Origin of the sequence: Alcaligenes faecalis (assembly GCF_005311025.1) — a bacterium.
GTDB classification, from domain to species: Bacteria; Pseudomonadota; Gammaproteobacteria; order Burkholderiales; family Burkholderiaceae_B; genus Alcaligenes; species Alcaligenes phenolicus.
In genome coordinates this window covers 3,077,634-3,133,409 of sequence record NZ_CP031747.1, presented here as the reverse complement: position 1 = coordinate 3,133,409, position 55,776 = coordinate 3,077,634, and the positions used below count along the sequence as shown (strand labels likewise).

Sequence of the window (55,776 nt, the reverse complement as noted above, 5' to 3'; positions counted from 1 at the left end):
GAATGGAATGGAAAGTCCAGCCGTAGCAGGTGATAGCCCTGTAGGCGAAATTCAGTACGTGGAACTAAGCATCGAACAAGTAGGGCGGGACACGTGAAATCCTGTCTGAATATGGGGGGACCATCCTCCAAGGCTAAATACTCGTGATCGACCGATAGTGAACCAGTACCGTGAGGGAAAGGCGAAAAGAACCCCGGAAGGGGAGTGAAATAGATCCTGAAATCGTATGCATACAAACAGTAGGAGCACCCTCGTGGTGTGACTGCGTACCTTTTGTATAATGGGTCAGCGACTTACATTCAGTGGCAAGCTTAACCGAATAGGGGAGGCGTAGCGAAAGCGAGTCCGAATAGGGCGATTCAGTCGCTGGGTGTAGACCCGAAACCAGGCGATCTATCCATGGCCAGGTTGAAGGCACGGTAACACGTGCTGGAGGACCGAACCCACTAATGTTGAAAAATTAGGGGATGAGCTGTGGATCGGAGTGAAAGGCTAAACAAGCCTGGAGATAGCTGGTTCTCTCCGAAAACTATTTAGGTAGTGCCTCGTATATTACTGCCGGGGGTAGAGCACTGTTATGGCTAGGGGGTCACAGCGACTTACCAACCCATGGCAAACTCCGAATACCGGCAAGTACAGTACGGGAGACAGAGCACCGGGTGCTAACGTCCGGACTCAAGAGGGAAACAACCCAGACCGCCAGCTAAGGTCCCTAACTATGGCTAAGTGGGAAACGAAGTGGGAAGGCATAGACAGTCAGGAGGTTGGCTTAGAAGCAGCCATCCTTTAAAGAAAGCGTAATAGCTCACTGATCGAGTCGTCCTGCGCGGAAGATGTAACGGGGCTAAGCCATAGACCGAAGCTGCGGATGTGTACTTTGTACACATGGTAGGAGAGCGTTCCGTAAGCCTGTGAAGGTGTTCCGTGAGGAATGCTGGAGGTATCGGAAGTGAGAATGCTGACATGAGTAGCGATAAAGGGGGTGAAAAGCCCCCTCGCCGTAAGTCCAAGGTTTCCTGCGCAACGTTCATCGGCGCAGGGTGAGTCGGCCCCTAAGGCGAGGCAGAGATGCGTAGCTGATGGGAAGCGGGTTAATATTCCCGCACCGTCGTAGAGTGCGATGGGGGGACGGATTGCAGAATGTTATCGGGGTGTTGGATGTCCCCGTTGGCGCATCATAGAAGGCACTTAGGCAAATCCGGGTGCGTAATTCAAGGGTGTGACTGGATAGAGCTTCGGCTCTAAACTAACTGGAAGCAGTTCCAAGAAAAGCCTCTAAGCTTCAGCTCTACGAGACCGTACCGCAAACCGACACAGGTGGACGGGATGAATATTCCAAGGCGCTTGAGAGAACTCAGGAGAAGGAACTCGGCAAATTAATACCGTAACTTCGGGAGAAGGTATGCCTCATTAGTGTGATGTGCCTGCGCACAAAGCATGAAGAGGCCGCAGTGAATCGGTGGCTGCGACTGTTTACTAAAAACACAGCACTCTGCAAACACGAAAGTGGACGTATAGGGTGTGACGCCTGCCCGGTGCCGGAAGGTTAAGTGATGGGGTGCAAGCTCTTGATCGAAGCCCCGGTAAACGGCGGCCGTAACTATAACGGTCCTAAGGTAGCGAAATTCCTTGTCGGGTAAGTTCCGACCTGCACGAATGGCGTAACGATGGCCACACTGTCTCCTCCTGAGACTCAGCGAAGTTGACATGGTTGTGATGATGCAATCTCCCCGCGGCTAGACGGAAAGACCCCATGAACCTTTACTGTAGCTTTGCATTGGATTGTGAACCGGCCTGTGTAGGATAGGTGGGAGACGTTGAAGCGTGGTCGCCAGATCGCGTGGAGTCATCCTTGAAATACCACCCTGGTCTGTTTGCGGTTCTAACCTAGGTCCCTAATCGGGATCGGGGACCGTGCATGGTGGGCAGTTTGACTGGGGCGGTCTCCTCCTAAAGTGTAACGGAGGAGTTCGAAGGTACGCTAGAGACGGTCGGAAATCGTCTTGATAGTGCAATGGCATAAGCGTGCTTGACTGTGAGACTGACAAGTCGAACAGGTACGAAAGTAGGACATAGTGATCCGGTGGTTCTGTATGGAAGGGCCATCGCTCAACGGATAAAAGGTACTCTGGGGATAACAGGCTGATACCGCCCAAGAGTTCATATCGACGGCGGTGTTTGGCACCTCGATGTCGGCTCATCTCATCCTGGGGCTGTAGCCGGTCCCAAGGGTATGGCTGTTCGCCATTTAAAGAGGTACGTGAGCTGGGTTTAAAACGTCGTGAGACAGTTTGGTCCCTATCTGCCGTGGGCGTTGGATACTTGACGGAGCCTGCTCCTAGTACGAGAGGACCGGAGTGGACGTACCACTGGTGTATCGGTTGTCATGCCAATGGCATTGCCGAGTAGCTACGTACGGAAGAGATAACCGCTGAAGGCATCTAAGCGGGAAACTCGTCTGAAGATTAGGTATCCCGGGGGCTTGACCCCCCTGTAGGGTCGTCCGAGACCAGGACGTTGATAGGCTGGGTGTGGAAGTGCAGTAATGCATGTAGCTAACCAGTACTAATTGCCCGTGTGGCTTGATCCTATAACCCTTGAGGTTGTAGTGAGTTAAGTTGTTGACCACAGAACGTAATATTGAAGTGCAGCGCAACCCGCGCTTGACACCTTCGTAACCGCTGCTAGCTGATCTGTACTGATCGCTAGCGGTGTGCTTCTTCCAATTGGCTGGGGCGTCCCTTAAAAGACGACTCGGCAACCAGTTACGCTTGACGACCATAGCAAGGTGGTCCCACACCTTCCCATCCCGAACAGGACTGTGAAACGCCTTTGCGCCGATGATAGTGGACGGACGTCTGTGAAAGTAGGTCATCGTCAAGCTCTTATTCCTCAAAACCCCCGCAAGCATCCCTTGCGGGGGTTTTGTTTTAGGCGGCGACAAAAGCGCAGGCTACCGGCCTGTCTCGGATTGCTCGAAGGCCTGACCCTGGACCGCCCGGTTCAGGCGTACCGCCACCCCTCCTGGCCTGTTCTGGGCTGCGTGTATTCCGTGTTCTTACCGACGCCGATTGGCCTAAGCCTAGTAGGTTGGTCATGGCATTCTGTCCCGGCACCAGAGGGTTGACGGACAATGCGTTGCTGCTTACCTGCAGAATGCTCGGTCGTTCTAATCTTGCTGTGCTGACTGTCTGTTGTTGAGACGTGGCGACAGGCCACCTCTCCTTCTTCTTCTTCTTCTTCTTCTTCTTCTTCTTCTGCTGCTGCTGCTGCTGCTGCTGCTGCTGCTGCTGCTGCTGCTGCTGCTGCTTTTTTTTATGCTGCTGATTGCCCTGGGTAGTGACGCTAATCGGCATGCGCGGTGCCTGTTCTATGAGTGGCCCGCATAGCGTTTGTTTCTTCGGTAACTGCATAGAACGTGACTGGATCATAGAAGCGGCGTTTCACACGCCGCTTCTTCTGCCTGGATGGTGGTAGCTCTGCCACTGTCATACGGTTAATGCTCAAAGTATGGGTAAAATAGTTCGGTATAGTTATTGTTAATGCTTGTTTCAGGAGAACCGAATGAATCAGCCCATTAGCCCCGAGCTTGAACCAGGCTTGTCGCTGCGCAAGATTACGCACATCTGCTATGGCTTGTTTTCTTTGGCTATGATCAGTGCAGGTATCTTCGGTGCTGCAGCTGTAGCAGCTGTGATTCTGGCTTACGTCAAACGCGGTGATGCATCGGGCACTATTTATGCCAGCCATCTGGATTGGGTCATCAAGACTTTCTGGTGGGGACTGTTGTGGGTGGTGTTGAGCGCTTTGCTAACGACCATCTTTATTGGTTGGGTAACCGCTCTGGTAGCCATGGTATGGATCATCCACCGTCTGATTAAAGGCTGGTTGGCTTTGGCAGGTGGTCAGGCTCTGGGCCACGACTACTAACGTGATCCCATTTCAGTAATGTTCTGGCGTAGCCCAGAAAGAAATATTTAAAAGGTGCTCAGATGAGCACCTTTTTTTATTTGATGTTGCTTTGCTTGGGATTGCTCAGACTTGGCCAGCATCTGCTTGGCTATGCACCCCGGTTCAGGCCCTTGGTCGGTGCGTTTGCTTATCCCTGTTGAGGAAGACTTTAAGGTGCCAGCAGGTGGATCTGTTCGACATGCATATGATGCAGGCACTCACGCAGCAGCAAGAGATAAATACCCAGGTTTTGATTGTTGACCAGCTGATGGATATTTTCCAAAGAGCCCGCGTTGATCATTTTCAGGCTGACCGCTCCTTGGCTGGCTGCTGCATACAGGGTGAACAGGTCGTCAATCATGTCCCGATTAAGAGTGTGCTGCTCGCTGCCTTGGGCTTCTGTGAGCCAGACGCCAAGCTCTTCAGCAAACTCCCCAGCGGCAAACACCATGAACTGACGCAGATCCAGGCTGGCTGGCATGATCGCGTCTTCCACGACCTCGATAGCATGTTCCAACTGCGCTGCGCGCGAGCTGGAGTCTGCGAAACAGCTTGCCAAGAGCTGGACCCCACTAAGTTCCGGGAAGTGCTCGGTATGAACAGGGACACCTTTATGAGCCATGCTTATTTCGGCGTGATCGGAACCGAAATCAAGGATAGCCACTTGTGCTTGAGGATGAGCGGTTTGCAGGTTTTGCAGTAATACCGGGGTACTGGCTGGAGGTGGTGGTCGGGAGCTGTCTGACATAAATATCCTTAAGGTATTTCAATCCGTTTGCTCTTGCTCTCCTGCTTGCTTGAATAGCGCCAAAGCAAGATGCCGTTGTGTGTCGTGATCCACGATGGGGGCCGGGTAATCCTGTCCCGGCCTGAATTCGATAGGAAGCTGTTTGGCCTGCCAGGGGGCATGCACGGCCTGCTTGTCCAGGGACGCCAGCTCAGGGACATAGCGTCGTATGAATTGCCCCTCTGGATCAAATTTACGCGATTGGGTGATGGGATTAAAGATGCGAAAGTAAGGCTGCGCATCACATCCGGTAGAAGCGGCCCATTGCCAGCCTCCCACATTGGAAGCCATATCGTAATCAAGCAGCTTCTGAGCAAAATATTGCTCACCCCAACGCCAGTCTATCAGCAAGTCTTTCACCAGAAAGGACGCGCTGATCATGCGTAGCCGGTTGTGCATATAGCCTGACTGGTTCAATTGACGCATGGCGGCATCCACAATCGGGTAGCCGGTCTGGCCTTCTTTCCAGGCCTGGAACCAGTCTTCGCGATTAGGGAAGGGCAGATCCTTGTAGGCGGGCTTGAAGCTCTCTGAGGCCGTTTCAGGGTGGTGCCACAGGAACTGCTGATAGAACTCTCGCCAGATCAATTCGCTCAGCCATGTTGCTGCGCCCTCGGAGTCGCTGGGCCAAGCTAAAGATACCGCCTGGCGGATAGAGAGGGTTCCAAAGCGCAGATGGGGGGCCAGATAGGACACCCCTCGTTTGGCTGGAAAGTCTCGGCGCTCCTGGTAAGCGTGGATTCTGGGTTCGAATTCTTCCAGCAAGGTTTGGGCGCCTTGCCAACCGGCGGGGTTCAGCAGTTTTGCGCGAGACTCGTCTTGAAAGCCCAATTGCTCCAAGCCAGGCAAGGCTTGCTCGGGCAGCGCGGCCCATTGGCCTTGCGAGCAGTCGTATGCTTGCACATGTTCAGATTGGATACGCGCCAGCCAATTGCGCTTGTAGGGCGTAAAAACCGTGTAGGGCTGCTTCTGTTGGGTCAGGATTTCATCCTGCGCAAAGATCACCTGGTCCTTGAATAGCTGCAGTTCCATGCCTTGTGAGGATAGAGCATGGCTGACAGCCCGATCCCGCGTGATGGCCGCAGGCTCGTAGTCCTCGTTTGTATAGACGGTTTTTGCATTTAGGCTGATCGCCAATTCTGGAATTTTCTGTACAGGGTCCCCATAAACCGTGATCAGATCACTGCCATTTTGACGCAGCTGCTCCTGAACCTGTAGCAGGCTGTCGTAGATAAAAGCCAGTCGGACATCATTGGCGGGTAAGGATTGCAGGATGGTGCTGTCAAAGACAAACACACAGGCTACAGGCAAACCACTTTTCAAGGCATGGTGCAAGGCAGCATGATCGTGCAAACGTAGATCACGGCGTAGCCAGCACAAGGCGCGTGGGGGTTGAGCGGGTGGGGTAGAGAATGAAATCGACATGAAGACGAGAAAGCAGCGGACTTGATGCCGCCAAATGAAAAAAGGGCCGCGGCTGAAAGCTCAGCGGCGCGGCCCGATATTGCCAGAGGTGCCTGGGCACCCCGTGCTTATTTCAGGTGAGCGCTGACCAGCTTGGTCAGTTCAAACATGGAGACCTGGTCCTTGCCGAACAAGGGGCGCAGCTTGGCGTCGGCATTGATGTTGCGACGGTTCTTGGGATCCTGGAGATCGTGTTTCTTGATGTATTCCCAGATTTTCTTCGTAACTTCAGTACGCGGCAGCGCGCCAGAGCCAATCACCGCAGCCAGTGTTGGGCTAGGAGTGAGTGGTTTCATGAAGGCTGCATTGGGTTTGCGGGTAGCAGGCTTTTTTTCAGTGCTGGCCATGAACGGAACTCCTGAGAAACGAGTTGAAGGGGCGGGTTATGCGCTAGGGCACGACTTGTCTGTCAGCATACCGTGATACTCCCGATACGTCCAAGTCCTTTGTGAGCAAGAGCTTTGCGGGTCTGTAAGCAGATTTTCCAGTGTTTACAGGCTGCTGCAACGCACTATGGATTTGGGTTCGGGATTCCTGTGCCAATCATGCGCAGCACAGGTAGCTGTAGCATAATGATGGATTCGGCCTGCTGAAAGGCAATTGTGGCACCTGTTGCTTTATTGACGGTTCAAAGCACGGGCCTTTGTTTGATATTGAGTAAAGATATGAGCCCTACTGTGGATACCCTGGTCATTCGTCGTCCTGATGATTGGCATTTGCACCTGCGCGATGGCGCTGTGTTGGAATCGGTCTTGGGCCATACCGCGGCACAATTTGACCGGGCTATCGTCATGCCCAACCTGACGCCGCCCGTTACCGCAACGGCACAGGCTCTGGCCTACCGCGAGCGTATCCTGACCGCTTTGGCCAAAACTGAGTACGCTGGCAAGTTTGAGCCTTTGATGACCTTGTACCTGACCGACAATACTCAGCCAGAGGAAATTGTCCGTGCCAAGGAAAGCGGAGTTGTGCATGGCGTCAAGCTGTATCCTGCCGGTGCCACCACCAACTCCGACGCGGGCGTGACAGATTTGTTGAAGAACTGTTCCAAGGTGCTGGCCCAGATGCAGGAATCGGGTATGCCTTTGCTGATGCACGGAGAGGTCACAGACCCCAGCATCGACTTGTTCGACCGGGAAGCCGTATTCATCGAGCGTGTGATGATCCCCATGCGCAAGGCCTTCCCCGAACTGAAAGTGGTGTTTGAGCACCTGACCACGGCAGAGGGCGCGGCCTATGTGAGCCAGGCGGAAGGCCCGGTTGCCGCAACCATCACCGCCCATCACTTGCTCTATAACCGTAATGCTTTGTTCCAAGGCGGTTTGCAGCCACACTGGTACTGTTTGCCTGTCTTGAAGCGCGAGAAGCATCGCCAGGCCCTGGTTGATGCTGCCACCAGCGACAGCAATCGTTTCTTCCTGGGTACAGACAGTGCACCACACTCGCGTAGCCGCAAAGAACAAAGTTGTGGCTGTGCGGGCTGTTATACCGCACTGCACGCGATGGAGCTGTACGCATCGGCTTTTGACAAGGCTGGCCGTCTGGATCGCCTGGAAGCCTTTGCCAGCTTGAATGGCCCTGCTTTCTACGGTCTGCCCGTCAATGAAGGAACAATGACCTTGCAGCGCAGCCAGTTCACGATCCCCGGGTCTGTGGAGATGGCCGGTGAGCCGTTGATTCCTCTGGCTGCCGGTCAAGCCCTGGACTGGAGTGTGGTGAGCTAAGGATGACAGAAGCCGCCTGGCTCCAGCGTCTTTACTAGCGCTGAGTCAGGCTGCTCTGGATACCTGGTTTCACCGCGAGATACCGTCGTGGAAACTGCTTTTCTTGATGTGGCGTGGTCTGCTTTGGCAGTCCGCATGGCCGCCACCGCTTTGGTTGTTGTTCTGGTGTCGTGGTCAGTGGGCGCATTTGGCCCATTGATTGGTGGTGCTCTGGCGGGTTTGCCCATGGTGTTGGGCCCCGGCTTCTATTTTCTGTCCCAGCAGTTCCCCGCCGATTATGTGCAGCAGGCGGCAACCTATGCCGTGTATTCGCTTAGTGCGACTCAGCTGTTTTTACTGCTCATCATTCTTTGTGCTCCCACCTTGTCGCCTTGGCGCACCTTATTGTGTGCGGTCGCTGGTTGGGCGGTGGCCGCCTTGCTCTTGTCCTTCATGCCCGTGCAACCTGTGTTGGGGCTGGCTTTGTTTATTGCTGTGACTGCGTTCAGTTTGCGCGTGTCGCGTCGTCTGGCCAGCATGAAAGGGACCAGCAAAGCAAAAGCGGGTTGGGGCTTGCTGATATTCAGAGGGGCCTTGGCAGGACTTCTGGTTGCTATCGTGACCACCAGCAGCTCTTTGCTGGGGCCGAGCTTGTCGGGGCTGATCATGGCTTTTCCCATTGGCTATACCGTGGTCGCTGTGACCATTCACCAAACCTTGGGTGCAGCCAGCTTGGTCGCGACGTTGCGTTCGGCCTTGTGGGGAACAGGCAGTCTGGCAGGGTTTTGCACCACGCTGGCGTTGACCTTCACGCATTTACACTGGCTGACAGCCTTGCTGCTGGCTGCCGCCGTGTCGATTGCGATTACCTTGCTGTTGGTGTTCCGCCCCTGGGCTCGCCGGGGCTAAGCGCTTATTCTGCGTCGAACAGATCCTGACCCTGCGTGTTGCGTGGCGGCGTGAGCCCCAGGTGACGCCAGGTGTTCAGGGTAGCAATGCGGCCTCTTGGGGTGCGTTGCAAAAAACCATGCTGGATCAGATAGGGTTCGATCACATCTTCGATCGTGTCGCGTTCTTCACCAATGGCAGCCGCCAGGCTGTCTACCCCAACCGGGCCACCGTCGAATTTATGCACGATGGCCTCCAGCAATTTTCTGTCCATCAAATCCAGGCCTTGTGGATCCACTTCCAGCATGGACAGGGCAGCCTGTGCGCATTCGGTATGGATGATGCCGCCGGTTTTGACTTCGGCGTAATCGCGTACTCGGCGCAGAAGTCGGTTGGCAATACGCGGGGTACCGCGCGAGCGGCGGGCAATTTCGTAGGTGCCTTCATCCGTCGTGCTGACATTCAGTAACCCGGCACTGCGCGCCACGATATGCGTCAGGTCTTTGACGTCATAAAACTCCAGACGGGACACAATGCCAAAACGGTCACGCAAGGGGTTGGTCAACATGCCGGCACGAGTCGTGGCACCGACCAGGGTGAAGGGCTGCAAATCCAGTTTGACGCTGCGTGCTGCCGGGCCTTCGCCAATCAGGATGTCAATTTGAAAGTCTTCCAGTGCCGGATACAGAATTTCTTCGACGACGGGAGACAGGCGATGGATCTCGTCAATAAAAAGGACGTCGTTAGGTTCCAGGTTTGTCAGCAAGGCGGCCAGATCACCGGGGCGCTCCAGCACGGGGCCGGAAGTCTGGCGCAGGTTCACGCCCATTTCATGGGCAATGATGTGGGCCAGCGTGGTTTTCCCCAAACCGGGAGGGCCAAACAGCAAGACGTGGTCCAGCGCTTCCTGGCGTTGGCGAGCAGCCGCAATAAAGATTTCCAGCTGTTCGCGCGCCCGAGCTTGCCCGACATAGTCCTCCAGCATCTTGGGTCGCAAGGCGCGTTCGATGGACTCTTCGTTGGGTGACAAGGGTTTGGGCGTAATGATGCGCTGTTCAGAAGGCAGGCTGGAGAGCGAATCGGAATGTATGGCCATGATGACTACGCTGATTGAATATACAGTATGGTACACCAAGCACCCACCGCCTGAGTATCAGGGCACATGGCAGTGTGCATGGAATGCGTGGGCAAATCGGTCATCCGTAGCAGCCAGGCTGGATTTGTCCGGCCAGCGCTAGGCTGCTTCGCATGGCATCGCGCATAATGTGGGTTGGAGTTTTTAATCGAGATTTTAGCCATGTCCCTGGAATTACCTGATTTTGCTGATGTTGTAGCCGCCGCTGAACGCTTGGCGCCTGTGGCACACCGCACACCGGTCTTGACTTCCGCAACCTTGAACGAGCGCCTGAATGGCGAAGTCTACTTCAAGTGCGAGAACTTTCAGCGTATTGGTGCTTTCAAGTTTCGCGGTGGGTTCAATGCGCTGGCGCAGTTGAACGAGCAGCAGAAAAAAGCAGGGGTCGTCGCTTTTTCCTCGGGCAATCATGCGCAAGCTGTGGCCCTGTCGGCCAAGCTCTTGGGGATACCGGCCACCATCATCATGAATTCGGATGCTCCGGCTGCCAAATTGGCGGCAACGCGTGGCTACGGTGCCAAAGTGATCGAGTACGATCGCTTGACCCAAGATCGTGCCCAAATTGCACAAGAGCTGGTCGAGCGTGAAGGGCTGACCTTGATTCCTCCCTTTGCGCATCCTGATGTGATCGCGGGGCAGGGGACGGCGGCACTGGAGCTGCTTCAGGAAGTGCCGGACTTGCAGCAGTTCTATGTTCCATTAGGGGGCGGTGGCTTGCTGTCGGGCTGCTTGTTGGCCGCCAAGGCTATGGCACCGGCTTGTGAAGTCTTTGGTGTTGAGCCGCAGGCAGGGGATGATGCCCAGCAGTCCTTGCGTAGTGGGGAGATCGTCAAGATTGCGCCACCTGCATCCATTGCTGATGGGGCGCTGACCCAAGCTTTGGCACCGATGACATTTGAGTTGATTCGCAGCATGGTGACGGACATTTTGACGGTGCCTGATACCGAGCTGGTTCAGGCCATGCGTTTCTTTGCAGAACGCATGAAGATGGTTGTGGAGCCTACAGGTTGCTTGGGTGCCGCGGCGGTAATGCGTCAGGGTGATTTGCAAGGCCGCAAGGTTGGCGTACTGATCAGTGGTGGGAATGTGGATGTATCCGCCTTGGGGCGTCTGCTTGCTTGATGAATTGAGTAGTTCGTAAACATAGGCATTTATCTTGCCTATGTTCCAAAGCGCAGGTCAAACTGGATTGGCAAACGAGCAAACGAGCAAACGAGCAAACGAGCAAACCAGTAAGTCGGCAAATCATTGCATCAATAAGAAGCTCAGCCACCGCGCGGTTGCGCGAACAGAAAAAAGCCGGGCCGTTCATATGAACGGCCCGACTTTTTATACATAGCAGTGTCGTCTCAAGCGCGTGACAGCGATTTCAGCGCTTGCTTGATCCCTTCTGACACATCAATATCATCTGGCAAGGCTTTGACAGCAACACTGGCTTCCTTGTTGGAGTAGCCCAATGCTTCCAATGCGTGCAGCACATCATCACGGCTATTGGGAACGGCGCTGACTGTACCGCTGCTGCCCAGGTCTGCACCCAGCTTGCCACGCAGTTCCAGTAAAAGACGCTCGGCGGTTTTCTTGCCTATGCCTGGAATCTTCACTAGACGGGAAGTCTCCTGGCGGGTAATAGCATCGGCCAGTTCTTCAGCACTCATGCCCGAAAGCAAGGACAGGGCGGTGCGGGCACCAATGCCCGTGACTTTGATCAGGGCCTTGAAGGTGCTGCGCTCGTTCAGGCTGGAAAAGCCAAACAGCACGTGAGCATCTTCACGAATAGCCAGATGGGTGAACAGATTGACCTGTGCGCCCAGCTCTGGCATTTGGTAGAGCGTACTCATAGGTACATCGATTTCATAACCGACCCCCCCCACATCCACACAGATGGTAGGCGGCTGTTTTTCGATCAAGGTACCCCGGATGCGACCTATCATGACATTCCTTCTGGAGAGTTAACCCAAGATCCGGCCAGCGCGAATGCGACGGCGCGGCCCGGTGGTGATGGCTCCGCTTTTTTGCAGGCCGCCCACCACACTGCTGTGATGAGCATGACTGATGGCGCAGGCCAGAGCGTCGGCCGAGTCCGGTGCGGGCAGGCCGTTCAGCTGCAAGAGCCGCTGGACCATCAGCTGGATTTGTTCTTTGGCAGCGTGGCCGCTGCCGGTGACGGTTTTCTTGATCTGCAACGCTGTGTATTCATGTACATCCAGGCCGCCTACGGCCAACGCACACAAAGCGGCGCCCCGTGCCTGCCCCAGCAAAAGGGTAGAGGCAGGGTTGCTGTTTACAAAGACTTTTTCGATGGCAGAGGTATCGGGCTTGCTTTGCTCAATCACCTCGGTGATGTGAGTCAGAATCAGCTTTAGCCGCTCAGCAAGAGGCAGATCAGGCGGGACCACGATGGTCCCGCTGGCCACATAGCGCAAGCTGGGCCCCTGGGCGTCGATCACTCCGAAACCAGTGCGACGCAAGCCAGGGTCTATGCCCAGGATTCGCATATTAGTGACGGAAGTGGCGTGTGCCGGTCAAGACCATGGCAATACCACGCTCGTTGGCGGCGGCAATGACTTCGTCATCACGCACGCTGCCGCCGGGTTGAATCACGCAGGTGGCGCCTGCTTCGGCAACTACATCCAGACCATCACGGAAGGGGAAGAAAGCGTCGGACGCAACCGCCGAACCCTGCAGGGTCAAGCCAGCGTTTTCAGCCTTGATGGAGGCGATGCGGGCAGAGTCCACACGGCTCATCTGGCCAGCGCCTACACCCAGGGTCATGCCTTGACCGCAGAACACGATGGCGTTCGATTTCACGTACTTGGCCACGTTCCAGGCAAACAGCATGTCTTGCATTTGCTGGGCGGTGGGCTGTACTTGTGTCACGACCTTGAAGGCTTCGGTGTTGTCGCGGAAGGTGTCGGGCGTTTGCACCAACCAGCCGCCGCCGACACGTTTCACGTCGAAAGCGTTGTGAGCCTGACCGGGCTGAATGCTCAGCACGCGCACGTTCTTTTTCGCGGCAAACACGTCCAGAGCACCTTGCGTGTAGGATGGTGCCAGCAGCACTTCTACAAACTGGCTGCTGATCGCCTGGGCAGCGGCTTCGTCCACTTCACGGTTGAAGGCAATAATGCCGCCAAAGGCCGACGTTGGGTCAGTTTGGAACGCTTTGCGATAGGACTCCTCGGCGGTTTCGCCCAGAGCTACACCGCAAGGATTGGCGTGCTTGACGATGACGCAAGCGCCCGCGTCAAAGCTGCGTACACATTCCCACGCGGCATCGGCGTCAGCAATATTGTTGTAGGACAGTTCCTTGCCCTGCAGCTGCTTGTAGCGACCCAGCAGACCTTCGCCAATGGTGCCGTCTGTGTAGAAAGCCGCGCTTTGGTGCGGATTCTCGCCGTAGCGCAGAGTCTGTTCCTGTTTGAGCTGAATGGTCAGCACATTGGGCCAGGTGTTCACTTCGGGGGCGCTGTCCTGGGCAGGCTCGGCCTGAGCCAGGCTGGTGAGGTAAGCCGCAATAGCACCGTCGTAAGCGGCGGTGTGGGCGTAAACCTTGGCGGCCAGTTCCAGGCGCAGGCCGTAAGAAGGGTGGCCAGCAGGGCTATCCATATCAGCCAGCACGCGTTCGTAATCGACAGGGTCAATTACCACACAGGCGCCGCCTTCAGGCGTACCGTGGTTCTTGGCAGCAGCGCGCAACATGGCGGGGCCACCAATATCAATGTTCTCTACCGCATCGGCAAAGGTGCAACCCGGCTTGGCAATGGTTTCACGGAAAGGGTAGAGGTTGACGACCAGCAGATCGATACGGTCAATGCCGTGCTCTTCCAGAGTCTTCAAATGTTCGGCGCTGTCGCGACGCGCCAGCAGGCCACCGTGAATTTTTGGATGCAGTGTTTTGACACGGCCATCCAGAATTTCTGGCGAACCGGTGTGTTGGGCCACTTCGGTAACTGTCAGGCCAGCTTGGGCCAGCAGCTTGGCGGTGCCACCAGTGGATAAAAGCCGCACTCCGCGTTGGGCGAGTGCTTGGGCAAATTCGACAATACCGGTTTTGTCGGAGACAGAGAGAAGAGCTGTCTGGATTTTCATGGAAGGTGAGACGTGAGAGTTAGGAATCAGGGTTGCAGATTGTGGGCACTGAGCTTCTTGCGCAAAGTACTACGCGTGATGCCCAGCATTTCTGCGGCCTTGGATTGGTTGCCCGCGGATTTCTCCAGGGCAACTTGCAGGACAGGCCGTTCCACGCAGGAGATGACCATCGACAACAGATCGCGTGGCTCGGATTCGCCTAGATCGGCGAAGTAGCGTTCGAGGCGTTCACGTACGGACTGTTCTAGTGGGTTGGTCGTTGACATTTTTTTCTGAAGGTATACGTAGTACTTAAATACAAAAGAGCCACACAGCTGTCTGTTATTGCAGGTAGGGCTGGTCCAGGTCGCATTCTTGAAACCAGTGAGTAATGGCTTCTAATTGATCTGCACAGTTTTCGATACGATTAATCTGGTCCAGCCAGTGTCGGGAGTCCGGCATATCCGACAAATACCAGCCTATATGCTTGCGGGCAGTACGTACTCCAGTGTGCTGCCCATAGAAAGCGTAATGGTCTTGCAGGTGTTCGATCATGCAATCGCGCAGTTCGCCGAAGGTGGGGGCTGCACGATGTTCGCCATGTTCGAGGTAATGCAGGATTTCCCGGAAAATCCAGGGTCGTCCTTGCGCGGCTCGACCGATCATGACGGCATCCGCTCCGGTGTACTCTAGTACGAATTTTGCCTTTTCGGGACTATCGATATCCCCATTGGCGATGACCGGAATAGAGAGGCTGTTTTTGACTTCGCGTATGGTGTCGTATTCGGCGTGGCCCTGGTAGAAGTCGCAGCGGGTGCGGCCATGCAGAGTCAAAGCGGCGATGCCGATATCCTCGGCCAAGCGGGCAATACGAACAGCATTGCGCGATTGCGCATCCCAGCCGGTGCGGGTCTTGAGTGTAACCGGAACCTGGTAGGGAGTACATGCCTTGACAACGTGTTCAAGGATTTCAATGATGCGTGGCTCGTCACGCAAGAGGGCGGAACCCGAGGCCACGTTACAGACTTTTTTGGCCGGGCAACCCATATTGATATCAATGATGCGAGCGCCTTTGCTGATATTGAACACAGCGGCTTCGGCCATCATTTCAGGGTCGGAACCGGCAATCTGTACAGCCACCGGATCCGCTTCACCCTCGTGATTCAGACGTCGTGACGTTTTCACGCTGTCCCACAAGCGCTTGTTGCTGGCGGCCATTTCCGAGACGGCATAACCGGCGCCCAGCGTCTTGCACAGACGACGGTAAGGTCTGTCTGTGACTCCAGCCATGGGGGCGATGAAAATAGGGTTAGGAAGGGTCCAGGGGCCGATACGCATGGGGAAGATTTTAACCCTGCGACACGGGTTCGTGGGCAAGGACTTACAAGAAGAATAAGGGGTGGCCCCGCATCGGGGCCTGTAACGCAGGTGGGCCTAGGCGCGCATTCCTTGCAGCAGCTGCCGGGCAAATGGCTGCCGGGCGAAGGGCAGGGTGTCCATGGCCAACAGTCCCAGACCACATGCATGCTGGATCAATGGATTCTTGGTGGCGAACAGACGCGGCAAGGTATCGGTGATGGCGGCGGTCAACCAGCGATCCGGGCGGCGCAGACGAGCGTAACGAGCCAAAAAGGGATCGGGGTTCTGGCTGCAATCAGCTTGCCAGGCGGCCAGACACTGTGACAATTGTGCGACATCACGCAAGCCCAGGTTCAGACCCTGACCGGCAACCGGGTGCAAGGTCTGGGCGGCATTGCCTACTGCCAGCAGGCGTTCGGACAAGCGGCTGGGACCAGCATGAAAGGCAAGCGGGAAGATGTGACGCTTGGAGACCAGCTCCAGATGCCCCAGGCGCTCTCCAAAGGCTTGCAGCATGGCGGCCTGGAACTCTTGGACAGGCAGCTCGGCCAAGGATTGGCTGCGATCCGGGCTATTGCACCAGACGATAGCGTACAGATCGGGAGCATCTGGGTGGGGCAGAGCTGCAAAGGGGCCGTGCTCGGTGAAGCGCTCGTAGGCCCAGCCGGTTTGAGGCTGACTGGCGCGCACCGTCGTCAACAAGGCATGTTGACCATAATCGCGTCGCACGCCGGTAGGGCGGACGCCATCACACTGTACGGCAATCAAGGCTGTGGCCTGACCCGCATCGTGGTCGACCAGAATCTGTTTGGGGGCGGAGTGGGTGCGGGCTTGCTGAGCGGGCAGTAGCGTAACGCCGCTGTCCCGGAGCCGGGCGTGTAAGGTCCAGAGCAAATCATCGTAATGAACGACGGCGCCCAGGTCAGGTACGCCCAGTTCGTCGGCCTGAATCAGACAGCGACCCAGGCGTCCTTTTTGGGAAACATGCACGGTGCGCATCAGGGCGGCACGCTCGGGCCAGGCTTTGAGCTGATTCAGAATCAGACGATGGCTGCCGTGATTGAGGGCCAGCGTGCGTGGATCGCCCTGAGCATGTTCGGTGCTGGCCAGATCGAAGTTTTTCCCCAGAACGGCAATGCGTGACGGGCTTGGGTGCTGGGCAGCCAGCATTAGCGCCAAAGATGCGCCTACGGGACCGGCGCCACAAATGGCGATGTCGTAGTCGGTGGCATTCATGGGGGACCTCATGACGGCAAGGAAGTAATTCAGGTATTGTACGGGAAGGTGGCTGTCAAATTGGCTTTAAGCAAATGACAGCTGTGCGCAATGGCTGGCAGCACAAGCCCGGATTGGATGCCCTGCATGTCTCAGCAGACTTTGTCATTTGAACAGACCAAACCTTTTCGCCATAAAGTCACCGCCGCGTGGCTGTCTCTTTTATTAGGTATGGTGGGTGCGCACCATCGCTATCTGGGCAGACGCTTTTGGTATGTCCCTTTGGTGTTTACTGGCCTGGCCATTCTGGGAACGCTGGTGTTTCAGCAGGGGCTGGATTCGTTATTTCCCAATTTGCTGATCTTGCCTGTCAGTGCCGGGATTATCGAGGCCGTGATTCTGGCGCTGCGTAGCCCCGAAAAGTTTGACGCCCTCTACAACCCGCAAAGCGATCAGCATAATCAGCATGGCTGGCCCAGTGTGTTGACGGCAGTGGTGTCTACGGTTGCCTTTGCCAACATCAGCCTGTTCTGGCTGGTACATATCATCATGGCCTTTTATCGCTACATGGGCTGGCTGGATTTGTCTGTGTATTAAACACATCAAGTGCCTTGTAAAGTAAAGGTTTTTCACAGGGCTGCCCTTGTGGCGCTGCCTTGCGCACGTTACAATACGGGTTCTTTGGTTTTATAGGAGCTGTGTGGTGAATCCCGACCCCGGCGACAGTGCTAGTCGATCTATGTTCGACCTATCTATGTCCAGGCGCGTTCAGGCCCGCTGATTCCTTCACAGCTTGCCGCGTCCTGGAAGTTTCAGGGCGTGGTATCTCAGGCGGCTGTTCTGCTGCCTTAAATTCCCCGCCATTTCATTCTCTAGAAAGCCTTTGGCTTTCCGAATCCTGATGTGTTGCAACTTTTATGTGCAATAGGGGGAATGTATGCGTATTTTTGATCTCTTTTTGCGCCGTGCCGGCATCCAGGCTTCTGCCCTGCGTGCTCGTGCCCCTTTGTCCGTCTCCCGTTTGACGGTTGTCTGCCCTCGTGGCGATCTGGCCCAGATCCGGCGTCGTATTTACTCGGACCTGAATACCGCAGGTATCCGCGTGGCCAATGTGCAGGTAGACCATTCCGATACGCACGATACCGCGTGCGTGACCTTGACTTGCCCGCCTGAACTGCGTGCAGAACTGATGCAGCGTGCCCGACTGATTCGGGATTATCCCGGTGTGCTGAATGTGAAGTGGGCAGGGCGGGAGCGTATTGCTATAAACTAAACCGCAACTGGATTTGTTGCGGATGGCGCTGCTATGTCCTTGCTCGACTGGCTGACACCTTGGGAGTTTTCTCCTGTTCTGCTTTTGACCTTCTTGCTGGTCATCGCTTTGTACGTCCGGGGGCGGCAAGTACACCGCCCCAATCTTTTGCGCCAGTCCTTCTTCTGGATTGGCCTGATTCTCCTCTACCTTTCCTTGCACACGCGCCTGGACTATTACGCCGAGCGCATGTTCTTCATCCATCGGGCCCAGCATTTGATCTTGCATCATCTGGGCCCCTTGTTCCTGATGGGTGCCTATCCCGGTCAAACCTTGCGTGCGGGGCTGCCGTTGAGCTGGCGGCGGGCTTTGGCTCAATGGTTGCGCCGACCCAGTGGCCGACGTGTTCAGGCTGTCCTGACCAACCCGATACTGGTCGCCTTTCTGTTTGTTTTCCTGGTCCTGATCTGGATGCTGCCTACGGTGCAGTTCTATTCCATGCTGGACTGGCGTTTGTACCGTTTGATGAACTGGTCTGTGGTCATCAGCGGGATCATGTACTGGAACCTGATTCTGGATCGTCGGCCTTCACCACCGGCCCGGCTGTCGGTGGGTGGGCGTATACTTTCGCCGGTTATTACGATGGTGCCGCAGATGATTGTGGGCGCCATCATCACATTTACTGAATACGACCTTTATCCGATTTTCGATTTATGCGGTCGTGCCATTCCGGGTATGGATGCGCTGGCTGATCAGGTCATGGGTGGCCTGATTATGTGGGTGCTGGCCGGTCTGGTTGAAGTGTTTGGCCTTTTGTATGCCTTGGGCACCTTGATGCGCCTGTCAGCGCGTCACCGTTTGCCAGAATCTCGCAAGCGGACAAGCGCTATGATGGTCAGGGCCAATTGATTTTGTCGGGAGTATCCATGCAGTTTAAACCCGCCCGTTCCGCGCTTTCTCTATGTCTGGCTTTGTCGCTGGCTTTCGGTTCAGTGTTGCCTGTGCAGGCGCAGCCTGTGGGCATCCCTTCAATGGGAGCAGCTTCGGGTGCCGAGTTGTCTCCGGCTTTGGAGCGGACTTTGGGCAATGCCATCATGGAGCAGGGCAGGCGTTCACCCGACTATGTCTCGGACCCGGATATCAATCAGTATTTGACGGATATGGGCCGCAAGCTGGCCCAGTACGGTCCTGCCATGGCGCAGCCAGTGACGGTATTTGCCCTGCGTGATAGCAGCATCAACGCCTTCGCCTTGCCCGGTGGCTATATCGGTATTCATAGCGGGCTGTTCACGGCTTCACAGTCCGAGTCCGAATTGGCCTCGGTGCTGGCTCACGAAATTGCCCACGTAGCGCAACGTCACGTGGCTCGCGGTATTACCCAAAGTGCGCAAAGCAACCATTTGCTGATTGCTGCTCTGGCCGGAGCCTTGTTGGGGGCCCTGGCGGGCAGTGGTGATCTGGCTATGGGGGCGGCTGCTTTCGGACAAGCAGCGGCCGTGGATAGGCAGCTGGGTTTTTCTCGTCAGGCCGAGCAAGAAGCTGACCGCGTCGGTTTCGAGATGCTGCTCAAGGCTGGTTATGAGCCACAAGGTATGGTGCAGATGTTTCAGCGTCTGGCCGCGGCTTCGCGTCTGAATGAGCGCGCGACAGCCAATGAGTACGCCAGCACTCACCCCATGTCTCAGCAGCGTGAATCGGACATCAGTAACCGGGTGCGCGGTCTGCCAGCCAGTAATTATCAGGACACCCCTTCGTTCTGGTATATCCGTGCGAAGTTGATGGTGATGCAGGCTGGGGGTGGGCAGTCCTTGCGTGTTCTGGAACAGGCGCTGCAAAGTACGAACCAGTCACAAAGTGATCTGGAGCGCTCTGCGGCGCAGTACGGTCTGGCCTATATTGCGCAAGGCCGTCAGGATTATGAACAGGCTCGTGCGCATCTGACCGAAGCGCGGGGACAGGGCAAGTTCCAGGCCCCGGAACTGGATACTTTGGGTATACGCATTGCGATTGCCGATCGTGATGTGCAAGGTGCTCTGAATTTGGCCAAGCAGGCCTGGCAGCGTTGGCCCAAGAGCCAAGGGGTGGCTTTGGCTTATGTGCAGGTCTTGCAGCAATTGGGGCAAAACGATCAGGCGCAGGCTTTCTTGATTGAGCGTATCAAGCAATGGCCTGATGAACCCCAGCTGCATCAGTTGCTGGCACAAACCTATGATCGTTTGGGCGACGGTGTAAAGGCCCGGCGTACCATGGCTGAGTACTATGAATTAGTGGGGGCTCTGCCTACCGCTGTGGAGCAATTGCAGCAGGCGCGCAATTTGACCCAGGACTTCTATCAGCAATCCGAGCTGGATACGCAGATTCGTCAATTGCGTGAACGTGTGGAAAGTGAGCGTATCTTGCTGGAGCGTTTCCGCTCCTGATGAGCCCGCAGGCCCGCTTTAGCCGATCTTAGCTATTGGTTTCAAAAAAGCGGGCCAGTCTTGCGGGTAACCAACCCATATTGCCGGGGATGCTGCCCGTGATGAAACCGACGTGCCCGCCTTCGGCAGGTTGATGCAGCAGGATGGAGTCCGAGCAGTCCTGAATGGTCGGCAAACTGGTGTGCGGCACGAAAGGATCGTTGCGAGCATTCAAAACCAGCGTAGGAATTTTGATATTGCGCAGCAAAGGCTTGCTGGATGCGCGCGTCCAGTAATCCAGCGCATGGCTGAAGCCGTGCATGGGCGCGGTATAAATGTCGTCGAAGTCGCGTATGGTGCGGGCCTGATTCAAGCGGGCAGTATCGACCATGCCTGGAAAACGGTGAGCCTTGTCCTGCAGCTTGCTGCGCATGCTTTTCAGAAAATAGGGCGAGTAAAACCAGCGGCCCATTCGGGATTCGGACAGGTAGCGGCCGCAAGCGACCAGATCCAGTGGTACCGAAATGGATGCACATGCCTGCAACCAGGACACTTCATCACCCGCTTCCCCCAAATATTTGAGCATGGCATTGCCGCCCAGCGAGGTGCCGGCTACGTGCCAGCGCACATTGGGCAGGTGGCCTCGAACCGTATTCAGGATAAAGCTGATTTCTTCCGAGTCACCCGAGTAATAGGCGCGTGCCATGCGATTCGGGAAGCCTGAGCAGCCCCGGAAATGGGCGACCACCACAATCCAGCCACGGGCGCGGAAGTACTGGGCGATTGCCTGGATGTAATGGCTGCGGCTGCTGCCTTCCAGCCCATGAAACAGAACCAGGGCATGGGTATCGGCCGTGCTGGGCAGGCTGACCCAATCCTGAGGCTGCATCCAGCGACGGGCGGCGGTGCGGGATAAGTGGGCGTCGGGTTGGGCGGTGGCACCGTTGGCCAGCTTGTCGGCAAACAGACCAGGCCCGGTCCAGTCCAGGTCCAGGAAGTCGCCATCGGGTGTATCAATTCTTTGACGAACAAAAGCGATATGGTGATGGCGGGCAAAAAATGCCCCGTGAATGGTCTGTATGTGTCCGCCAGGCAACCAGGCGGGCAGGGGACAGGCGCTTGAATCCAGACGGGCAACCGTATCGGCATGACGCCAGGGTTGCACGTCAGCTCCGGGCACAGGGCCCGGCTCTATCGCATTGCCAGAGGGGGGAGCAGTGGGGTCCAACGAAGCCAGATTCAGAAATTAATGACCGTGAACCTTCTCGCCTTCTTTCAGGCGGTAGCGGGCACCACAGTAAGGGCAAGCGGCTTCGCCGGTCTTGCTGATATCGATATACACGCGGGGGTGCATGTTCCACAGTGTGCCACCTGGACGGGGGCAGTGCACGGGCAGATCGTCGGCTCCGACCATAATCAGTTCGTGATCTGCTTTTTTAGGTTCGATAGCGGCGCTCATAAGGTTCCTGATAACAATGAGAGAGGTAAGAATACCGTGCACGCAACGGCGGTGCCGAACTTTACGTGCGTAGACTAGCGATTGTAGCAAGACCCGGCCTGTTTTTTCTTGACCTTATCAACAGAGCAAGATGTTCGTGCCTCGGTTTTGCTTCTAGAATAAGAAAAATCATAAGCAAAGCTGTCGCCGCTGTTTACAGCTTGCGGGCAGCACATCTCAGGAGACGGCGTGTCAGCCATCACAAGATTATCGGCCTTGTTGCCTAGTGCACAGGATCGTGTACACATGCGCGCCGGTTTCATCGACTTCATTCCCGCCTTGATTGCCACTGTGGTCTGGGGCTTTGTAACGGGCGTGGCCATGGTCAAGTCCGGCTTGAGCGGGTTTGAAGCCACCTTGATGACCTTGTTTGTGTATGCGGGCTCGGCCCAGCTGACGGCCTTGCCGCTGATCGAGTCCCACGCGCCCTTGTGGTTGATTTTCACTGCCGGGTTCATCGTCAATATTCGCTTCATTATTTTTGGAGCGGCCTTGCAGCCTTTTTTTCGTCATCTGAGCTGGAAGAAACGCCTGGGCCTGGGCTATATCACCAGTGATATGGTGTTTGTGCTGTTCATGTCCAAGTATGGCGACTCCAAAGAGCGTGGCTCTCGCGAGCATCTTTGGTATTACCTGGGAATCATCCTGCCTGGTTGGCTAAGCTGGCAGATTGCCTCCTTGTCGGGCATTGTGCTCAGTGCCTATGTGCCGCCTTCCTGGTCGCTGGAGTTTGCGGCCATTCTGGCCCTGCTGGCGCTCCTCATTCCCTTGGTCAACAACCGTGCCATGTGGGCCTGTTTGATTACGGCCAGCGTGATTGCATGGGTCGGACAGGCGCTGCCCCTGCGTTTGGGGCTGGTGGCAGCGGTGCTTGGCGGAGTGCTGGCTGGCGTGGCGGCAGAACAACTGCAACGGCATAGGGATGCACGGTGATGAGCGATTGGCAGTATGATTGGTACGTTTTGGGTGCAATCGCCCTGTTGGTGTTGTGCAGCTTGCTCACCCGCTCCGGCTATTTCATGTTTGGTGATTTGCTGCCCCTGACCGAACGTATGCGGCGCGCCTTGCGCTTTGCTCCGGTAGCTGCTCTGGCAGCAATCATTATCCCGGAACTTTTGCCTTGGGCTTACGGCGACACCCCCCGATTGGATATTAAAGCTCTGGCCAGCCTGGTGGCTGTGCTGGTGTTCATCCGTACCCGTAACGCTGTTTGGGTAATCGTGGCCGGGATGGTGGCGTTCTGGCTGATACGTGCCGTGATGCCATAAAATCCTGACCCGAGTACTGACATGCCCGTGACTGCTGTGAGGCAGGCGGGCATAAGTTAAAATAGGATTGTTACAAATGCTTGCCACTGGTGGCAAGCCGACTTTTTGCGTACATGACAGATAAAACTCCTTCGACCCCCAATGACCTTACGTTTGCTGATTTCGGTCTGCACCCTGGAATATTAAGCGCCGTTACCGAGGCGGGATATTCCAAGCCTACGCCTATTCAGGCCGAGGCGATTCCCGTGGTGCTGGCCGGCCGTGATGTCATGGGGGCAGCCCAGACGGGTACAGGTAAGACGGCAGCCTTTTCCTTGCCTATCCTGAATCGTCTGATGGCGCACGCCACGACCAGCGCTTCGCCCGCCCGCCACCCGGTGCGGGCTTTGGTGTTGACACCAACACGCGAGCTGGCCGACCAGGTGGCCGAGAGCATTGCGCTCTACAGCAAATCGGTCCCCTTGCGCTCGACGGTAGTGTTCGGTGGTGTGGATATTGGTCCGCAAAAAGAAGCCCTGCGCCGTGGTGTTGAAATTGTCATCGCCACCCCAGGTCGTCTGCTTGATCACATTGATCAGCGCACGATCAACTTGAGTCAGGTCAGCATTCTGGTGCTGGATGAAGCTGATCGCATGCTGGATATGGGCTTCCTGCCCGATCTGGACCGTATTGTTTCCTTGCTGCCGAAGAATCGTCAGGGCCTGTTGTTCTCGGCGACGTTCAGCAAGGAAATCCGCAAGCTGGCCCGCAACTTTCTGAATGATCCGGTCGAGATCGAAGTGGCTGCCCGTAACGCGACCGCATCGACAGTCACCCAGGTGGTGTACCCCATGTCGGCGGACGAGAAGCGTCGTGCCGTGGCGCATCTGATCAAGACCAAGAAGCTGACCCAGACTATCGTCTTTTCCAATACCAAGATTGGTGCTGGTCAACTGGCCCGCTATCTGGAGCGTGAAGGCATCAAGGCGGAATCCATCCACGGCAATAAAAGCCAGCTGGAGCGCATGAAGGTATTGGACGCCTTCAAGAGCGGCAGTGTGGATGTATTGGTGGCAACCGATGTGGCCGCCCGCGGTCTGGACGTGGCCGGTATGCCCTGCGTGATCAACGTGGACTTGCCGTACAACGCTGAAGATTATGTGCACCGTATTGGCCGTACTGGTCGTGCTGGCGCCTCGGGTGAAGCCATTGCCCTGATGGCTCCTGATGAAGAGCATTTGCTGCAAGAAATTGAGAAGCTGATTGGCACGGCTGTGCCACGTCTGAAGCTGGATCTGCCAGCGGCTGCCTCCTCGTCCCGTTCCGGTTCCAACCGTCACGAGCGTGGCGAGCGTCGTTCGTATCAGTCGAACACGCCACCCGTGGATGAATTTTTCCTCAAGCCTTACGAGCCATCGACCGCTGCTGCGCCCAAGCCAGCGGTGACGACTCCTTCCAATACAACGCGCAAGCGTTCGGTGGGTGTGCTGTTAGGCGGCGGCCGCTACTAAGGCGCGCAAATCCCCAGGCCCGGCATCAACGACCGGGCTGCGTTCGGAGATGCTGTGCACCAGACGCTCCAGATGTTCGATATGAGGCAGCATGGGACCGTAGAAAACGGTCCCATTTTCGTTCTGGATCAGCAGCGTGGGGAAATCTTCAATATCTTCATCGCCCACTAGCTCGGGCTGCTCTTCAATATCAATCCAGATCAGGCAAGCCTGGGGAAACTGTGTGGCCAAAGCCTCAAAAGCGGGTTGATACTGCTGACAGGTTTTGCACCATTCGGCGCAGAAACAGGCAATCAACAAAGCATCGGGTTCGGCTTGCAGGTGGGCCGCCAGGGCGGTCAGATCGTGTTGGGCGTTGAACAAGGCCATAATTTCATACAGACAAAAAGAAGCGACTGTGTCTATGATACTCGGGTAATCGATTTTGCTTAGCAGGAGCAGTATGTCCGTATCTTCGTCTGCCCCATCGCGATCGGGCCCTGCTGGCGGTTGGGCCAGCATCTCCATCGCCTTCAAGCGTTCTTTGGTGTCGCAATTTCAGCCACGCATGCTGGTGGCCCTGGTCATGCCTTTCCTGATCATGTTTGTGGGCCTGATTTTACTGAGCTGGCTATTGTGGACCCCCATTCAGACCTGGTTGCTGGAGCTGCTGGGGGGCTGGAATGCCTTTGAATCCGTGGATCAGTGGTTGGTGGGCTTGGGCCTGTTCTCGCTGAAAGTGTATCTGGCGCCCTTGTTGGCTTTAGGCATCTTGTTGCCTCTGGCCGGTGTGTTGGGCCTGATTATTGCCGCTGTGCTGGTCATGCCTTTGGTCCTGGGCCATTTGCAGCAGAAAGACTATCCCGATCTGATCAAGCAAGGCCACAATGCCACGGTCTACAGCGTCTGGAACGCGGTGTGGGTGGGAACCTTGTTTGTAGTGGGTTGGCTGGTCACCTTGCCGTTATGGATTTTTCCTCCTTTTGCGCTGATTTTGCCCGTGCTGTGGTGGGTTTTTGCCCTGACGCGCATGTTGCGGGTGGATTCCCTGGTTGAGCACGCGAATGTGCAAGAGCGCAAATATCTGTGGTCCCGTCTGAATAGCCAGTACTGGTTGATCGGTCTGATCTTTGCCCTCTTGAATCTGATTCCACCGGCCTGGCTGGTCTTGCCTGTGTTCTCGGCTCTGGTATTTGCCCACTTCTCTTTGGAAAATCTTCGTCGCCTGCGCCAGCACGAGGCAGCAGCGGCTTCTACTACGCTTATTGACCATGACAACTAAGGATCAAGCCATTATTCGTCTGATTATTATTGGCGACGAAATCCTGTCGGGACGTCGCTACGATAAACACTTTTCAAAACTGATCGAGCTGCTGGGGGCCAGGGGCTTGCAACTGGGGGGCGCCCAGATTATCCCTGATGATCTGGATACGATTGCCGCCACCCTGGAGCGCAGTTTTGCGACGCCGGATATTGTGTTTTGCTGTGGTGGGATTGGTGCGACACCAGATGATCAGACCCGCCAGGCGGCGGCCAAGGCTTTGGGTGTGGAGCTGAAGCTGCATCCCGAGGCCGCAGCCTTGATTGCTGAGCGCTGTGCTGAAAATGAGCGTAATGGCGTGGGTAGTGCGGATATGTCCTTGCCCGAGAACCAGCAGCGCTTGCAGATGGGGGTGTTTCCGGTGGGTGCTGAAATTGTGCCCAATGTCTACAACAAGATTCCCGGTTTTTTCATTCGCAATCACACCTTCATGCCGGGTTTTCCTGTGATGGCCTGGCCCATGATGGAGTGGACGCTGGATACTCGCTATCGGGAACTGCACCATCTGGCTCATCGAGTCGAACACTCTTTCCTGGCCTTTAACTTGCCAGAGTCGCGTATTACGCCGGCCATGGAGCATGTAGAGCTGAATTGGCCAGGTGTGAAAGCGTTTAGCCTGCCCAGCGTGGGGGAAGCGGGCGGACAGCCACATATTGATCTGGGCGTTAAAGGGGAGCCGGAACCGGCGGCAGAGGCCTTGGCCTATTTGCGCCAGCAGGTGCTGGACTTGGGCGGGAGCTTGAGCCCTGCGCTAAAATAGCGCTTGCCAAGCGCGCGACCATTTCATATTATGGAATTTGTTGCGTTGCATCATAATTCTCCTAATAATGACAACAAATTCCTTTACGCCCTCAGGCGCGTCGTCAAACAATGGTGGTCAGATGTCGATCCAGGTTCTGGAACGCGCCATGATTCTATTGGACGAACTGGCCAAGCAATCTGAGCCAGTGGCATTGAAGAATCTGGCGGCTGCAACTGGCCTGCATACCTCAACCACTCACCGTATCCTGAACGATCTGGTGGTGGGACGTTATGTGGAGCGCGTGGACAGCGGTTTATACCGACTGGGCATGCGTTTGCTGGAGCTGGGCTCCCTGGTTAAAGGCCGTCTGAATGTGCGTGCGGCTTCCCTGGCCCCCATGCGCGAGCTGCACAAGTACACCGGACAAACGGTGAATCTGTCCTTGCAGCAGGGCGATGAAATTGTCTATGTGGAACGTTCCTGGAGCGAGAGCTCGGGTATGCAGGTGGTGCGCGCCATTGGTGGCCATGCACCTTTGCATTTGACCTCGACCGGCAAGCTGTTTCTGGCTTCCTGGGAACCGCGTCAGGTGCGGGCCTACGTCATGCGTACTGGCCTGGCCGGTGCGACTCGTAACAGCATTACTCAACTGGAATTGCTGGAGCGCGAATTGGCGCAAGTTCGTCGTCTGGGCTATGCCCGCGATAACGAGGAGCTGGAGATGGGTGTGCGCTGTATTGCGGCTGGTGTGTATGACGACACCGGCAAGCTTTTGGCCGGTCTGTCTTTATCTGCTCCGGCCGAGCGTTTGCACGACGACTGGATTCCCGTTTTGCTGAATACCGCCGCTAAAATTTCCGAAACGCTGGGATACGACAAACAGCGTTAAGTCTGTGTTTTAGTGTTGTTTTTCCAGTCTTGATTACAAGTCCATGACGGTTTTGTTGCAGCGCAACAAATTACGTTGACTTTGTTTTGGATAGCGCTTAAAGTTGAATTGTTGCGGTGCAACATAGAAGGTTTGCCTTGCGTAGTTGCGAATGGGCCGGGCCTTCTTCAGACCCTTGTCTAGTAACACTGACACTAATTTCACGCTGGCTTGACCCAGGCCACGTATCTCCAAGGAAAACATCATGAGTGCTATTCCACAAAACGTACTGGAATCCCAACAAGCTACTTTGAACAACCTGTTCGCTGCTCAAGGTCAATTGCTGCAAGGCTTTGAAAAGCTGGTTGGTCTGAACCTGAATCTGCTGCGCAGCTCGCTGGAACAAGCGGCTGGCCAATCCCAGCAAGTTATCAACGCCAAAGACGTGCAAGACGTTGTGGCCCTGTCGCAAAGCGTGGCCAAGCCTAATGCTGCCCAGGCTCTGGAATACGGCAAAAGCGTTTACGACATCTTCTCCGATCTGCAACTGAACCTGTCGCGCATCGCTGAAGCTCAACTGGCTCAAGGTCAACAGCACGCTGCTGACGCTATCGACCAGCTGGCCAAAAACGCACCTACCGGTACCGAAAGCGCTGTTGCTTTGCTGAAGTCTTCCTTCGCCACGGCTTCCAACGCGGCTGAAACCGTTGTCAAGGCTGCTCGCCAAGCTGCTGATGCTGCTGAAAGCAACATCCAGGCTGCTACCAACGCCAGCCTGAAAGCTGCTGCTCAAGTCACCGAAGCCAGCAATAAAACCGTTGAAGCGGCTGCCGCTGCGGCAACGGCTGCTACCAGCAAGAAGTAAGTCTTTGCTGGTCTGATTTAATCAGGCGCTAAAGAAAAAGCCAGCTCATCGAGCTGGCTTTTTTCTTGCTTGCCGTGCCAGTAGTGAACTTGCTTCAGGATGCTAGTGCCCGCGTCACGCGGGCACGTTGCGTTTTACAGGGCGCGAATGCACTCGGAGATCAGGGCGGGGCCTTTGTAAATCAAGCCAGTATATAGCTGTACTGCTTGGGCTCCGGCTTGGATCTTTTCCTGAGCCTGACGGCCAGATTCAATACCACCCACACCAATAATCGGGAAGTCGGGGCCTAGTTGCTCGCGCAGACGACGAATGACGTTCAAGGATAATTCGTGCACGGGTGGGCCGGACAAGCCGCCTTGCTCCTGAGCGTGACGCAAACCCTGTACGGCATCGCGCGACAAGGTGGTATTGGTGGCAATAATGCCGTCCAGACCTTGCGAGGGAACCGTGTCCGCAATGGCATCAATTTGCGATTGATCCAGGTCAGGAGCGATTTTCACCACGATAGGCACATAGCGTTGGTGCTCTTGTGCCAATTCCGTACGTAGCGCTTGCAAGGAACCGAGCAGACGGGCCAGTTCATCCTGAGCCTGCAAGGCACGCAGGTTTTGCGTGTTGGGTGAGGAGATATTCACAGTAACGTAATCAGCGTGGGGGTAGACCGCACGCAGACACGTCAGATAGTCCTGATCGGCCTGCTCAATGGGGGTAGTCGCGTTTTTGCCAATGTTCAGACCCAGAATGCCGCCTTGCGAGCGGAACTGGCTTTTACGCACATTATCAATAAAGGTATCCAGGCCGTGGTTGTTAAAGCCAAAACGATTGATCAGGCTATTGGCTTCAGGCAAGCGGAACAGGCGTGGTTTGGCATTGCCGGGCTGCGCTTTCGGGGTCACTGTACCAACTTCGACAAAGCCAAAGCCCAGTGCGCCCAGGGCATCAATATGCGCGCCATTCTTATCCAGGCCTGCGGCCAGACCCACAGGATTGCGCAGCTTCAAACCCATCAGTTCCAGAGGCTTGCTGGGCAGGTCTTTCAGCAAACTGCCCAAAATAGGAGTTTGGTGGGCGCAATGCAGGGATTTCAGAGTCAGTTCGTGAGCGTGTTCAGCATCCAGACTGAACAGCACCCGGCGAGCCAAGGGATAAAGGCTGAATAGGGCAGACATGGGGATCGATAAAAGAGGACGTTAAGCCAGCCATTCCCAACGACCTTTTATCAGGAGCTGGTAGGGGCGAAAGCGGGTTTTGTAGGCCATTTTACGGCTTTCTTCGATCCAGTAGCCTAAATAGAGCCAGGGCAGGGATTGTTGACGGCAATAGTCCAACTGCCAGAGCACGGCGTAGGTGCCCAGACTGCCGGTGTCGTCGGGATCAAAAAAGGTATAAACAGCGGAAAGCCCGTCTTGCAGCACGTCGATGACGGCCACAATTTTCAAGGTACCGTCGGGCTCACGAAACTCCAGCAGACGCGAAGTGACATGGCTGGCCAGCAGAAACTGGGCGTACTGGGACTGATCGTCCTCGTCCATGCCGGCGCCGGGGTGTCGACTGGCCTGGTAACGGCGGTACAGCTCGTAGTGTTCGGCATTCCAGTGCAGGGGCAGATCTTGTACGACCAGATTGCCGTGGCGTTTTGTGGCACGGCGCTGGGCTCGGTCGGGCTGAAAATGCAGGGTGTCACAACGCAGGGGCAGGCAAGCGCGGCACTGGTCGCAATAGGGGCGATAGGTGAAGGTGCCGCTGCGTCGAAAGCCTTGCTGGACCAGCTTGGAGTAAACCGTGTCGTTAATCAGGTGAGCAGGAGCGGCAACCAGCGAGCGTGCCTGTTGTTCTGGCAGGTAACTGCAACGATAGCTGGCCGTGGAATAGAATTGCAGCGTTTGGGGACTGGGTGCTTTGGGATAATTCATGCGACTCTGCCAAGCGTGATAGAGCCATTATGGGATGCTCGCGCCAGCCTAGCAAGTTGGGGGCAGGCCTAGTTGCAATGCCCCGCGCGGCCAGACCGGGCTGGGTTGATCTTTGGCCCAGCTCAGGGCAGCCATAAAGTCTTTCCGGGGGATGGGGCTGGCACCCAGACTGGCCAGATGCGATGTCTCTTGCTGGCAGTCTATATACGGGATGCCCGCGAACTTCAGAAACTCCACCAGATGGGCCAGGGCGATCTTGCTGGCATCGGTTTGCAAGGCAAACATGGATTCGCCAAAGAAAAAGCGGCCCAGATTCACCCCATACAAACCGCCGACCAGCTTGCCGTCCATCCAGGTTTCTACGCTGTGGGCGTAGCCACTGTGGTGCAAAGCTGTATAGACCTGCTCAATATCCGGGCTGATCCAGGTGCCGGTCGCACTACGTTGGGCGGCGCATTGGCCTATGACTTGCTCAAAGGCCAGATCGCAGGTGACTCGGATAGGGGCGTCGTCCTGATCTTGCTGCCGTGCAATCTGGCGCAGTTTTTTGCCCAGGGAGCGGGAAATCTTGAATTGATCGACCTCCAGCACCATGCGCGGATCAGGAGACCACCACAGAACCGGGTCGCCAGGGCTGTACCAGGGAAACATGCCCTGGCTATAGGCTTCCAGGAGGCGTGGAACGCTTAAATCCAGACCGGCAGCCACCAGCCCTTCGGGGCTGGCGTGTTCAGGGCTGGGCAGGGCCTGATCAGGAGCGACCCATACAAGCGACATGATCAGCCGTGGTCGCGGGGGGCGATATCAAATTCGTGAATCTGGAAGCGGCCTGCCTTGTGGTCTTCGACGTAACGCTCCAGGGTGGCGGTTACGGTGCGAAAAGCCAGGTTGTCCCAAGGGATGTCGTCCAGGTGGAAGAAACGGGCTTCCAGGGACTCCGGACCGGGGTCCAGCACGTCGCTGATGACTTTGGCCAGGTAGTACACGTGAACTTGTTCAGCGTAAGGCACGCTGATAACGGTAAAGAGCGGGCCGGGTTCGACTTGCGCACCCGCTTCCTCGCCCATTTCACGCAAGGCGCCTTGCCCCAGCGTTTCGCCCAGCTCCATGAAACCGGCGGGCAAGGTCCAGGTGTTGTAGCGCGGCTCGATGGCGCGACGGCACAGCAAGACCTGATCGTCCTTCCACATGGGCACAATACCGACCACATTGCGGGGATTCTGGTAGTGCACCGCGCCGCAATTTTCGCAGACATCACGCATGCGGTTATCGTCCGGGGGCACCAGGCGTGTCAATTTGCTGCCACATTGATTGCAGAAGTTTTGCGTGCGTGGGGCGGGGAAATAGAAAGAGGCGGATGGCTGGGTCATGCAGATTCTGTGATGGCGGTTCAAATGGGATCGGGCTCTGGCAAAACAATATACGCCAATTCCTCGGCGGGCGACACGCAGGACGACCAGACTGTCAGGGAACAGGCTTGTGGGTACGCGGGCAAGGACCAGCCTTCGCTGCGCTGGGCTTGCTCCAGATCCAGACTCTCCAGGCCGTGTTGGTCTGTGCGTAACTGTTCCAGCAGGGCAGGAACATCACGGCCCGCCAACAAGGCCGGGCCTGCGGAGCTGCGCAAATAGAGCCTGCCCTCAGCGCTGATGTACCAGGCCTGAATAGTTTCAACGGGACGGCCAGTATGGTCTTGCAAATGGGCTTGATCCTGGGCCAGGGAAACAATCAGTGGGGCCGCGTCCAGACGGACATAAACACGTTGCGGACCATTCTGGATAAACCAGCGGCCTTGTTCATCCGCCTGATAATTACGGTTGAAAAATGCCAACAAACCCTGGTGAGCAATGCGCTCGCCCACTTGCCCTGGGTGCTGGTTAGCATCGCCAGCCGGGTGATGACGCCAATGACCAGACTGATCCAAAGAGATATACCCGCTGACAGCGGGCACATTGGGCCATTTTTTCATGGCATCCATAACAGCAGCATCCATAAGTTTCAGCCTTGCAGGGACGAAAACAAAGGGTGGCACCGATACGGTTGCCACCCTTGACGGTGCAGGGTTGACGACAAGGTCGACCCTGGGGCAAGGCGAGTTTGTGCCTTAAGCCATATAACTGCGCTGCATGGTTCCGGGGATGGTGTGCGAAAGAGGCTTTTCAACTTTGATTTCCGGTGTGTCGTTGCCTTGCAGGGCTTTGGATAACAAATTGGACAAGCGTTCGCGCACGTCTTGGGGCACATGACTAAATACGCCCGATAGCCACTCGATGTAATAGGGCAGCAGGTGCTCGCACAACTCTTGTCCGGCCTCGGTGAGTTTAACAGTGAGCACGCGGCGGTCCGAGGTATTGTTCTGGCGTACCAGCAATTGCTGCTGTTCCAGCCCGTCGAGCAGGCCGGTGATGGTGGCGCGGGTCACGCCAGCTTGTTCTGCCAATAGCGCGGGGCTCAGGCCAGAGGGTTGGCGGCTAAGCAAGAACAGCAGAACCAGACGTCCTTCGGACAGACCAAATTCGTTCAGAACAGAGCTGGAAGCGCGATTAATGCTGGAGGCCAGCGACAGAACGCGTAAACACAGTTCGATATCCTCGGTTTTAGGGTGGGCCTGGCGTTGGGATTCGCTCAGGATAGTTTGATATTTCAGATCGAGTAATTTCATAGTGCTGTGCCGTTAAGGAGTGCGCGGCAAAGAGCAGTAGTTATTTAGAAAGAATCAATAAAACCCAATAAAACGGGTTTGCTTTCTTTTATTACTGAGCCGCTGCTTTTAATGTGGAAATTTATCTTATTTTTTAATTCCATTTTTACTGATTTAAACATCTTTTATTGATTAGGAATTTTCATTTAGTAAAATAAGACCAGTTTTTTTCAGTATAAGCGGCTATGGGTTTACAGAATAGTCGTAAAGCCTGTGTATACTCTTTTGCCTTCCTTTTTTTCTCAAACTGCAAGGTTTCCGGACTTCCTATCCGGGCAGCATGGGATGATTTTTGATCCTGTGTTGTGAGTCTTATGGCTTGAACGCATCAAAATGATGCAAGCGCGCAACGCTCGTGTCCAAAGCGCCAGACTCTTGTTACAGACATGATGAGTGAGCTATATCGGAGATACACCGCTAAATTAAGCGAGTTTTCAACTGTCAGTCAGGAAGAGAAGGCGGCCCAACTCAAGAAAAACCGCAAAACGACGTGCATGTGAGCGCTCGGCGTTTACAATGTTCAAAGCGCTTCCCGAGCTCGACGATGCCTTCAAAAAAGGCGGTTGGATCATTCACCCCGCTTGGCGGATTGCAATAGAGGCCCGTTTTTTACGGGCCTTTGCTTTCCGGAATTGGATACAAGCATTATCCAAAGCTTATTAGCGGTATTTGCCAGCATGTCCCCGAGCCCCTGCCAAGTTCGCAAGAAATGGTAGGGCTTTGTTCCGTTTGTAGTCCGGGATTGAGTATGAGGCGTATCAAAAAAGTCTTGCTATCGTTATTAAGGAAACGAAGGAATTATGAGTCAGTTCCGTATCGAACATGATTTGCTGGGAGACCGCCAAGTCCCCGATGAAGTCTATTATGGTGTTCATACCTTGCGTGCCAAGGAGAATTTCCACATTACCGGTACGCCTATTTCAACTTACCCGGAACTGATTAATGCTCTGGCGCTGGTCAAGCAGGCAGCTGCTCAGGCCAATTTCAAACTGGGTTTGCTGGAGCAGGATAAGCACGACGCCATTGTGGCTGCATGTCAGGCCGTACAAGCGGGCAAGTGCCATGAGCATTTCGTGGTAGACATGATTCAGGGCGGCGCAGGTACCTCGACCAATATGAATGCCAACGAGGTTATCTGTAACCTGGCCTTGGAACATATGGGTCACAAGCGCGGCGAGTACCAGTATCTTCACCCCAATGAAGATGTGAACATGGCCCAAAGCACCAACGATGTCTATCCAACGGCTTTGCACCTGGCTGCCTACCGGTCGCTGGACCCGCTGTTTGCCGCCATGGAACGTCTGCGCGACGCCTTCCTGAAAAAGTCCGAGGAATTCTCCTCGTACATGAAGATTGGCCGCACTCAGTTGCAAGATGCTGTGCCCATGACCCTGGGTCAGGAGTTCAACGCCTTTGCCACCATGATCAACGAAGACATCGTGCGTCTGAAAGAATCGCGCAAGCTGATGTGTGACGTGAATCTGGGCGGTACGGCTATTGGTACCGGCATTACGGCTCACCCTGAGTATGCTCAGCTGGCTGTGGCTGCCTTGTCCGATCTGTCCGGTGTTCAACTGCGTGTCTCTGACGATTTGATCGAAGCCACTCAGGATTGCGGCGGTTTCCTGCACCTGTCGGGTGTGTTGAAGCGCGCTGCCGTCAAGCTGTCCAAGCTGTCCAACGACTTGCGTCTGCTCTCCAGCGGTCCTCGTGCTGGTATGGGTGAAATTTGTCTGCCTGCCGTGCAAGCTGGTTCGTCCATCATGCCCGGTAAAGTCAACCCCGTGATCCCTGAAGTGGTCAACCAGGTTGCCTTTGAAGTGATTGGTGCCGACATGACCGTGACCATGGCTGCTGAAGCCGGTCAGTTGCAGCTGAACGCGTTTGAGCCTGTGATTATTCACTCTCTGCTGCGTAGCATGGCTTTGTTGAGCAATGCTTGCGACACGCTGACCCAGTTCTGCGTGGTAGGTATCACTGCCAACCGTGAATGCCTGGAAAGCAATATCGAGCGTTCCATTTCCCTGGTCACCGCCTTGAACCCGTTCATCGGTTACAAAGCGGCTACCTCGGTTGCCGCCGAAGCCTTCCAGACAGGTACCAATATTCGTGACGTGGTTCTCAAGCGTGGTTTGATGGATGCCGAGACCCTGAATGACGTGTTGCGTGCCGAATCGCTGATCCAACCTCGTGATCTGCGTGCTGCTGACCCAGCCTGAACCAATCTGAACCAGGCCTGATTGGCCAGTCTTGGCCGACGCCGGTAACAGTTTGGGAAGCCTCCATTGTGGAGGCTTTTTTCTGCCCGCTCGATTCGTAAAGAGAGATACTGTCGCTTGTCTACAGGCAAGGAGCAGCGGGGGATGATGGAGTCGGTTTACTGGGCGGTGGCTGTTGGCGCCATTGTGGCGGGTTTTGTGCAGGGTTTGTCGGGCTTTGCCTTTGGCCTGGTGGCCATGTCCTGCTGGGCCTGGTTTCTGGAGCCTCAACTGGCGGCGGTGCTGGCGGTATGCGGTGCCTGGACAGGGCAGATGATTGCCGCCTTCACCCGGCGGCGTACCTCTTATTGGCAGATCCTGTTGCCGTTTCTGGCCGGCGGCCTGATTGGTGTGCCTTTGGGGACCTATTTGCTGCCTTTCCTGGATGCAGCCGTATTCAAGGCGTTTTTAGGAACCTTGATGGTGATCTGGTGCCCGATCATGCTGATGTCCAGCCGTTTGGGCCATGTGAGGGTGCGTAGCCGTCTGGCCAATGCCGTGTCGGGTTTGATAGGCGGCATCATGGGCGGGCTCGGTGGTATGACGGGGGTGATTCCTACCTTGTGGACCACCATGACCGGGCTGCCCAAAGATGATCAGCGCGCCGTTATACAAAACTTCAATCTGGCGACCTTGTCGGTAACTTTGCTGGCCTATATTGTTTCCGGTTCGATTCTGCCGTCCATGTTGCCGTCTATAGGACTGGTGATGCTGGCTGTGCTGATCCCTGTGCTGGCGGGCGCGCGCCTGTATGTGGGCATTAGCCAAAGCACGTTTCGAGCCCTTGTTTTAAGTCTGTTGACCCTGTCCGGCATTGCGATGCTGGTCTCTTCGGTACCCCAGCTGCTGGCGCGCTAGAGCAGGTGGTTGAAGCCTCTAGGGTAATGCTCTATATCGAAAAAAGGCCTGTTTACCTGATAATAAATGTCGGCGATGGGAATGCATTTCGGCTTCCCGCCCACTGGAGCAGAGCCTGTGAGGTTTCTGGGATTTCAATTGTTGTTTGGTGATCACTTGGCACGCAGTGTGCGTGGGGTATCCTGCGCGCCCCCCTGCAAGGCTTGAGCCCAAGTTTCAAGGCGTTTTTACGCCATCTTTGATTACCTGATTGCAACTGGAGTCTGCTATGACTGACTTGTTTGAAAATCCAATGGGCCTGATGGGCTTTGAGTTCATCGAATTTGCCGCTCCCCAGCCTGGTGTGATGGAACCTGTCTTCGAGATGATGGGGTTCACCAAAGTGGCGGTACACCGCTCCAAGAAAGTGTCCCTGTATCGCCAGGGCGAGATCAATCTGATCCTGAATGAAGAGCCCAAGAGCCACGCGGCTTACTTCGCCGCCGAGCATGGCCCTTCGGCCTGCGGCATGGCGTTCCGCGTGCGCGATGCGCAAAAGGCCTACGAGCGGGCGCTGGAACTGGGTGCCCAGCCTGTCGATATTCCTACCGGACCGATGGAACTGCGTCTGCCTGCCATCAAGGGTATTGGTGGTGCCCCTCTGTACCTGATCGACCGCTTTGGTGAAGGCAACTCCATCTACGACATTGACTTCGTTTACCTGGACGGCGTGGATCGTCATCCCGTGGGCGCGGGCCTGAAAGAGATCGATCACCTGACCCATAACGTGTATCGCGGCCGCATGGCTTACTGGGCCCAGTTCTATGAGCACCTGTTCAACTTCCGTGAGATTCGCTATTTCGACATCAAGGGCGAATATACCGGCCTGACGTCCAAGGCCATGACCGCCCCCGATGGCAAAATCCGCATTCCCCTGAACGAGGAATCTGCCAAGGGCTCGGGCCAGATCGAAGAATTCCTGATGCAGTTCAATGGTGAAGGCATTCAGCACGTGGCTTTCCTGACCGACGATCTGATCGCCTCCTGGGACAAGCTCAAGGCCATGGGCATGCGCTTTATGACCGCACCGCCACAAACCTATTACGAGATGCTGGAAGGCCGCCTGCCTGCACACGGTGAACCCACCGCAGAACTGCAAAGCCGTGGCATTTTGCTGGACGGCACATCGGAAGGTGGCCACCGCCGTCTCTTGCTGCAGATTTTCTCTGAAACCTTGATGGGCCCCGTGTTCTTCGAGTTTATTCAGCGCAAGGGCGATGATGGTTTTGGTGAAGGCAACTTCAAGGCCTTGTTTGAATCCATCGAGCGCGATCAGTTGCGCCGGGGTGTCTTGCAGGCCGAGTAACAAGGTTCTGCGCCTGTGCTAGACGCACGGGTGCTGATCTGTCCCCACTGTTTGGCGATGGCAAGCAGTGGGGATTTTTTTGGGCTGAATCTTTATATTCAGTCCTGCTTGCCGCGTGGTGGCTGCAGGATTCTGAACAGCTCCAGCATCAGATCAGATTGGGTAATCATGCCTACCAACTCTTTATGGTCATTGACCACAGGCATGTGACGGTGGCGGCCCTGGCTGAACAAGGGAATCAGCTCTGCCACCGACCAGTTTGCGTTGGCGGTGACGGCCGGCGCAGTCATGATCTCGGCCACTGTGGGGGCTGCACGCTGTCGGGGACTCAAGAAGCGCTTGAGTCGCTGGCGCAGATTATCCGGCTGATCCAGTCCGGCGCGTTGCAAGAAGTCCGACAGGGCCAGGATGCCAATCACGTGCTTGTTCTGATCCAGCACGGGCAAGGCCTTGATCTTGCGCTCGCGCATCATGTCCCAGGCTTGCTGCAAGGGCGTACTGACCAGGCAGGACAGAGGCGCATCATTCATCAGGGTGGAGCAGCGGCGTGTGCCCAGATTGCGTCGGAAGGCAGACTGGTGCACATAGCTGACCAGCTTTTCCAGATCATCGTGGCTGATGTTCAGCGTCTGGTTGTAGTGGCTTAAAGCCGCATCGTAATCCTGGTCCGTAAAGCGGGCTGGCGTGGCGGCTGGGCGTGTTGCGGGTTTATGTACCGGCGGATAAGCCACGCCGGTCAGGCGGTTGTACAGCATGCCCAGAAGGATCAGCACGCAGGAGTCAAACAGCACCGGAAACAGGACGAAGTCGTAGTTCTGAATACCATTCAGAGCGGGAAAGACCGCCATTGCCAGACTGGGCGGATGCACGCAGCGCAGGGCCAGCATGATGGGCATGGCAACGCAGACGGCCATCGTAATGGCAGCAATCGGATGAGGGAGCAGCACTGCACAGGTAATGCCTGTGAGTGCGCCCACCAGATTGCCCAGCAATATGTTCCAGGGCTGTGCCAACGGGCTGCTTGGCACCAGAAAAATCAGCAAGGCGCTGGCGGCCAGGGACGCCACCAACCAATGATGCGTATGTGCAAAATCCGACAGGTACAGGCTAAGAGAGGAAACCAACAGCACGCTAAGCGTGGCGCCTAGCGTCGCACGCAGCATTTCAGGGCGTGCAATGGCCAGCGACTTGGGGCGCAGGCTGTCAAACCAGTGACGAAGTAAAGCAGGCATACCCACCAGGGTGAAGAAGAAAGACAGCTTTAAATCATACTGCTAACTCTTCAATTCAGGGCTTAGCCCCTTGCTGGATACCGGGAATGATGGCGGGGCCTTTGCGCTCGGTGGCGATTTGTTGAGGCACGGCATCTACCGTAATCACAATGTGTTCGCGTTGCAGCGAATCCAGCAGCACACCCGGTGCCAGCTCCTGACCAGGGCGATACGCACGTACCGGCTGTTGATTGATGCTGAGCAGGGCTGCCCCCGCCTGGCCGCTTACGATCATGCCATGCAGACGCAACTCGGGCAGCGCGGTGCTGCCTCCAAACCACTGCGCAATTTGCTGCGTGCTGATCTGCTCGCGGTGGTCTTCTTCCAGTACCGGCGCAATGGTCCCGTCCGAGGGCAGGAACAGGTTGATCAGCAAATTGATCAGGGCCAGAGCGATACCGGCCTGACACAGACGCAACCAAAGATGTGACGGAAATATGGCGGAAATAATACCCATTTAGACTGCATCGCATAGTGCTTTGGCAGACGGCCAAGATGGCTGTCTTAAGGGCTCTTAGTGTGCGTGTGCTGCATGAAGCCCGTATGACAAGAGCTTGGGTTTTTTTGGGTAGCTTATTTCCTTCATGTCTCGATCTACTTTATCTCGCCGTCCGGCACGCCGTTTGGCCGGCTCTGTTCAGTCCCGCGCTCAACAAGGTTTTTCTCTGATTGAGGTCATGGTGGTGGTGGTCATCATGGGCATTATGGCGGCCCTGGTCGTCCCCAGTCTGATGGACCGTCCCGATCAGGCACGTGCCGTCGCCGCTCGTCAGGACATTGCTGCCCTGACACAGGCCCTGAAGCTGTACCGCCTGGATAACGGCCGTTACCCCAGTACCGCTCAAGGTTTGGCGGCACTGCACCAGCGTCCCACCCAGCCTCCCGAGCCACGCAACTGGCGTCCTTATATGGACCGCCTGCCCAACGACCCTTGGGGCAATCCGTACCAGTATCTGCAACCCGGCGTTCATGGCGAGATTGATGTGTTCTCGCTGGGGGCGGATGGGCAGGCCGGTGGGTCGGGCAGTGATGCCGACATAGGCAATTGGGACTGATGTGGCTCAGCGGGGCTTTTCCTTGATCGAGACCTTGGTGGTCTTGCTGATCGTGGGCATTGTCAGCAGCGCGGGTTTAAGCGTGCTGGTGCTGGACCGGGATCAGGGGATACAGCGAGAAGCCCGTCAACTGGCTCTGCGTCTGGCCGAACTGCAAAGCTATGTGCGTGAAAGCGGGCGTAGCGTCGCCTGGAGTGCGGATCAGCAGGGCTATCGCTTCAGCTTGATCCCGGACGCTACGGATGGTGCCAGCCCCACACCGGGCTGGCTGCGCGATCAGGCCCGCTTTGCCCAATTGTTTCCCCAACGATCCTGGACTTTGGAATCAGTGCGTGTGCGCCTGGAGCCGGCGGGACCGTGGGTTTTTGTGAATGAATGGTTGTCCGCGCCGCGTCAGCTGGAGCTGGATGATGGTCACGAGGTCCTGCATTTACGCAGCGATCCGACGGGCCGTTTTGATGTGCAGTCATGACAGAGCGTGGCATGAGTTTGATTGAAGTATTGATTGCGCTGGCGATCGTCTCGGTGGCCTTGACCGCCGGATTGCGTGCACTGGGCCTTAGCGCCTCTGGTAGCCAGGCCATGCATGAACGCAGCCTGGCTCTGTTGGCAGCCGATGGTGTGGTGGCCGAGATGCGGCTGCGCCGCCTGTTTCCCGATCCGGGTGAAACCGTTGTGCCTTGTCGTCAGGGTTCCTTGAACTTGCAGTGCAAGCAAACCGTGCAGGCCACGGCCAATCGCTTCTTTCGTCAGGTAACGGTACAAGCTTTCTTGCCCCAAGGCCCCGTGCTGGCCGAGTTGCACGCGACCTTGGCGTCCTTGCCATGACAGACGCGAGCCAGGAAGGCTTCACTTTGGTGGAAATGTTGGTGGCCCTGACCATCATGGCCTTGATCAGCCTGATGTCCTGGCGTGGCCTGGATGCGGTCTTGCACGCGGATGAGCAGCTTGGCCGACAGGCGCGCCAGACCCAGGCCTTGTTCAATGTCTTGTCCCAAATGGGCCGGGATCTGGAGTTGCATCTGCCCACCGCGCCAGGTCCTGCGGACCCGACGGGGGCGATGGCGGTGTTGCCCGCCAGTATTCGCTGGCAAGCCAAGGGTGAAGGCCCGGCCATCTTGATGATTGAACGTCGCGCCGAAGCCGGAGCGGGAACCCAGCAGATTCAATGGCGTTTGCAGCAAGGCGTGTTGCAACGGGCTATTGCCCAGGCAGGAACGGTTTACCCCTTGCCCGAGTTGGGCCCCTTGCAAGATGTGCTGGAGCAGGTCACCGCCTGGAACTTGCGTATCTGGATTCCGGCGCGTGGCTGGCAAAGCTGGCCGTGGCCCGATCAAGCCGGGGCAGCCGCTACAGGCATAGAACTGACAGTGCAGTTGGAAGGGCAGGAGCAACCGTATCGCAAAGTGGTGATGCTGCTATGAAACGGGCATCTCAACAAGGCATGGCTGTGATCAATGCGCTGGTGGTCGTGATGGCAGTGTCCATTGCCACCATGGGCATCGTCCAGCGTCAAAGTGGGCTGGCAACCCAGTTGGCCAGCGAGCGCGATTACATGCAGGCCAACTGGTTGCTGCGCGGCGCGCTGGATTGGGCTGTGCTGGTCTTGCGTCTGGACTCGCAGCGCTCCGCTGTGACGCACAAAGGTGGACTGTGGGCGCAGGCCCTGAGCGAGCTGAAGATAGAGACTCCGGACAAGACCCGTGCGGCTTACTTCTCCGGCTATATCCAGGATGAGCAGGGCAAATTCAATCTGGCTTTATTGCTGCGCGATGGCCGCATTCAGGCCCGCTATGTGCAGGCATTGGAGCAATTGCTGGGCAGTGTGCAGCAGGAACCCTCTTTGGCTTTGGAGCTGGCCCAGCGATTGGAGCGGGCACAGGCCGGGCAAGCGCCTTGGCCCTCTCATTTGCAGGATTTCTTTCCCAATGCAGAGCAACAGGCCAAGCAGCTGGAGCCATATCTGAGCTATTTGCCGCAAGCCAAATCCGTGAACGTGAATACCGCCAGTGCCCAGGTGCTGGCGGCCGTGCAGCCTTCCGTCAGCCTGGTGGAATGGCGTGGCCTCTTGGAGCAGCGCGACCGGGGCCAGTGGTTTCGGGATCAGGCCGATGTGCAGGCCCGCCTCCAACGTCAGGAGGCGCTGGAGGGGCAAACGCTGAGCGTGCGCAGTGAATGGTTTTTATTAAGTGGCGAGTTACGACTTGACCATAGCCGGGTGGCAACCCAGGCCCTGATCAACAGGGCTGCGGACCGCAGCCGGATTGTCTGGATTCGTTGAAGTGATGAGCAAAGTGCTGCGTATTTATTTGGACTCTCCGCCAAGGCTGGATCAGCCGGTGGACTTTGTGCTGCGGGACAAGCGCGCCAGGGTATTGCGCCGTGGACGGGGAGAGGTGCAGGAGTTCAAGGGCCTGGCCCGCTCTTTGGAGCTGGTCCTGCCTGCAGGGATGGCGACGGTGACGGAAGCGCGTATTCCCTCGGTCAGCGCCTCGCGGCGGCAGGCTGTGGCATGTAGTGCGGTCGAGCCTATGTGCTTGAGTCCTATCGAACAGGTGTGGGTGGCCTGTTCGGCACCGGGGCCGTCCGGGATGAGTCAATTGGCCTGGACGGAGCGCCAGCCTTTGCTGGCTTTGGGGGAGCAGGCGCGTCAGTTGGGACTGCCTTTGAGCGGGGTTTACGCCTGGTCCGATGGCCATGAACAAGACAGGCAGGGCCAGGGCCAAAACTTGACGGTGCCGGCCTGCTCCTTGCTGATGCCAGAGATGGCGTCGAATGGTGGTAGCAGCGTGCTACGACAAAGCCTGTGGTGGACTTTGGCCGCCATCTTGAGCTGGACCTTGGTCTTGCAGCAGCAGGCGCAATCGTTGCGATCACAGATGAAACAGGTACAGACCCAGATGGAGCAGGCGGTTCTGCAAGCCTTGCCACACCTGCCCGTTATCGTTGCACCCTTGACGCAGGCCAGACAGCATCGTGATGGTTTGCTGACCGAGAAAAGCCCGGCCTCGGCTCCCTTTGATCGTTTATTGATGGCCAGCGCCGTGCAGTGGCCTGCTTTGCAAGGACAGGTGCGGGCATTGAGTTTCAAAGATCAGCAATTGCATTTGACGCTGGCCAGCGAACTGGCCGCGCAGCCTTTGCCGGCTGAATCGGATCTGGAGTGGAAGCAGGGCGAGTCTGCCCGCCAATGGGAAATCGGCTTTAGCAAAGCAGCGCAAGCAGCCAGCCAGCAGGGGGCGCCGCAATGAGCAAATTCACCGCACTCCAGCCTGTATGGCTGACCGTACAAAGCAAGCTCGCCCTGGCAAGACAGTACTGGCAAGCCTTGGGCCGTCGGGATCAATTGGCCTTGTCGGTCCTGGGTGCTTTGCTGGTGTTGATGTTGCTGTGGTTGCTGCTGCTACGTCCCGCCGTTCGTGATCTGGCTCTGGCAAAACAGGAGCTGCCTCGTCTGCAGTACGAGATGGCGCAACTGCAAACCGTGCTGGCGCAGATTCAGGTGCTGGATAAAGAGCTGGTAGCGCCTGTGGACGCGCAAGGACGAGACAAGGCCTTGCAGCGCAGCTTGCAGACCTTGGGTACCCAGTGTCAGACAGAGCAGTCACAGGCCGAGCAACGTGTTCTGGTCTGCCAGGCTGTGGCCGCTCCTGCCTTGATGGATTGGCTGATGCACGCCCCCCGCGTGCTGGGCTTTGCCGTGCAGGAAGTCAGCATGAGTCGCTCTGTGGTCGATAGCCGTGAACGCGCCGGTCTGCTGGATGGCCGCATTGTGCTGCGTGCAGGAGAGCCTTCATGAAAAAGCTGACCAAGATCATGGGGTGGGTTTTGCTGGCGCTGTGTCTGCTGCTGGCCGCCGTGCCCTTTCTGCCTGCCCGCATGATGCTGGCCTGGCAGCCCGAGCAGTTGCCGCTACGGCTGGAAACCGCCCATGGCAGCCTGGCCTCCGGTCAAGGCTTGCTGGTAGTGGGTTCGGGTCTGTTGGCCCGCACTGTTCCCGGTCCTGTCAACTGGCGTTGGCGTTTGGCACCCTGGCCGCAAATGGAGTTGAGCCATGGCTGGCTGGATCAGCCTGTGCGCCTGCAAGCCAGCCTGCAAGGTTGGCGTATTTCGGGCCAAAGCCTGACCGCTCCCGCCGCGCTGTTAGGACGTTTGCATCCTTTGTTGCAGACCGTGCAACCGCAAGGGCAATTGCAGCTGCGCTGGCCCAGTCAGGCTCTGGCCGCTGAAAACGGGCCGTTGCTGGAACTGGATTGGCGTAATGCACGCTCCGTGCTGGCGGCCCAGGCCGAGCTGGGTGATTACCAATTGGCAGTCAGCCGCAAGGGTCAGGGCGTGCAGTTAAGCCTGCGTACCTTGGCGGGGGATTTGACCTTGGCAGGTCAAGGTCAGTGGGGGCCGGATGGTGGGCTGTTTGAAGGACGCGCCCAAGCCAGACAAGCCGACGATCAACGATTCAAAGAGTTACTGGAGGCCTTGGGGCCTCAGCGTCAGGGTGTGACCCAATGGCGAATAGCCACAACGACTAGCAAGCAGGAATAACGATATTTTGACTATGAGTACCTTGACTAAACGACTTCCTGGGCTGCGGCCTCGCTTCCTTTTAGGCCTGGGTGCAGCCGTGCTGTTGAGCGCCTGTGCAAGCAATGGTCAGAAACCTGAGCCTGGCCCCGATCCTTCTTCGTTTTTTGCCTCGGTAGGCAAGACGCCTGTTCGTAGCACTCAGGCTGACCCGCGCTTTGCCAATAGCAATACCTCGCCTCCGGCCGTGACACGTCGGGTTCCACAACGTGTCGGGGGCAGTGCCGCCCCGATCGACTTGCCCGACCCGGCCGAGTTCCCGCAAGGCAACGACATCACGCTGAATTTTGTGGATGCCGAGCTGGATGGGGTTGTGGCTGCCTTGGCCCGTTTTACCGGCCAGAACTTCATCGTGGACCCTCGCGTAAAAGGACAACTGACTTTGATGTCCGAAGTACCGGTCGATGCCCGTACCGCCTACGAGATGCTGTTGTCTGCCCTGCGCATGCAAGGGTTTGCCGTGTTGCGTAATGGCAAGGTCAGCCGCGTGGTGCCCGAAGCCGAAGCGCGTCAACAAGGTGGTGCCGTGCGTGCCGCCGGTGCGGGGGCCAGCGGCAGTGGCGAGCTGGAAACCCGTGTGTTCACTCTGCGTTATGAAAACGCCACGGCCTTGGTGCCTGTGTTGCGGCCCATGATTTCGCCCAACAACCCTATCAATGCCTACCCGTCCAATAACACTCTGGTCGTAACGGACTATGGCGACAATCTGGATCGTATTGCCCAGGTGATTGCTGGGATTGATACCCCCGCAGGCTTGAATACCGACATCATCCCGATTGATTACGGAGTAGCTCTGGACGTGGCGGCACTGGCTTCGCAAATGCTGGACACGCCCGGCAACGATGTGGCGCAGCGCATTACCGTAGTGGCTGATCCGCGCAGTAATTCCGTGCTGGTGCGGGCAGGCAGTCCGGCCCGGCTGGATCTGGCCCGTGACCTGATCCGGCGTATTGACAGCCCGGAAAGCAATAAAGGCAATTTGCATGTGGTCTATCTGCGCAATGCTCAGGCGGTGCAGCTGGCTGAAGTGCTGCGGGGGGCCTTGACTGGGCAAGCGCCTTCGGGGAACGCGAGTACCGGGAATCAACAGGCGAACAGCAATAGCCTGGCACCCGCCGCCAACGCCAGCACCACCGGCGGTGCCAAAGCCATGGACACGTCGGCCACCGCCAAGCAGCAGCCTCAGGCCGAGATGGGTTTGAGCGCCGCAAACAATGCCAGCGGCACCGTGGCCTTTAGCGCTGGCGGTGCCACTGTGCAGGCTGATCCATCCACGAATACGCTGATCATTTCGGCCCCTGATCCGGTTTACCGCAGCTTGCGTGAAGTGATCGATCAACTGGATCAACGTCGCGCTCAAGTGCTGGTCGAGAGCCTGATTGTGGAGGTGAATGCGGAGAATGCGGCCGAGTTTGGCATCCAGTGGATGACAGGCGGTGGCAATATTGCCGATGGAGGTTCAGGTTTTGTCGGGGGCGCCAATCTGGGCGGCAGCGGGATTAACAAGGCCGGGGTGACCACGCTGGATTCTTTGGCGGCGGGTTTAAGTCTGGGCGTGGTCAAAGGCACGGTGAACGTGCTGGGCCAGCAGATTGTCAATCTGGGCGTCCTGGCCCGGGCGATGGAGCGCCAGGGCGGCATCAATATTCTGTCCACGCCCAACCTGATGACGCTCGATAACGAAGAAGCCAGCATCATGGTGGGCCGTACCGTGCCCTTTGTGACGGGGCAGTACACGACCACGGGTGATGGGGCCAGTAATCCCTTTCAGACCATTCAGCGCGAGGATGTGGGCCTGACCCTGAAAGTGCGTCCGCAGATTTCCGAAGGTGGGACCGTCAAGATGGCTCTGTACCAGGAGGTCAGCAGCCTGGATCCTACTATGTCGGTATCGCCCAGCGCGCCTGTCACGCGTAAACGTGCCCTTAGTACCAATGTCCTGGTCGATGATGGGCAGATTATTGTGCTGGGCGGCTTATTGGAAGACTCGATTGAGGATGGTCAGCAATCGGTTCCCTTGCTGGGCGATATTCCGTTGGTGGGCAACCTCTTCAAATACGAGAAACGCAAGCGCTCCAAAACCAATTTGATGGTGTTCCTGCGCCCTCATATTGTGCGTAATGCCCAAGATAGCCAAAGCCTGTCTTTGGACCGCTACAACTATATGCGTGCCGTGCAGACAGGCTTGCCGGATCGCTCCACCTGGTTCCACCCGGATGCGGGACACATGGTCTTGCCGCAGGCCGCAGGCTCGTCCGGAACTGTGGACTTGCGAGAGACCTTATGACCCGCCTGCCGTACTCCTGGGCACGTCAGCACCGTGCGGTGCTGACGCAGCAGCAAGGTGTGGGTACGCTGGTCATTAGCGAACGCACACCGGATTGGGCCTTGGTGGAATTGCGGCGACGCTACCCCGAGCTGGACGAGCGCCAAGTGCATGATGCGGAACTGGATACCTTGATTGATGCCAGTTACGCACAGGGCGACGATGCCGCCAGCGTGGTGGATGCGGCCGCCAACGAGGTAGACCTGGATCGTCTGATGCAGGAACTGCCTGCTGTCACCGACTTGCTGGAAAACCAGGACGATGCGCCGGTCATCCGCATGATCAACGCCTTGTTCACCCAGGCGGTGCGGGACGGTGCCAGTGATATACACCTGGAGCCTTATGAAACCCATTCGGTCGTGCGTTACCGGGTGGATGGCCGTTTGCGCGATATCGTCAGCCCGCGTCGAGCCTTGCATGGTGCTCTGGTGTCCCGTATCAAGATTATGGCCAGCCTGGATATTGCCGAAAAACGCCTGCCCCAGGATGGCCGTATCGCCTTGAAAGTGGGGGGGCGGGCCTTGGACCTGCGAGTCTCGATTCTGCCTACCGGACATGGCGAACGCGCCGTGATGCGTTTGCTGGACAAGTCCGCCGGGCAACTGGAGCTGGAGCGCCTGGGCATGGCCCCGGACATCCTGGCTCAGCTCGATGAGCTGATTCATCAACCACACGGCATTGTGCTGGTTACCGGGCCTACCGGCAGCGGTAAAACCACCACCTTGTATGCCGCTCTGGGCCGCGTCGATACAGCCCGCAGCAATGTGCTGACGGTGGAAGATCCGATTGAATATGACTTGCCCGGCGTAGGCCAGACGCAGGTCAATCCCCGTATTGAGTTGAGCTTTGCACGTGCCTTGCGTGCCATATTGCGACAGGACCCGGACATCATCATGATCGGGGAAATTCGGGATCTGGAAACCGCACAGATTGCGGTGCAGGCTTCTCTGACAGGCCACCTGGTTCTGGCCACCTTGCACACCAACGATGCCGTGTCCGCCGCGACTCGCTTGGTCGATATGGGTGTGGAACCTTTCTTGCTGGCCTCCACCTTGCGTGGCGTGCTGGCCCAGCGGCTGATACGCAAGCTGTGCCGACATTGTCGTCAGCCTGCCGAGCACGGGCGGTACCGGGCCAGTCCTGATGGTTGCGAGCAATGCGCTCACACGGGTTATCAAGGCCGTACCGGGATTCACGAGCTGTATCGCATCGACGAACGTGCCCAGCACTTGTTGAATGCTGCCGGGGCCGAACCTGCCTTGCGTCAGGCCGCGCGTGAGTCGGGCATGCGCAGCTTGCGCGAGGACGCCCAGCGTTGGGTAGAGCAGGGCATCAGTACCCCTGAAGAAGTATTGCGCGTCACGCGCGAGTTATAGAGGGGTGAAACAGCATGGGTACCTATCACTATGAGGCGGTGGATCAGGCCGGACGCAGCGAGCGGGGTGTGCTGGAGGCCGAGAGTGAACGGCTGGCGCGTCAGCAATTACTGTCCCGAGGGTTGCTGACGGTTTCCCTGAAGGCGGGCCGTAGCCGAGCCGCTGCCCGTGCTCGCAGTGCGGGCCTGCGTCGTACCGAGTTATCCTGGCTGACTCGTCAGTTAGCCAGTCTGGTGGCGGCGGGCTTGTCTCTGGAGGCCAGCCTGGGAGTGGTGATCGAGCAGGCGACGCGTCGGCCTCTGGTGCAATTGCTGGCAGCCCTGCGTGCGGATATTCGGGCAGGGCAAAGCTTGAGTGATGCCTTGGCGAATCACCCGCGCGACTTCCCGGAAATCTATCGGGCATTGGTACGAGCAGGGGAGCAGTCGGGCGAGCTGGAGCAAGTGCTGGATCGTTTGGCCAGCTTTATCGAGGATAGCGGCGCCCTTCGTGGCAAGGTGCTGACGGCCTTTATTTACCCTGCCATTGTCAGTCTGATTTCGGTGGCGATGGTGGTGTTTTTGCTGAGCTACGTCGTCCCGCAAGTGGTAGGGGCCTTCACCCAAGCCAAACAGCAACTGCCCATGCTGACTCGGGTCATGATCAGCGCCAGTGATCTGCTGCGTGAATGGGGCCTGGTGTTATTTGTTGTGCTCTTACTGGCGGCTGGCCTGGTGGCTTTTTTGCTGCGACAGCCGACCTTGAAGCTGGCCTTTCATCGGCGTCTGTTAAGCGTACCCGTTCTGGGGGGCTACTTGCTGGGTGTCGATACCGCTCGCTTCGCTGCCACGCTGGCCATTCTGGCTGGCAGCAATGTGGCCTTGCTAACGGCATTGGAAGCGGCCGGGCGTACTGTGTCCAATCTGGCCTTGCGCGATGCCGTGAATCAGGCCGCTATCCATGTGCGTGAGGGTCTGCCTTTGGCGACCGCTTTGCAGCGCAGTGCCTTGTTCCCGCCGCTATTAGTCCAACTGATTGCCAGCGGTGAAAAAACCGGCGAACTGGCACCCATGCTGGATCGGGCCGCGACGACCTTATCAACCGAGCTGGAGCGCAAAGCCCTGACCATGACCGCCTTGCTGGAACCTTTGATGATTTTGCTGATGGGTGGTTTGGTGCTGTTGATTGTTCTGGCCGTGATGCTGCCAATTATCGAGATGAATCAGCTGGTGCAGTAAAAGGCGGTAGGGTGCTTGCCCTGTTCCCCTACAGATCATTGCCGCCACCTAGTTGTCTGGCGGCAATGCTGACTAATACTTAAGTCACTTGCGTTGAGCCCGCTATGTCGAGGCCATGGCCTTGATGCGGCGTATCGTCCTGGGATGCACGTCATATTTTTTGGCAACGATGTCCAGCGGAACTTGATTGGTCAACGCAATAAGGGCTTCTTTATGTTGGGCGGGTGATAAGGCAGGACGTCTGCCTAGTGGCCTGCCATTGGCACGCGCTGCTGCCATTCCTGCGCGAGTGCGTTCGCTAATCAGCGAGCGTTCAAACTCAGCCAGGGCGGCCATCATATGAAACAGCAATCTACCACCCGATGTTGTCGTGTCTATATTTTCCGTCAAGGAAATGAAATGGATATTCTCTTTGCCTAAACGATCGATCGTGTCGACCAAATAGCGTAGTGATCGGCCCAGCCTATCCAGACGCCAGACAATAAGCGTGTCACCCGATTTCAGTTTTCGCTGCAGATGATTCAATCCTGGACGTGTTGCTTTAGCCCCGGATATCCCTCTATCCGTATAGATATGATCACAATTCACCTTTTTTAAAGCCGCGATCTGTAGGTCCAGGTTTTGATCCTGTGTTGAAACGCGTGCATATCCATATTTCTTACTCATAGTACCCATCTTCCTAGCGCAAAGCGCAGCCTCCCCCCTCCCACTCGACTACATCTCAGTGCAATCGATGTTAGTAAACCCAAGATGGTCCCAGTGGAATGTTGGCCACGCGATGTCAAGTTTTACTAACCGCATGCAAACCTGCTGCCACGTAAACGGCGATTGAGGTAGCTCGTACTGCAATAAAAACTATTACGTAATTTTTTATTAACGCTGTGTTTCAGATGCAGATACTGATTAAGTGTTAGCGGCGGCCACATGTGTGTCAACACGAAGCAGGTCTGGCCGATGCACTTTCTGAAGAACGTTGCAGCCAGCCATAGGCAAGCGTCAACAATGGTTAAGAAAAGGCGTAAATAGGCTTGCGATTTTGACAAGAAGCCTCCTTTTAGTCCCAACCGAATAGCGCATCGAAATGATCCTTTTCAGCGTAATTTTCACGTACAAACGTGTCTATTTGTTATGGAATCGATGTTGACATAAAGGAGGCTTTTTGACCGCTGTCAGGTGGAAAGCCAGACGCTGATTCACGCACAGCGTCCAGAGTGCCAACCAGCGATGCGGGGCGCGTAATGGGCGTCCAGTCGCTAGAGTCATTGTCTTGCTGGTTGCAGCAAGTTACTCCTTCAAGCAGCTATTTGCTTTTAGGCTTGCGAAGACTGGCAATGCTTGCCCAGGCCTACGATGCGCGCCTGTTCCAGCAAGCCTTTTTGTCCGCCATTTCGGTGCGTCTGCGTCCCTACGGCATAACACGCAGCGACATTCTGGTGCTTGATCAAGTGGTGTTGATTGGCTTGACGAATTGTCGTCTGCCCACCCAGTTTGACAAGGACCTGTTTCTGGAACGAGTCAAAGCGGCGTTGTGCTACGAACCCGTTCGCTGCGGCTCGGACCGCATCCTGGTCAATGTTGTTCCGGCCTGGGTTGAAGCATCGGGGGACCGTCCGGTTTGCCTGTCTCATTTGCAGTCTCTGGCCAGCACCATTGCCTTCTCCGAGCTTGAGCCTCCCGTTTGCGAACAGACTCGGCGCGACATGGCTTTGGCGACTCGTTTCTTTGCAGACATGCGGGACGAGAAGGTTGCCCTGTCATTTCAGCCTGTGGTCTTTGTGCAGGATCGCGAGCAGGTTCTGTACTACGAAGTGCTGTTGCGCTGGGATGATGCGCAGAACAGTACTGAGCCCGTTTCTTGTGCGCAGGTTGTTCAGGCCATAGAGCGCTTGCATGTGACCGAACGCCTGGATGCCAGCGTTCTTTGGTCGGTGGTACAGGTGCTGGAGCGTTATCCGGATGTTCACCTTGCCTGCAATATTTCCCCCTTGTCTTTGCAACAGGGGCCGTGGTGGCGGCTGCTGATTGCGGTGCTGCGTGGTGCGCCGCAACTGGCCAGTCGTCTGACCCTGGAAATTACCGAAACGGCTTCTGTCTTTGATCAGGACGCTGCTGCCAGCTTGCTGTGCACCTTGCGTGACCTGGGTTGCAAAGTTGCCATTGATGATATTGGGACCGGATTCAACACTCTGGGTCTGGCTCGGCAGATCCGTCCCCAGGTCATAAAAATTGATAAGTCCCTGGTGCATCAGGCACGGGACAGGGATGGCCTTGCCACCCTTCATTCTTGGGTTCATGCCGCGAGTGGCATCAGCCAATACGTCATCGCCGAAGGAATTGAGACTGCCCTGGATTTCCAGTTGAGCGTCGATGCCGGCGCGCACGCCGTCCAAGGCTACTTCATACAACCTCCCTGCGTCCTGCCCCCCTGGGAGGGGGCGGAGCCTTTGTGCGTTCGAGACAGTTTCAACCCTACTCACACCCACGTAGCACTCAACACGTATTCCTTAAAGGATCAGGAACAGAGATGAATCACGTCTACAAAACCATCTGGAATGAGCAAACGGGAACATTTGTTGCCGTTTCTGAGCATAAAAAAGCGAAAGGCAAGCGCAGTTCCTCGTGCGTAAAAGGAGGAAAGCGTGCGTCTTTTTCCGCACGCATGGGATGGCTCGCCTTGTTGACAGCAAGCGCATTGGCGATGAGCAATGCCTGGGCGGCAGTCGAGATTCCAGGCGACGGTCAGAACAACCTTATTGACTTCACCAGCCCAGGCGGCACCATCCGGTTTACGGGTGGTGGCAGCATCGTGGGGTTGAGTAGCCTGACGATCTCCGGCGCCTTGAGTGCCGATCAGATTACGGTGGGTGGTGAGTCTGTGGCGACCCAGGCGCAGCTCAATGTTACGTCCGCTGAGGTGCAGACCAATACCGGCAAGATTGATGGGCTGGAAGGGCGGGTCGCTGGTAATGAATCTGCGATTGCTGATCATGCGACCAAACTGGCTGAGAACCAGACTGCCATTACGGATCATGCTAGCCGGATTGCAAATAATGAAGCGACTATTACGGCCCATGGGACCAGAATTGACGCGACTGAAACAGGGCTGAACACGCTCAACAATCGTCTGACTGCCTTGGGAGTGGACGAAGACAATCCCGGTGTGAAGTATTTTCGTGCTAATTCGCAGTTGCCTGACTCCCAGGCGAATGGCGATAACTCCATTGCCGTCGGTCCCGATTCCAGAGCCAATGGAGAAGAGTCGATTGCGCTGGGACTTGAGTCCAAGGCAGAGGGGGGGCGCAGTATCGCAGCAGGCCAAGGAGCATTGGCTGATGCCGAGAGTGCCATTGCGCTGGGTGATGGTGCTCGTGCCTCCAATGCAGATGGTAAACCCAGGCCAGAGGCGGCGATTGCTATTGGTAAGGACAGTCATAGCAGCGGCGTAGCTGGCGTAGCCGTGGGACGCGAAGCGCTGGCTGCTGGTAACCATGCTCTTGCCTTGGGCACACAGGCACAGGCCAGTGGTGTGAACGGTATCGCATTGGGTCTGGGGGCTCAGGCTGATGCTGAAAATAATATCTCTATAGGTAATGGCGCAGGCCAGGCCACTGGCAATCATCTGCCAGGCGATCGTTCGCACAATATTGCCATTGGTCAAGCTAGCGGTCAGAACGTCAAAGGCCAATTCAATGTGGCGCTGGGTGATGGCACCGGCAATGGAGTGGATGGCAACGAGAACGTGGCGATTGGCCGAGATGCCGGCCTGAATGTCATAGGCGATAGCAATGTCAGCCTGGGTAAGAATGCGAATCGTGGGCTGACATCCAATCGTGCGATTGGTATTGGCGAGGACTCCAGCGCTGAAACAGAGGGCGTGGCGATTGGCTACAAGGCGGTTGCCGGAAATACCGGGGTTGCTGTGGGTCGTCAGACAACGGCCTTTGGAACGGGTACCGCTATTGGTCCTAATGCACATGCGGACAGCAATTTTGTAGCCTTGGGCTTGAACTCTCATGCTGTGCAAGGCGATGTTGTCGGTACAGGTCGATTCACTAATCGGGCATTTACCGGCAGTGCGGTCTCTGTGGGTAGCAGCGAAGCGGGCAGTGAATTTACGCGCCGCATCGTCAATGTGGAAGATGGCGCTCAAGATACAGATGCAGTGAACGTACGCCAACTGCAAGCGGCAGTGGATCAGGCTGCATTGGGCGGTCCGGTTGATTATGACCAGTTGGCTGAAAAAATTGGCAATGACTGGGGTGAGCAGATTGCAGAGAGCAAGCCACGCTATTTCAGCATTAATGATGGCGGTGTGGACAAGGGCAACAAGAACAATAACGGTGCTGCCGCCACGGCCATCGATTCGATTGCTGTCGGGCCTGATGCCACAGCCAAGGAGCGGGATTCGATTGCGATTGGTCATATGGCCGGTGCGGAGGGTGCTTCCGCTGTTGTCATGGGCCATAACATCAAGGGTCTGGGAGAGAACTCCACGACTATCGGTAATTCGCAATCCGAGGCGCGTGATGAGAGCGGTGTAGCCATTGGTACGCACGTTGTCAGCCGTGACAAGAACTCCATCGTCATTGGCCGGGACTCCTACACCGACCGTCAGGCCAATGGGCCCTCCGTAGAGAACTCTGTGGTCATTGGTACCTCATCCAGCTCCACGGCAGTTGAAGGGATTGTGATCGGGAAAGACTCGGTAGTGAACGCTGCTCGCGGCATCGCTCAGGGTAGCAATGCGACGGCAACGGGCAGTGACGCCATGGCTTTGGGTACCCGGTCGCGGGCGGCGGCTGGTGATGCCCAAGCCAGTGGTACAGAAGCCAAGGCTTTTGCTGCTCGCGGTATTGCCATAGGCACTCGCGCTCGCTCCGGTCAAGCTGACCCCGATGTAGAAAATCGTGACAAGAACCGTGACTCCATCGCTTTAGGCACGGACTCCATTGCCGAGTTCAATAGCAGCATTGCGGTAGGTCGTGAGGCCGAGGCTACGGCCGACTTTGCGCAGGCACAGGGCAAGGGCGCTCATGCCTTTGGCGAGGCATCGATTGCACAAGGCCGTGACGCTTGGGCTCTTGAGCGGCAGGCGATCGCGCTGGGTGACGGTTCCCGCAGCACGGCCGACCGTGCCGTCGCTATTGGTCAGGGCGCACGTGCTGGCAATGCACGTTCGGTAGCGCTGGGCGATGGTGCAGAGACAGCAGGCGCGGTTGGCACCTCGAATGCCTCTTTGAACGGACTGACTTACGGTAACTTTGCCGGGGATCGTCCTGTTGCTACCGTCAGCGTGGGTACGGACGAGGAAAAACGTACGTTGACGAATGTGGCCGCGGGCCGGATCAGCGCCAGCAGCACAGATGCGATCAATGGCAGCCAGTTGTATGCCACGAATTCGGTGCTGGGCAATGTAGCCAACACCACGAAAAAAATCCTGGGTGGCAATGCCACACTGGCCCCCAACGGCACGCTGAGCATGAGCAATATCGGTGATACCGGTGAAAACACGGTGCACGATGCGATCAAATACGCTGCTCAGGGCTGGCATGTGAGCGCCAATGGCGCCGCCACGGAGAACGTGAAACCGGGTGGTTCGGTGGACTTCAGCAATGACGATGGCAACATCACCGTCACGCGCACGGGCACCGATCTGGCTTTCAATCTGGCCGATGATCTGACCGTGGGTAACAGCATTACGGTGGGCGACACCGTGATCAACGGCGACAGCGTCACCACCAACAATCTGACTGTTCAGGGTGAAACCCGTCTGGGTGACAACTTTGTAGTTAACAACACGGGTGATGTCATTTACAAGGGCAGTGAAGTTGCTACGCAGAATGACGGCTTGAGCTTTGCTGGAAACACCGGCAGCAGCATTGCCAAGACGCTGGGTGATAACACGCCATTGACCGTCTCCGGCGAACTGGCCGAGGGCGAAGCCTCTACAGGTGCCAACCTGCGTGTTGATAGCGACGGCAATCAGTTGAACCTGGTCATGGCGCAGAACCTGACGGATCTGAACAGCATCACCATCAATAACGGTGGTCCGGTGATCAATGGTGACGGCATCAATATGGGTGGCAAGAAGATCACCGATCTGGCCGTTGGCACAGAAGACACCGATGCGGTGAATGTATCGCAGCTGAAAGAAGTCTCGGACGTTGCCAACGCGGGCTGGAACATCAGTGCCAATGGTGCTGCCGCCGAGAACGTCAAGCCGGGTGCTTCGGTGGACTTCAGCAATGACGATGGCAACATCACCGTCACGCGCACCGGCACTGATCTGGCTTTCAATCTGGCCGATGATCTGACCGTGGGCAACAGCATTACGGTGGGCGACACCGTGATCAACGGCGACAGCGTCACCGTAGGCGACACGGTCGTCAATGGCGATAGCATCACCACCAACAACCTGACCGTTCAGGGTGAAACCCGTCTGGGTGACAACTTTGTGGTCAATAACGGTGGTGACGTTATCTATAAAGGTAGCGAAGTCGCGACTCAGACGGATGGTCTGAGCTTTGCCGGCAATACCGGCAGCACCATTGCCAAAACGCTGGGTGATAACACGCCATTGACCGTCTCCGGCGAACTGGCCGAGGGCGAAGCCTCCACGGGAG

General features: G+C 56.5%; 54 protein-coding genes and 2 rRNA genes (1 of these 56 cut by a window edge). 33 read left to right on the top strand and 23 right to left on the bottom strand.

The window, feature by feature from the left end; genetic code table 11:
• Together D0C27_RS14395 and rrf are read left to right on the top strand one after the other, a co-directional pair.
• Positions 1-2,590: ribosomal RNA gene (locus D0C27_RS14395) — 23S ribosomal RNA — on the top strand; it begins 293 nt to the left of the window's first position.
• A gap of 180 nt (positions 2,591-2,770) precedes the next feature.
• A 5S ribosomal RNA gene (rrf, locus tag D0C27_RS14390) occupies positions 2,771-2,883 on the top strand.
• 47 nt (positions 2,884-2,930) lie between these two features.
• Here rrf and D0C27_RS14385 read toward each other — a convergent pair.
• Entirely contained in the window at positions 2,931-3,356 is a 426-nt protein-coding gene (locus D0C27_RS14385; RefSeq protein WP_137431221.1) for a hypothetical protein, read from the bottom strand.
• A gap of 208 nt (positions 3,357-3,564) precedes the next feature.
• On the opposite strand from D0C27_RS14385, the gene D0C27_RS14380 reads away from it, so the two are divergent.
• A complete protein-coding gene (locus D0C27_RS14380) occupies positions 3,565-3,930 on the top strand; it encodes a DUF4870 family protein (RefSeq protein WP_009459779.1) in 366 nt (121 codons plus the stop codon).
• Between the two features lie 190 nt (positions 3,931-4,120).
• Here the strand turns inward: D0C27_RS14380 and D0C27_RS14375 are convergent, their stop codons facing one another.
• The 3 genes from D0C27_RS14375 to D0C27_RS14365 form a co-directional block, all read right to left on the bottom strand.
• Complete coding sequence (locus D0C27_RS14375) at positions 4,121-4,699, bottom strand: hypothetical protein (RefSeq protein ID WP_060186989.1); 579 nt, start codon at positions 4,697-4,699, stop codon at positions 4,121-4,123.
• Positions 4,700-4,717: 18 nt separating this feature from the next.
• Entirely contained in the window at positions 4,718-6,163 is a 1,446-nt protein-coding gene (locus D0C27_RS14370) for a cryptochrome/photolyase family protein (RefSeq protein WP_060186988.1), read from the bottom strand.
• A 107-nt stretch (positions 6,164-6,270) separates the two neighbouring features.
• On the bottom strand, positions 6,271-6,549 hold the full coding sequence (locus tag D0C27_RS14365) for an SWIB/MDM2 domain-containing protein (protein ID WP_009459783.1): 279 nt from the start codon (positions 6,547-6,549) through the stop codon (positions 6,271-6,273).
• A 318-nt stretch (positions 6,550-6,867) separates the two neighbouring features.
• Here D0C27_RS14365 and pyrC point away from each other — a divergent pair, with 318 nt between their 5' ends.
• On the top strand, positions 6,868-7,926 hold the full coding sequence (gene pyrC / locus D0C27_RS14360; RefSeq protein ID WP_115634020.1) for a dihydroorotase: 1,059 nt from the start codon (positions 6,868-6,870) through the stop codon (positions 7,924-7,926).
• 87 nt (positions 7,927-8,013) lie between these two features.
• Positions 8,014-8,814 (top strand): hypothetical protein, encoded by an 801-nt coding sequence (locus tag D0C27_RS14355; protein WP_238441749.1) that lies wholly within the window; start codon positions 8,014-8,016, stop codon positions 8,812-8,814.
• A 4-nt stretch (positions 8,815-8,818) separates the two neighbouring features.
• Here the strand turns inward: D0C27_RS14355 and ruvB are convergent, their stop codons facing one another.
• Positions 8,819-9,889 (bottom strand): Holliday junction branch migration DNA helicase RuvB, encoded by a 1,071-nt coding sequence (gene ruvB / locus D0C27_RS14350; protein ID WP_003803078.1) that lies wholly within the window; start codon positions 9,887-9,889, stop codon positions 8,819-8,821.
• Between the two features lie 201 nt (positions 9,890-10,090).
• On the opposite strand from ruvB, the gene D0C27_RS14345 reads away from it, so the two are divergent.
• Positions 10,091-11,050, top strand: coding sequence for a threo-3-hydroxy-L-aspartate ammonia-lyase (locus D0C27_RS14345; RefSeq protein WP_009459790.1), 960 nt, complete (start codon positions 10,091-10,093; stop codon positions 11,048-11,050).
• Positions 11,051-11,277: 227 nt separating this feature from the next.
• Here the strand turns inward: D0C27_RS14345 and ruvA are convergent, their stop codons facing one another.
• The 6 genes from ruvA to D0C27_RS14315 form a co-directional block, all read right to left on the bottom strand.
• On the bottom strand, positions 11,278-11,859 hold the full coding sequence (gene ruvA / locus D0C27_RS14340) for a Holliday junction branch migration protein RuvA (RefSeq protein WP_083053148.1): 582 nt from the start codon (positions 11,857-11,859) through the stop codon (positions 11,278-11,280).
• 18 nt (positions 11,860-11,877) lie between these two features.
• Positions 11,878-12,423 carry a crossover junction endodeoxyribonuclease RuvC gene (gene ruvC, locus D0C27_RS14335; RefSeq protein WP_003803085.1) on the bottom strand — a complete coding sequence of 182 codons (546 nt, stop codon included), beginning with the start codon at positions 12,421-12,423 and terminating at the stop codon, positions 11,878-11,880.
• A 1-nt stretch (position 12,424) separates the two neighbouring features.
• Positions 12,425-14,017, bottom strand: a complete 1,593-nt coding sequence (gene purH, locus D0C27_RS14330; protein ID WP_035271910.1) for a bifunctional phosphoribosylaminoimidazolecarboxamide formyltransferase/IMP cyclohydrolase — start codon at positions 14,015-14,017, stop codon at positions 12,425-12,427.
• Positions 14,018-14,043: 26 nt separating this feature from the next.
• Positions 14,044-14,283, bottom strand: a complete 240-nt coding sequence (locus tag D0C27_RS14325) for a helix-turn-helix domain-containing protein (protein WP_003803089.1) — start codon at positions 14,281-14,283, stop codon at positions 14,044-14,046.
• Between the two features lie 55 nt (positions 14,284-14,338).
• Positions 14,339-15,334: a tRNA dihydrouridine synthase DusB gene (dusB, locus tag D0C27_RS14320; protein WP_021446962.1), complete on the bottom strand. Its 996-nt coding sequence runs from the start codon at positions 15,332-15,334 to the stop codon at positions 14,339-14,341.
• Positions 15,335-15,430: 96 nt separating this feature from the next.
• Positions 15,431-16,591 (bottom strand): FAD-dependent monooxygenase, encoded by a 1,161-nt coding sequence (locus D0C27_RS14315; protein WP_137431220.1) that lies wholly within the window; start codon positions 16,589-16,591, stop codon positions 15,431-15,433.
• Positions 16,592-16,717: 126 nt separating this feature from the next.
• Between D0C27_RS14315 and D0C27_RS14310 the strand changes: the two genes are divergently transcribed.
• The 4 genes from D0C27_RS14310 to D0C27_RS14295 all read left to right on the top strand — a co-directional run bounded on the left by D0C27_RS14310 (position 16,718) and on the right by D0C27_RS14295 (position 20,242).
• On the top strand, positions 16,718-17,167 hold the full coding sequence (locus tag D0C27_RS14310; protein WP_226349517.1) for a hypothetical protein: 450 nt from the start codon (positions 16,718-16,720) through the stop codon (positions 17,165-17,167).
• 340 nt (positions 17,168-17,507) lie between these two features.
• Positions 17,508-17,843: a hypothetical protein gene (locus tag D0C27_RS14305; RefSeq protein ID WP_003803097.1), complete on the top strand. Its 336-nt coding sequence runs from the start codon at positions 17,508-17,510 to the stop codon at positions 17,841-17,843.
• Between the two features lie 33 nt (positions 17,844-17,876).
• Complete coding sequence (locus D0C27_RS14300) at positions 17,877-18,731, top strand: cytochrome c oxidase assembly protein (protein WP_009460099.1); 855 nt, start codon at positions 17,877-17,879, stop codon at positions 18,729-18,731.
• Between the two features lie 17 nt (positions 18,732-18,748).
• Positions 18,749-20,242, top strand: coding sequence for a M48 family metalloprotease (locus tag D0C27_RS14295; protein WP_137431219.1), 1,494 nt, complete (start codon positions 18,749-18,751; stop codon positions 20,240-20,242).
• Between the two features lie 28 nt (positions 20,243-20,270).
• On the opposite strand, the gene D0C27_RS14290 is transcribed toward D0C27_RS14295, so the two are convergent.
• Both D0C27_RS14290 and D0C27_RS14285 read right to left on the bottom strand, forming a co-directional pair.
• Entirely contained in the window at positions 20,271-21,386 is a 1,116-nt protein-coding gene (locus D0C27_RS14290; RefSeq protein WP_240688261.1) for a YheT family hydrolase, read from the bottom strand.
• An 81-nt stretch (positions 21,387-21,467) separates the two neighbouring features.
• Positions 21,468-21,680 (bottom strand): zinc-finger domain-containing protein, encoded by a 213-nt coding sequence (locus D0C27_RS14285; protein ID WP_021446957.1) that lies wholly within the window; start codon positions 21,678-21,680, stop codon positions 21,468-21,470.
• 285 nt (positions 21,681-21,965) lie between these two features.
• Here D0C27_RS14285 and D0C27_RS14280 point away from each other — a divergent pair, with 285 nt between their 5' ends.
• From D0C27_RS14280 to D0C27_RS14270, 3 genes are all read left to right on the top strand, one after another.
• On the top strand, positions 21,966-22,652 hold the full coding sequence (locus tag D0C27_RS14280; protein WP_009460096.1) for an AzlC family ABC transporter permease: 687 nt from the start codon (positions 21,966-21,968) through the stop codon (positions 22,650-22,652).
• The gene (locus D0C27_RS14275) at positions 22,652-22,987 is read left to right on the top strand and encodes an AzlD domain-containing protein (RefSeq protein WP_009460095.1); all 336 of its coding nucleotides are present in this window, start codon (positions 22,652-22,654) and stop codon (positions 22,985-22,987) included. Before D0C27_RS14280 ends, D0C27_RS14275 begins: the two co-directional genes overlap by 1 nt.
• A 113-nt stretch (positions 22,988-23,100) precedes the next feature.
• Positions 23,101-24,477: a DEAD/DEAH box helicase gene (locus D0C27_RS14270; protein WP_080748056.1), complete on the top strand. Its 1,377-nt coding sequence runs from the start codon at positions 23,101-23,103 to the stop codon at positions 24,475-24,477.
• Here the strand turns inward: D0C27_RS14270 and D0C27_RS14265 are convergent.
• The gene (locus D0C27_RS14265) at positions 24,457-24,846 is read right to left on the bottom strand and encodes a thioredoxin family protein (protein ID WP_009460093.1); all 390 of its coding nucleotides are present in this window, start codon (positions 24,844-24,846) and stop codon (positions 24,457-24,459) included. The two genes, D0C27_RS14270 and D0C27_RS14265, sit on opposite strands and share 21 nt — an antisense overlap.
• Before the next feature lie 73 nt (positions 24,847-24,919).
• On the opposite strand from D0C27_RS14265, the gene D0C27_RS14260 reads away from it, so the two are divergent.
• From D0C27_RS14260 to phaP, 4 genes are all read left to right on the top strand, one after another.
• Positions 24,920-25,738 (top strand): EI24 domain-containing protein, encoded by an 819-nt coding sequence (locus tag D0C27_RS14260; RefSeq protein WP_035271921.1) that lies wholly within the window; start codon positions 24,920-24,922, stop codon positions 25,736-25,738.
• Positions 25,728-26,537: a competence/damage-inducible protein A gene (locus tag D0C27_RS14255; RefSeq protein ID WP_083053154.1), complete on the top strand. Its 810-nt coding sequence runs from the start codon at positions 25,728-25,730 to the stop codon at positions 26,535-26,537. Before D0C27_RS14260 ends, D0C27_RS14255 begins: the two co-directional genes overlap by 11 nt.
• Before the next feature lie 121 nt (positions 26,538-26,658).
• Complete coding sequence (locus D0C27_RS14250) at positions 26,659-27,408, top strand: IclR family transcriptional regulator (protein WP_035271925.1); 750 nt, start codon at positions 26,659-26,661, stop codon at positions 27,406-27,408.
• 244 nt (positions 27,409-27,652) lie between these two features.
• Positions 27,653-28,252 (top strand): TIGR01841 family phasin, encoded by a 600-nt coding sequence (gene phaP / locus D0C27_RS14245; RefSeq protein ID WP_009460089.1) that lies wholly within the window; start codon positions 27,653-27,655, stop codon positions 28,250-28,252.
• A gap of 134 nt (positions 28,253-28,386) precedes the next feature.
• On the opposite strand, the gene D0C27_RS14240 is transcribed toward phaP, so the two are convergent.
• The 6 genes from D0C27_RS14240 to D0C27_RS14215 form a co-directional block, all read right to left on the bottom strand.
• Complete coding sequence (locus D0C27_RS14240) at positions 28,387-29,421, bottom strand: quinone-dependent dihydroorotate dehydrogenase (protein WP_115634016.1); 1,035 nt, start codon at positions 29,419-29,421, stop codon at positions 28,387-28,389.
• Positions 29,422-29,442: 21 nt separating this feature from the next.
• Positions 29,443-30,165 carry an arginyltransferase gene (locus tag D0C27_RS14235; RefSeq protein WP_137431217.1) on the bottom strand — a complete coding sequence of 241 codons (723 nt, stop codon included), beginning with the start codon at positions 30,163-30,165 and terminating at the stop codon, positions 29,443-29,445.
• A 48-nt stretch (positions 30,166-30,213) separates the two neighbouring features.
• The gene (gene aat, locus D0C27_RS14230; protein ID WP_035271930.1) at positions 30,214-30,942 is read right to left on the bottom strand and encodes a leucyl/phenylalanyl-tRNA--protein transferase; all 729 of its coding nucleotides are present in this window, start codon (positions 30,940-30,942) and stop codon (positions 30,214-30,216) included.
• Between the two features lie 2 nt (positions 30,943-30,944).
• On the bottom strand, positions 30,945-31,535 hold the full coding sequence (locus D0C27_RS14225; RefSeq protein ID WP_009460085.1) for an NUDIX hydrolase: 591 nt from the start codon (positions 31,533-31,535) through the stop codon (positions 30,945-30,947).
• A 20-nt stretch (positions 31,536-31,555) separates the two neighbouring features.
• Positions 31,556-32,158, bottom strand: coding sequence for a DUF2946 family protein (locus tag D0C27_RS14220; RefSeq protein WP_137431216.1), 603 nt, complete (start codon positions 32,156-32,158; stop codon positions 31,556-31,558).
• Positions 32,159-32,269: 111 nt separating this feature from the next.
• The gene (locus tag D0C27_RS14215; RefSeq protein WP_021446953.1) at positions 32,270-32,827 is read right to left on the bottom strand and encodes a MarR family winged helix-turn-helix transcriptional regulator; all 558 of its coding nucleotides are present in this window, start codon (positions 32,825-32,827) and stop codon (positions 32,270-32,272) included.
• Between the two features lie 839 nt (positions 32,828-33,666).
• Here D0C27_RS14215 and aspA point away from each other — a divergent pair.
• From aspA to hppD, 3 genes are all read left to right on the top strand, one after another.
• Entirely contained in the window at positions 33,667-35,085 is a 1,419-nt protein-coding gene (gene aspA / locus D0C27_RS14210; protein WP_009460082.1) for an aspartate ammonia-lyase, read from the top strand.
• A 147-nt stretch (positions 35,086-35,232) separates the two neighbouring features.
• Positions 35,233-35,982 carry a sulfite exporter TauE/SafE family protein gene (locus tag D0C27_RS14205; RefSeq protein ID WP_137431636.1) on the top strand — a complete coding sequence of 250 codons (750 nt, stop codon included), beginning with the start codon at positions 35,233-35,235 and terminating at the stop codon, positions 35,980-35,982.
• Positions 35,983-36,250: 268 nt separating this feature from the next.
• Positions 36,251-37,327: a 4-hydroxyphenylpyruvate dioxygenase gene (gene hppD, locus D0C27_RS14200; RefSeq protein ID WP_026484753.1), complete on the top strand. Its 1,077-nt coding sequence runs from the start codon at positions 36,251-36,253 to the stop codon at positions 37,325-37,327.
• Positions 37,328-37,425: 98 nt separating this feature from the next.
• Here hppD and D0C27_RS14195 read toward each other — a convergent pair whose 3' ends face one another.
• Together D0C27_RS14195 and D0C27_RS14190 are read right to left on the bottom strand one after the other, a co-directional pair.
• A complete protein-coding gene (locus D0C27_RS14195) occupies positions 37,426-38,559 on the bottom strand; it encodes an HPP family protein (protein ID WP_009460080.1) in 1,134 nt (377 codons plus the stop codon).
• A 55-nt stretch (positions 38,560-38,614) separates the two neighbouring features.
• Entirely contained in the window at positions 38,615-39,055 is a 441-nt protein-coding gene (locus D0C27_RS14190; protein ID WP_035271935.1) for a hypothetical protein, read from the bottom strand.
• 127 nt (positions 39,056-39,182) lie between these two features.
• On the opposite strand from D0C27_RS14190, the gene gspG reads away from it, so the two are divergent.
• Genes gspG through gspF form a run of 11 tightly spaced genes read left to right on the top strand, consistent with a single transcriptional unit; the run spans position 39,183 to position 49,153 of the window.
• Positions 39,183-39,653, top strand: a complete 471-nt coding sequence (gene gspG / locus D0C27_RS14185; protein WP_021446951.1) for a type II secretion system major pseudopilin GspG — start codon at positions 39,183-39,185, stop codon at positions 39,651-39,653.
• A gap of 1 nt (position 39,654) precedes the next feature.
• Entirely contained in the window at positions 39,655-40,125 is a 471-nt protein-coding gene (locus tag D0C27_RS14180; RefSeq protein WP_026484756.1) for a prepilin-type N-terminal cleavage/methylation domain-containing protein, read from the top strand.
• Positions 40,122-40,481: a type II secretion system minor pseudopilin GspI gene (gene gspI, locus D0C27_RS14175; protein WP_083053158.1), complete on the top strand. Its 360-nt coding sequence runs from the start codon at positions 40,122-40,124 to the stop codon at positions 40,479-40,481. The genes D0C27_RS14180 and gspI overlap by 4 nt, the downstream gene beginning before the upstream one ends.
• Positions 40,478-41,077 (top strand): PulJ/GspJ family protein, encoded by a 600-nt coding sequence (locus tag D0C27_RS14170; protein ID WP_115634012.1) that lies wholly within the window; start codon positions 40,478-40,480, stop codon positions 41,075-41,077. The genes gspI and D0C27_RS14170 overlap by 4 nt, the downstream gene beginning before the upstream one ends.
• A complete protein-coding gene (gene gspK / locus D0C27_RS14165) occupies positions 41,074-41,934 on the top strand; it encodes a type II secretion system minor pseudopilin GspK (RefSeq protein WP_035271940.1) in 861 nt (286 codons plus the stop codon). The genes D0C27_RS14170 and gspK overlap by 4 nt, the downstream gene beginning before the upstream one ends.
• Before the next feature lie 4 nt (positions 41,935-41,938).
• The gene (locus D0C27_RS14160; protein WP_137431215.1) at positions 41,939-42,904 is read left to right on the top strand and encodes a GspL/Epsl periplasmic domain-containing protein; all 966 of its coding nucleotides are present in this window, start codon (positions 41,939-41,941) and stop codon (positions 42,902-42,904) included.
• The gene (gspM, locus tag D0C27_RS14155; RefSeq protein WP_137431214.1) at positions 42,901-43,452 is read left to right on the top strand and encodes a type II secretion system protein GspM; all 552 of its coding nucleotides are present in this window, start codon (positions 42,901-42,903) and stop codon (positions 43,450-43,452) included. Before D0C27_RS14160 ends, gspM begins: the two co-directional genes overlap by 4 nt.
• Positions 43,449-44,195 (top strand): type II secretion system protein N, encoded by a 747-nt coding sequence (gspN, locus tag D0C27_RS14150; RefSeq protein WP_137431213.1) that lies wholly within the window; start codon positions 43,449-43,451, stop codon positions 44,193-44,195. The genes gspM and gspN overlap by 4 nt, the downstream gene beginning before the upstream one ends.
• A 13-nt stretch (positions 44,196-44,208) precedes the next feature.
• A complete protein-coding gene (gene gspD / locus D0C27_RS14145; protein WP_137431212.1) occupies positions 44,209-46,521 on the top strand; it encodes a type II secretion system secretin GspD in 2,313 nt (770 codons plus the stop codon).
• The gene (gene gspE, locus D0C27_RS14140; protein ID WP_137431211.1) at positions 46,518-47,936 is read left to right on the top strand and encodes a type II secretion system ATPase GspE; all 1,419 of its coding nucleotides are present in this window, start codon (positions 46,518-46,520) and stop codon (positions 47,934-47,936) included. The genes gspD and gspE overlap by 4 nt, the downstream gene beginning before the upstream one ends.
• 14 nt (positions 47,937-47,950) lie before the next feature.
• Complete coding sequence (gene gspF / locus D0C27_RS14135) at positions 47,951-49,153, top strand: type II secretion system inner membrane protein GspF (RefSeq protein WP_035271952.1); 1,203 nt, start codon at positions 47,951-47,953, stop codon at positions 49,151-49,153.
• A gap of 102 nt (positions 49,154-49,255) precedes the next feature.
• Here gspF and D0C27_RS14130 read toward each other — a convergent pair whose 3' ends face one another.
• Entirely contained in the window at positions 49,256-49,819 is a 564-nt protein-coding gene (locus D0C27_RS14130; RefSeq protein ID WP_035271953.1) for a recombinase family protein, read from the bottom strand.
• Positions 49,820-50,484: 665 nt separating this feature from the next.
• Here D0C27_RS14130 and D0C27_RS14125 point away from each other — a divergent pair.
• Both D0C27_RS14125 and D0C27_RS19295 read left to right on the top strand, forming a co-directional pair.
• Entirely contained in the window at positions 50,485-51,681 is a 1,197-nt protein-coding gene (locus D0C27_RS14125) for an EAL domain-containing protein (protein ID WP_170978584.1), read from the top strand.
• A partial coding sequence (locus D0C27_RS19295; RefSeq protein ID WP_205717077.1) for an ESPR-type extended signal peptide-containing protein occupies positions 51,678-55,776 on the top strand: 4,099 nt, incomplete at its 3' end. The genes D0C27_RS14125 and D0C27_RS19295, both read left to right, overlap by 4 nt.

Excerpts from the sequence above, each read along its gene's own strand:
- D0C27_RS14125 (WP_170978584.1), top strand. The coding sequence starts at position 50,485 with ATGCTTGCCCAGGCCTACGATGCGCGCCTGTTCCAGCAAGCCTTTTTG.
- hppD (WP_026484753.1), top strand. The coding sequence starts at position 36,251 with ATGACTGACTTGTTTGAAAATCCAATGGGCCTGATGGGCTTTGAGTTC.
- aat (WP_035271930.1), bottom strand. The coding sequence starts at position 30,942 with ATGTCGCTTGTATGGGTCGCTCCTGATCAGGCCCTGCCCAGCCCTGAA.
- D0C27_RS14215 (WP_021446953.1), bottom strand. The coding sequence starts at position 32,827 with ATGAAATTACTCGATCTGAAATATCAAACTATCCTGAGCGAATCCCAA.
- ruvB (WP_003803078.1), bottom strand. The coding sequence starts at position 9,889 with ATGGCCATACATTCCGATTCGCTCTCCAGCCTGCCTTCTGAACAGCGC.
- gspG (WP_021446951.1), top strand. The coding sequence starts at position 39,183 with ATGTCTCGATCTACTTTATCTCGCCGTCCGGCACGCCGTTTGGCCGGC.
- D0C27_RS14380 (WP_009459779.1), top strand. The coding sequence starts at position 3,565 with ATGAATCAGCCCATTAGCCCCGAGCTTGAACCAGGCTTGTCGCTGCGC.
- D0C27_RS14270 (WP_080748056.1), top strand. The coding sequence starts at position 23,101 with ATGACAGATAAAACTCCTTCGACCCCCAATGACCTTACGTTTGCTGAT.
- gspI (WP_083053158.1), top strand. The coding sequence starts at position 40,122 with ATGACAGAGCGTGGCATGAGTTTGATTGAAGTATTGATTGCGCTGGCG.
- D0C27_RS14370 (WP_060186988.1), bottom strand. The coding sequence starts at position 6,163 with ATGTCGATTTCATTCTCTACCCCACCCGCTCAACCCCCACGCGCCTTG.
- gspE (WP_137431211.1), top strand. The coding sequence starts at position 46,518 with ATGACCCGCCTGCCGTACTCCTGGGCACGTCAGCACCGTGCGGTGCTG.
- D0C27_RS14195 (WP_009460080.1), bottom strand. The coding sequence starts at position 38,559 with ATGCCTGCTTTACTTCGTCACTGGTTTGACAGCCTGCGCCCCAAGTCG.
- D0C27_RS14170 (WP_115634012.1), top strand. The coding sequence starts at position 40,478 with ATGACAGACGCGAGCCAGGAAGGCTTCACTTTGGTGGAAATGTTGGTG.
- D0C27_RS14265 (WP_009460093.1), bottom strand. The coding sequence starts at position 24,846 with ATGGCCTTGTTCAACGCCCAACACGATCTGACCGCCCTGGCGGCCCAC.
- phaP (WP_009460089.1), top strand. The coding sequence starts at position 27,653 with ATGAGTGCTATTCCACAAAACGTACTGGAATCCCAACAAGCTACTTTG.
- D0C27_RS14325 (WP_003803089.1), bottom strand. The coding sequence starts at position 14,283 with ATGTCAACGACCAACCCACTAGAACAGTCCGTACGTGAACGCCTCGAA.
- D0C27_RS14305 (WP_003803097.1), top strand. The coding sequence starts at position 17,508 with ATGCGTATTTTTGATCTCTTTTTGCGCCGTGCCGGCATCCAGGCTTCT.
- purH (WP_035271910.1), bottom strand. The coding sequence starts at position 14,017 with ATGAAAATCCAGACAGCTCTTCTCTCTGTCTCCGACAAAACCGGTATT.
- gspM (WP_137431214.1), top strand. The coding sequence starts at position 42,901 with ATGAGCAAATTCACCGCACTCCAGCCTGTATGGCTGACCGTACAAAGC.
- pyrC (WP_115634020.1), top strand. The coding sequence starts at position 6,868 with ATGAGCCCTACTGTGGATACCCTGGTCATTCGTCGTCCTGATGATTGG.
- D0C27_RS14345 (WP_009459790.1), top strand. The coding sequence starts at position 10,091 with ATGTCCCTGGAATTACCTGATTTTGCTGATGTTGTAGCCGCCGCTGAA.
- D0C27_RS14235 (WP_137431217.1), bottom strand. The coding sequence starts at position 30,165 with ATGAATTATCCCAAAGCACCCAGTCCCCAAACGCTGCAATTCTATTCC.
- D0C27_RS14225 (WP_009460085.1), bottom strand. The coding sequence starts at position 31,535 with ATGACCCAGCCATCCGCCTCTTTCTATTTCCCCGCCCCACGCACGCAA.
- D0C27_RS14300 (WP_009460099.1), top strand. The coding sequence starts at position 17,877 with ATGTCCTTGCTCGACTGGCTGACACCTTGGGAGTTTTCTCCTGTTCTG.
- D0C27_RS14315 (WP_137431220.1), bottom strand. The coding sequence starts at position 16,591 with ATGAATGCCACCGACTACGACATCGCCATTTGTGGCGCCGGTCCCGTA.
- D0C27_RS14220 (WP_137431216.1), bottom strand. The coding sequence starts at position 32,158 with ATGGATGCTGCTGTTATGGATGCCATGAAAAAATGGCCCAATGTGCCC.
- D0C27_RS14310 (WP_226349517.1), top strand. The coding sequence starts at position 16,718 with ATGTCTCAGCAGACTTTGTCATTTGAACAGACCAAACCTTTTCGCCAT.
- D0C27_RS14275 (WP_009460095.1), top strand. The coding sequence starts at position 22,652 with ATGAGCGATTGGCAGTATGATTGGTACGTTTTGGGTGCAATCGCCCTG.
- D0C27_RS14130 (WP_035271953.1), bottom strand. The coding sequence starts at position 49,819 with ATGAGTAAGAAATATGGATATGCACGCGTTTCAACACAGGATCAAAAC.
- aspA (WP_009460082.1), top strand. The coding sequence starts at position 33,667 with ATGAGTCAGTTCCGTATCGAACATGATTTGCTGGGAGACCGCCAAGTC.
- D0C27_RS14205 (WP_137431636.1), top strand. The coding sequence starts at position 35,233 with ATGGAGTCGGTTTACTGGGCGGTGGCTGTTGGCGCCATTGTGGCGGGT.
- dusB (WP_021446962.1), bottom strand. The coding sequence starts at position 15,334 with ATGCGTATCGGCCCCTGGACCCTTCCTAACCCTATTTTCATCGCCCCC.
- D0C27_RS14250 (WP_035271925.1), top strand. The coding sequence starts at position 26,659 with ATGTCGATCCAGGTTCTGGAACGCGCCATGATTCTATTGGACGAACTG.
- ruvC (WP_003803085.1), bottom strand. The coding sequence starts at position 12,423 with ATGCGAATCCTGGGCATAGACCCTGGCTTGCGTCGCACTGGTTTCGGA.
- D0C27_RS14285 (WP_021446957.1), bottom strand. The coding sequence starts at position 21,680 with ATGAGCGCCGCTATCGAACCTAAAAAAGCAGATCACGAACTGATTATG.
- D0C27_RS14255 (WP_083053154.1), top strand. The coding sequence starts at position 25,728 with ATGACAACTAAGGATCAAGCCATTATTCGTCTGATTATTATTGGCGAC.
- gspD (WP_137431212.1), top strand. The coding sequence starts at position 44,209 with ATGAGTACCTTGACTAAACGACTTCCTGGGCTGCGGCCTCGCTTCCTT.
- D0C27_RS14385 (WP_137431221.1), bottom strand. The coding sequence starts at position 3,356 with ATGCCGATTAGCGTCACTACCCAGGGCAATCAGCAGCATAAAAAAAAG.
- ruvA (WP_083053148.1), bottom strand. The coding sequence starts at position 11,859 with ATGATAGGTCGCATCCGGGGTACCTTGATCGAAAAACAGCCGCCTACC.
- D0C27_RS14375 (WP_060186989.1), bottom strand. The coding sequence starts at position 4,699 with ATGTCAGACAGCTCCCGACCACCACCTCCAGCCAGTACCCCGGTATTA.
- gspK (WP_035271940.1), top strand. The coding sequence starts at position 41,074 with ATGAAACGGGCATCTCAACAAGGCATGGCTGTGATCAATGCGCTGGTG.
- gspN (WP_137431213.1), top strand. The coding sequence starts at position 43,449 with ATGAAAAAGCTGACCAAGATCATGGGGTGGGTTTTGCTGGCGCTGTGT.
- D0C27_RS14160 (WP_137431215.1), top strand. The coding sequence starts at position 41,939 with ATGAGCAAAGTGCTGCGTATTTATTTGGACTCTCCGCCAAGGCTGGAT.
- D0C27_RS14295 (WP_137431219.1), top strand. The coding sequence starts at position 18,749 with ATGCAGTTTAAACCCGCCCGTTCCGCGCTTTCTCTATGTCTGGCTTTG.
- gspF (WP_035271952.1), top strand. The coding sequence starts at position 47,951 with ATGGGTACCTATCACTATGAGGCGGTGGATCAGGCCGGACGCAGCGAG.
- D0C27_RS14365 (WP_009459783.1), bottom strand. The coding sequence starts at position 6,549 with ATGGCCAGCACTGAAAAAAAGCCTGCTACCCGCAAACCCAATGCAGCC.
- D0C27_RS14280 (WP_009460096.1), top strand. The coding sequence starts at position 21,966 with ATGCGCGCCGGTTTCATCGACTTCATTCCCGCCTTGATTGCCACTGTG.
- D0C27_RS14240 (WP_115634016.1), bottom strand. The coding sequence starts at position 29,421 with ATGTCTGCCCTATTCAGCCTTTATCCCTTGGCTCGCCGGGTGCTGTTC.
- D0C27_RS14260 (WP_035271921.1), top strand. The coding sequence starts at position 24,920 with ATGTCCGTATCTTCGTCTGCCCCATCGCGATCGGGCCCTGCTGGCGGT.
- D0C27_RS14190 (WP_035271935.1), bottom strand. The coding sequence starts at position 39,055 with ATGGGTATTATTTCCGCCATATTTCCGTCACATCTTTGGTTGCGTCTG.